Origin of the sequence: Nocardioides agariphilus (assembly GCF_015352445.1) — a bacterium.
GTDB lineage: Bacteria > Actinomycetota > Actinomycetes > Propionibacteriales > Nocardioidaceae > Nocardioides > Nocardioides agariphilus.
This window is the reverse complement of the sequence record NZ_JADKPO010000017.1, coordinates 1-57,671: the sequence shown is the minus strand read 5'-3', so window position 1 is coordinate 57,671 and position 57,671 is coordinate 1. Positions and strand designations below refer to the sequence as shown.

General features: G+C 68.3%; 45 protein-coding genes, 3 tRNA genes and 2 pseudogenes (1 of these 50 running past the window's edge). 20 read left to right on the top strand and 30 right to left on the bottom strand.

The annotated features are described in order from the left end of the window. On the bottom strand, positions 1–592 hold the 5' portion of the coding sequence (locus ISU10_RS13660; protein ID WP_194696962.1) for a hypothetical protein. It extends 299 nt beyond the left edge of the window; 592 of the gene's 891 nt are visible here — the first part of the coding sequence; its start codon is at positions 590–592; its stop codon lies off the left edge, out of view. Positions 593–682: 90 nt separating this feature from the next. Continuing rightward, a tRNA-Asp gene (locus tag ISU10_RS13655) sits at positions 683–759 on the bottom strand. 175 nt (positions 760–934) lie between these two features. Between ISU10_RS13655 and ISU10_RS13650 the strand changes: the two genes are divergently transcribed. After that, complete coding sequence (locus ISU10_RS13650; protein ID WP_194696961.1) at positions 935–1,780, top strand: methylenetetrahydrofolate reductase; 846 nt, start codon at positions 935–937, stop codon at positions 1,778–1,780. On the opposite strand, the gene ISU10_RS13645 is transcribed toward ISU10_RS13650, so the two are convergent. Genes ISU10_RS13645 through ISU10_RS13625 form a run of 5 tightly spaced genes read right to left on the bottom strand, consistent with a single transcriptional unit; the run spans position 1,777 to position 6,696 of the window. Then, positions 1,777–2,430 carry a DUF1638 domain-containing protein gene (locus ISU10_RS13645; protein ID WP_194696960.1) on the bottom strand — a complete coding sequence of 218 codons (654 nt, stop codon included), beginning with the start codon at positions 2,428–2,430 and terminating at the stop codon, positions 1,777–1,779. The genes ISU10_RS13650 and ISU10_RS13645 overlap by 4 nt on opposite strands. Then, positions 2,363–4,327: an ASKHA domain-containing protein gene (locus tag ISU10_RS13640; RefSeq protein WP_194696959.1), complete on the bottom strand. Its 1,965-nt coding sequence runs from the start codon at positions 4,325–4,327 to the stop codon at positions 2,363–2,365. Before ISU10_RS13640 ends, ISU10_RS13645 begins: the two co-directional genes overlap by 68 nt. Positions 4,328–4,331: 4 nt before the next feature. Continuing rightward, positions 4,332–5,207: a dihydropteroate synthase gene (locus ISU10_RS13635; protein ID WP_194696958.1), complete on the bottom strand. Its 876-nt coding sequence runs from the start codon at positions 5,205–5,207 to the stop codon at positions 4,332–4,334. Then, positions 5,204–5,872, bottom strand: coding sequence for a cobalamin B12-binding domain-containing protein (locus ISU10_RS13630; protein WP_194696957.1), 669 nt, complete (start codon positions 5,870–5,872; stop codon positions 5,204–5,206). Before ISU10_RS13630 ends, ISU10_RS13635 begins: the two co-directional genes overlap by 4 nt. After that, on the bottom strand, positions 5,869–6,696 hold the full coding sequence (locus tag ISU10_RS13625) for an IclR family transcriptional regulator (RefSeq protein WP_194696956.1): 828 nt from the start codon (positions 6,694–6,696) through the stop codon (positions 5,869–5,871). The genes ISU10_RS13630 and ISU10_RS13625 overlap by 4 nt, the downstream gene beginning before the upstream one ends. Before the next feature lie 84 nt (positions 6,697–6,780). Here ISU10_RS13625 and ISU10_RS13620 point away from each other — a divergent pair, with 84 nt between their 5' ends. The 13 genes from ISU10_RS13620 (at position 6,781) to ISU10_RS13560 (ending at position 24,335) form a co-directional block, all read left to right on the top strand. Next, positions 6,781–7,557, top strand: coding sequence for a hypothetical protein (locus ISU10_RS13620; RefSeq protein WP_194696955.1), 777 nt, complete (start codon positions 6,781–6,783; stop codon positions 7,555–7,557). A 79-nt stretch (positions 7,558–7,636) separates the two neighbouring features. Beyond that, positions 7,637–9,076, top strand: coding sequence for a trimethylamine methyltransferase family protein (locus ISU10_RS13615; RefSeq protein ID WP_194696954.1), 1,440 nt, complete (start codon positions 7,637–7,639; stop codon positions 9,074–9,076). Positions 9,077–9,124: 48 nt separating this feature from the next. Then, a complete protein-coding gene (purU, locus tag ISU10_RS13610; protein WP_194696953.1) occupies positions 9,125–9,976 on the top strand; it encodes a formyltetrahydrofolate deformylase in 852 nt (283 codons plus the stop codon). 71 nt (positions 9,977–10,047) lie between these two features. Next, complete coding sequence (locus ISU10_RS13605) at positions 10,048–10,875, top strand: IclR family transcriptional regulator (protein WP_194696952.1); 828 nt, start codon at positions 10,048–10,050, stop codon at positions 10,873–10,875. Between the two features lie 5 nt (positions 10,876–10,880). Next, positions 10,881–12,284 (top strand): xylulokinase, encoded by a 1,404-nt coding sequence (gene xylB, locus ISU10_RS13600; protein ID WP_194696951.1) that lies wholly within the window; start codon positions 10,881–10,883, stop codon positions 12,282–12,284. 188 nt (positions 12,285–12,472) lie between these two features. Beyond that, a complete protein-coding gene (locus tag ISU10_RS13595) occupies positions 12,473–13,960 on the top strand; it encodes an aldehyde dehydrogenase family protein (protein ID WP_194696950.1) in 1,488 nt (495 codons plus the stop codon). Next, on the top strand, positions 13,957–15,678 hold the full coding sequence (gene betA / locus ISU10_RS13590; RefSeq protein WP_194696949.1) for a choline dehydrogenase: 1,722 nt from the start codon (positions 13,957–13,959) through the stop codon (positions 15,676–15,678). The genes ISU10_RS13595 and betA overlap by 4 nt, the downstream gene beginning before the upstream one ends. After that, positions 15,675–16,763, top strand: a complete 1,089-nt coding sequence (locus ISU10_RS13585; RefSeq protein WP_194696948.1) for a quaternary amine ABC transporter ATP-binding protein — start codon at positions 15,675–15,677, stop codon at positions 16,761–16,763. Before betA ends, ISU10_RS13585 begins: the two co-directional genes overlap by 4 nt. Continuing rightward, positions 16,760–18,865 (top strand): ABC transporter permease, encoded by a 2,106-nt coding sequence (locus ISU10_RS13580; protein WP_194696947.1) that lies wholly within the window; start codon positions 16,760–16,762, stop codon positions 18,863–18,865. The genes ISU10_RS13585 and ISU10_RS13580 overlap by 4 nt, the downstream gene beginning before the upstream one ends. A 62-nt stretch (positions 18,866–18,927) precedes the next feature. Then, positions 18,928–19,914, top strand: a complete 987-nt coding sequence (locus ISU10_RS13575; protein WP_194696946.1) for an ABC transporter substrate-binding protein — start codon at positions 18,928–18,930, stop codon at positions 19,912–19,914. A 139-nt stretch (positions 19,915–20,053) separates the two neighbouring features. Beyond that, positions 20,054–22,567 (top strand): GcvT family protein, encoded by a 2,514-nt coding sequence (locus ISU10_RS13570; RefSeq protein ID WP_194696945.1) that lies wholly within the window; start codon positions 20,054–20,056, stop codon positions 22,565–22,567. Between the two features lie 14 nt (positions 22,568–22,581). Next, positions 22,582–23,358: an electron transfer flavoprotein subunit beta/FixA family protein gene (locus ISU10_RS13565; RefSeq protein WP_370865351.1), complete on the top strand. Its 777-nt coding sequence runs from the start codon at positions 22,582–22,584 to the stop codon at positions 23,356–23,358. After that, complete coding sequence (locus ISU10_RS13560; protein ID WP_194696943.1) at positions 23,355–24,335, top strand: electron transfer flavoprotein subunit alpha/FixB family protein; 981 nt, start codon at positions 23,355–23,357, stop codon at positions 24,333–24,335. Before ISU10_RS13565 ends, ISU10_RS13560 begins: the two co-directional genes overlap by 4 nt. Positions 24,336–24,379: 44 nt before the next feature. Here ISU10_RS13560 and ISU10_RS13555 read toward each other — a convergent pair whose 3' ends face one another. Beyond that, on the bottom strand, positions 24,380–24,970 hold the full coding sequence (locus tag ISU10_RS13555) for a hypothetical protein (RefSeq protein WP_194696942.1): 591 nt from the start codon (positions 24,968–24,970) through the stop codon (positions 24,380–24,382). A 1-nt stretch (position 24,971) separates the two neighbouring features. Then, positions 24,972–25,044, bottom strand: a tRNA-Glu gene (locus tag ISU10_RS13550). Between the two features lie 131 nt (positions 25,045–25,175). Between ISU10_RS13550 and ISU10_RS13545 the strand changes: the two genes are divergently transcribed. Further along, positions 25,176–25,249 (top strand) — tRNA-Phe (locus tag ISU10_RS13545). Between the two features lie 71 nt (positions 25,250–25,320). Further along, positions 25,321–25,453: pseudogene (locus ISU10_RS23155) on the top strand (transposase); the annotation flags it as partial. A gap of 225 nt (positions 25,454–25,678) precedes the next feature. Here ISU10_RS23155 and ISU10_RS13540 read toward each other — a convergent pair. Both ISU10_RS13540 and ISU10_RS13535 read right to left on the bottom strand, forming a co-directional pair. Beyond that, entirely contained in the window at positions 25,679–26,317 is a 639-nt protein-coding gene (locus ISU10_RS13540; RefSeq protein WP_194696941.1) for a TetR/AcrR family transcriptional regulator, read from the bottom strand. Further along, positions 26,314–26,565: a hypothetical protein gene (locus ISU10_RS13535; RefSeq protein WP_194696940.1), complete on the bottom strand. Its 252-nt coding sequence runs from the start codon at positions 26,563–26,565 to the stop codon at positions 26,314–26,316. The genes ISU10_RS13540 and ISU10_RS13535 overlap by 4 nt, the downstream gene beginning before the upstream one ends. Positions 26,566–26,600: 35 nt before the next feature. On the opposite strand from ISU10_RS13535, the gene ISU10_RS13530 reads away from it, so the two are divergent. The 3 genes from ISU10_RS13530 (at position 26,601) to ISU10_RS13520 (ending at position 30,623) form a co-directional block, all read left to right on the top strand. Continuing rightward, positions 26,601–27,440 (top strand): MFS transporter, encoded by an 840-nt coding sequence (locus ISU10_RS13530; RefSeq protein ID WP_194696939.1) that lies wholly within the window; start codon positions 26,601–26,603, stop codon positions 27,438–27,440. Beyond that, positions 27,437–28,126 carry a class I SAM-dependent methyltransferase gene (locus tag ISU10_RS13525; protein ID WP_194696938.1) on the top strand — a complete coding sequence of 230 codons (690 nt, stop codon included), beginning with the start codon at positions 27,437–27,439 and terminating at the stop codon, positions 28,124–28,126. The genes ISU10_RS13530 and ISU10_RS13525 overlap by 4 nt, the downstream gene beginning before the upstream one ends. A 115-nt stretch (positions 28,127–28,241) precedes the next feature. Continuing rightward, positions 28,242–30,623, top strand: coding sequence for an FdhF/YdeP family oxidoreductase (locus ISU10_RS13520; RefSeq protein ID WP_194696937.1), 2,382 nt, complete (start codon positions 28,242–28,244; stop codon positions 30,621–30,623). On the opposite strand, the gene ISU10_RS13515 is transcribed toward ISU10_RS13520, so the two are convergent. The 19 genes and pseudogenes from ISU10_RS13515 to ISU10_RS13425 all read right to left on the bottom strand — a co-directional run bounded on the left by ISU10_RS13515 (position 30,620) and on the right by ISU10_RS13425 (position 55,579). Next, positions 30,620–31,327, bottom strand: a complete 708-nt coding sequence (locus tag ISU10_RS13515; protein ID WP_194696936.1) for a DUF305 domain-containing protein — start codon at positions 31,325–31,327, stop codon at positions 30,620–30,622. The two genes, ISU10_RS13520 and ISU10_RS13515, sit on opposite strands and share 4 nt — an antisense overlap. Positions 31,328–31,536: 209 nt before the next feature. Further along, positions 31,537–32,130: a hypothetical protein gene (locus ISU10_RS13510; protein WP_194696935.1), complete on the bottom strand. Its 594-nt coding sequence runs from the start codon at positions 32,128–32,130 to the stop codon at positions 31,537–31,539. A 274-nt stretch (positions 32,131–32,404) separates the two neighbouring features. Beyond that, a complete protein-coding gene (locus ISU10_RS13505; RefSeq protein ID WP_194696934.1) occupies positions 32,405–33,643 on the bottom strand; it encodes an IS256 family transposase in 1,239 nt (412 codons plus the stop codon). Between the two features lie 183 nt (positions 33,644–33,826). Further along, a pseudogene (locus ISU10_RS13500) lies at positions 33,827–35,057 on the bottom strand (IS256 family transposase). A 319-nt stretch (positions 35,058–35,376) separates the two neighbouring features. Then, the gene (locus ISU10_RS13495; RefSeq protein WP_194696933.1) at positions 35,377–36,183 is read right to left on the bottom strand and encodes an LLM class flavin-dependent oxidoreductase; all 807 of its coding nucleotides are present in this window, start codon (positions 36,181–36,183) and stop codon (positions 35,377–35,379) included. Positions 36,184–36,225: 42 nt separating this feature from the next. Then, on the bottom strand, positions 36,226–37,665 hold the full coding sequence (gene allB, locus ISU10_RS13490) for an allantoinase AllB (protein ID WP_194696932.1): 1,440 nt from the start codon (positions 37,663–37,665) through the stop codon (positions 36,226–36,228). Between the two features lie 49 nt (positions 37,666–37,714). Further along, complete coding sequence (locus ISU10_RS13485) at positions 37,715–38,500, bottom strand: SDR family NAD(P)-dependent oxidoreductase (protein WP_194696931.1); 786 nt, start codon at positions 38,498–38,500, stop codon at positions 37,715–37,717. A gap of 76 nt (positions 38,501–38,576) precedes the next feature. Further along, positions 38,577–38,987 (bottom strand): cupin domain-containing protein, encoded by a 411-nt coding sequence (locus tag ISU10_RS13480; RefSeq protein WP_194696930.1) that lies wholly within the window; start codon positions 38,985–38,987, stop codon positions 38,577–38,579. Between the two features lie 126 nt (positions 38,988–39,113). Continuing rightward, positions 39,114–40,604 (bottom strand): NAD-dependent succinate-semialdehyde dehydrogenase, encoded by a 1,491-nt coding sequence (locus ISU10_RS13475; RefSeq protein WP_194696929.1) that lies wholly within the window; start codon positions 40,602–40,604, stop codon positions 39,114–39,116. Further along, positions 40,601–43,513 (bottom strand): FAD-binding and (Fe-S)-binding domain-containing protein, encoded by a 2,913-nt coding sequence (locus tag ISU10_RS13470; protein ID WP_194696928.1) that lies wholly within the window; start codon positions 43,511–43,513, stop codon positions 40,601–40,603. Before ISU10_RS13470 ends, ISU10_RS13475 begins: the two co-directional genes overlap by 4 nt. Positions 43,514–43,590: 77 nt before the next feature. After that, positions 43,591–44,853 carry an aspartate aminotransferase family protein gene (locus tag ISU10_RS13465; protein WP_194696927.1) on the bottom strand — a complete coding sequence of 421 codons (1,263 nt, stop codon included), beginning with the start codon at positions 44,851–44,853 and terminating at the stop codon, positions 43,591–43,593. 193 nt (positions 44,854–45,046) lie between these two features. Further along, a complete protein-coding gene (locus ISU10_RS13460) occupies positions 45,047–45,718 on the bottom strand; it encodes a GntR family transcriptional regulator (RefSeq protein ID WP_194696926.1) in 672 nt (223 codons plus the stop codon). Between the two features lie 19 nt (positions 45,719–45,737). Continuing rightward, positions 45,738–46,718: a D-2-hydroxyacid dehydrogenase gene (locus tag ISU10_RS13455; RefSeq protein WP_194697004.1), complete on the bottom strand. Its 981-nt coding sequence runs from the start codon at positions 46,716–46,718 to the stop codon at positions 45,738–45,740. 151 nt (positions 46,719–46,869) lie between these two features. After that, positions 46,870–49,074 (bottom strand): N,N-dimethylformamidase beta subunit family domain-containing protein, encoded by a 2,205-nt coding sequence (locus ISU10_RS13450; protein WP_194696925.1) that lies wholly within the window; start codon positions 49,072–49,074, stop codon positions 46,870–46,872. Between the two features lie 30 nt (positions 49,075–49,104). Further along, on the bottom strand, positions 49,105–51,402 hold the full coding sequence (locus tag ISU10_RS13445) for a LamG domain-containing protein (RefSeq protein ID WP_194696924.1): 2,298 nt from the start codon (positions 51,400–51,402) through the stop codon (positions 49,105–49,107). Positions 51,403–51,475: 73 nt separating this feature from the next. Then, positions 51,476–52,735, bottom strand: coding sequence for a M24 family metallopeptidase (locus ISU10_RS13440; RefSeq protein ID WP_370865345.1), 1,260 nt, complete (start codon positions 52,733–52,735; stop codon positions 51,476–51,478). Positions 52,736–52,741: 6 nt separating this feature from the next. Beyond that, the gene (locus tag ISU10_RS13435; RefSeq protein WP_194696922.1) at positions 52,742–53,866 is read right to left on the bottom strand and encodes an ABC transporter substrate-binding protein; all 1,125 of its coding nucleotides are present in this window, start codon (positions 53,864–53,866) and stop codon (positions 52,742–52,744) included. A gap of 94 nt (positions 53,867–53,960) precedes the next feature. Next, positions 53,961–54,719 (bottom strand): ABC transporter permease, encoded by a 759-nt coding sequence (locus ISU10_RS13430; protein WP_194696921.1) that lies wholly within the window; start codon positions 54,717–54,719, stop codon positions 53,961–53,963. A 125-nt stretch (positions 54,720–54,844) separates the two neighbouring features. Continuing rightward, complete coding sequence (locus ISU10_RS13425) at positions 54,845–55,579, bottom strand: ABC transporter ATP-binding protein (protein WP_194696920.1); 735 nt, start codon at positions 55,577–55,579, stop codon at positions 54,845–54,847. A gap of 851 nt (positions 55,580–56,430) precedes the next feature. Between ISU10_RS13425 and ISU10_RS23855 the strand changes: the two genes are divergently transcribed. Next, positions 56,431–57,435, top strand: coding sequence for an integrase core domain-containing protein (locus ISU10_RS23855; RefSeq protein WP_370865343.1), 1,005 nt, complete (start codon positions 56,431–56,433; stop codon positions 57,433–57,435). Positions 57,436–57,671: the final 236 nt, after the last annotated feature.

Below are 57,671 nucleotides of genomic sequence, written 5' to 3'. Positions count from 1 at the left end.
CAGGAACCGTCGATGCGATGAGCCGGAGGCAGGACTCGAACGGGTTGGCCGCCTCTCCTCGAGCCATCGCGGCGATCCGGCGCACCTTCTCACTCCCGGCCCCGCGCACGGACATGGCGACCCGGCGCAACGTCGCAGGAGGCACGCCGTGACGAAGGGCTGAGTCCGCGACAGCGAGAGCTTCGTCGTCGGGGAGCGTGCGAAGGCACTGCAGCAGCGTCAGCTCGACACCGGTCGCGACGCCGTCGCTGATGTCCTCGGGCGCTATGACTGCGTAGTGGATGTCCGCCACGGCACGGTCGCGGGAACTCACCCGCCTGTTGCGAGGCACGGTGACGTGGGGGCGATCCGGCACGAGCTTGACCTCCCAGCCGTGATGGAGCGCTGCGCTGGTGTGGCTGAGCACTCCCCTCAGCGCGTGAGCCGTCGCCGCCGCAGTCCTCACCCGTGGCAGCGCATAGCGGCCGCGGGACAGCGCCACCACCTCACCACGTCGCAAGGCGCCGTCGACCTCGCGTCTCGACGTCGCCTCGATCAGGACGGCACGGGTCGCGAGCCCACCCAGCTCGGCGAGAACCGCGGCGACCAGCACCCACAGATCCTGCCCGGCTCCGCGCGAGAGCGTCGGCGTCTATCCACAGCAGCGACGAACATCGCCGAAGCTGCGGATGAGAAAGTGTGATGGCGACCCCGACGGGACTCGAACCCGCGGCCTCCGCCGTGACAGGGCGGCGCGCTAACCAACTGCGCTACGGGGCCAGGTTTGTTGCTGTGGCGCTTCTTGCGAAGCGGGTGGAACTCTAACCCATGGGCGAAGACCTCTCCCAATCGTGGCCACCTCGCCAGGGGGACAACACCGTGGCAACCATCGACGTGCGGGGGCTGCCACGGATAGAGTAGATCTGTCGGTGCGTATCACGGAACAGGGTGCATCATGCGCAACAAAACTCAGGTATCCGCCACCACGGTCCGGCTGCTCGAGAATGCCCGCTACGAGGTGCTTCCGACGGGGACGATCGAGGACAAGGTGCTCGAGCACGTGCCGGTCGAGGTGACCGTGACGGTGACCGCGTCGCCGAGCAAGGGCCTCGAGCCCACCCTCGACCTCACCGAGCGGCTGACCGGCCACGGCTACACGGCGGTTCCCCACCTGGCGGCGCGGATGGTGCGCGACAGGGCCGAGCTGGCCGAGATCGTCGACCGGCTCACCGGCAAGGGCATCACCAAGATCTTCGTGCCCGGCGGCGACGCCGACCCGCCCGGCGCCTACCCCGATGCACTGAGCCTGCTCGAGGACCTCAAGGACATGGGCAACCCGTTCGCCCACGTCGGCATCACCGGCTACCCCGAGTCGCATCCCACCATCGACGACGACCTGACGATCCAGTCGATGTGGGACAAGCGGCGTCACGCCACCCACGTGGTCAGCAACCTGACCTTCGACGCCCAGGTGCTGGCCAACTGGGTCAAGCGGATGCGCAAGCGCGGCATCACCATGCCGGTGCTGCTGGGCATCCCCGGCCCGGTCGACCGCGCCAAGCTGCTGTCGATGGCCGGCAAGATCGGCGTCGGCGAGTCGACCCGCTTCCTGGCCAAGAACAAGGGCACCTTCGCCCGGCTGGCCGCCCCTGGTGGGTTCACGGGCGAGAAGTTCCTGCGCAAGTGCGCCGCCGAGCTCGGCGACCCGGCGATGGGCGTCGAGGGCACCCACGTGTTCACCTTCAACCAGGTCGAGGCGACCGAGAAGTGGCGCAAGGAGCTGCTGGCCTCGTCACGCTAGGAGTCGGCCACGAGGTCGGCGAGGGCCTGCTCGAGACGGCCGGTGCCGGTCGGTATGACGGTGAGCGGGAGTCCGATCCGCTCGGCGGCGCGCTGGGCGAGGGTGCGCAGCTCGGGGTCGGGGTCCTGGGCCAGCCAGACGACGCGGGTGTAGTGGCGGAAGTAGTCCTCGCGCAGCTCGGGGTAGCGGTCGAGTCCCAGCTCGCGCACGACGGTCCGCTCGAAGGAGCGGACCAGGAAGTCGGTCAGCAAGTACGTTCCGGGCTCGGCGTCGAGCTCCTCGGCCAGCTCCGCCGACCCCGCGAACAGGTCGTAGCAGTGCAGCCCGGGCAACCGGCTCAGACCCAGCTCCTCGCACACGGCGTCGAGGGCGCCGTAGGTCCCGCAGTCGGCGTACCCGACCGCGACCGACCCGTAGGTCTGGGCGAGCGAGTCGGCCAGACGTCGCACCTCGCCGGCGATCAGGTGCGGCTGGTTGTGCAGCAGCGGCGGCAGAGGGTGTACGTCGACGGGCCAGCCCCTGCGCTCGATGACCTGCGCCGCCGGCTGGGCGAGCGCACCGCACGCGACGAGCGCTACTCGCTCAGGTCGGGAAGGCGAGGAGGTCGACGAAGCGGTCGTTGAAGTCGGACCGGTCGGAGAGCTCAACATAGGTCACCTCCTCAAGCAGGGCCAGAGCTCCGGCGCGCTCGCGCACCGAGAGCAGCGCCATCTTGGCGCCCTCGCCGGCCACGTTTCCGGCCGCGACGATGCGCAGGACCGGGAGCGTCGGGACCAGGCCGATGCGCACCGCGGACGCTGCCGAGAGGTAGCTGCCGAACGAACCCGCGAGGAGTACCTGCTGGATGTCGCGGTGCTCGAGGCCGAGCTCCTCCATCAACAGCGTCCAGCCCGTGGAGATGGCTGCCTTGGCGAACTGGAGCTCGCGCACGTCGCGCTGGGAGAGCACCACGGACTCCGCCGGGTCGGAGTCGGGGCGCTCGCGGTGCAGCACGAAGACCCGCTCCTGGCCGATGTAGGTCAGGCGGTCGGCCAGACCTGGCGCGATCTCCTTGGCGACCTCGTCGGTGACGTAGCGACCCGACGCGTCGAGCAGACCGACCTTGACCAGCTCGGCCACCGCGTCGACCAGACCTGATCCGCAGACGCCCATGGGCGTGACGTCGCCGATCACACCGAGTTCGACTCCGACTGGTGCATCCGGGGCGAGCTTGACGACCTCGATGGCGCCGTCGGCGGCACGCATGCCGCAGCGGATCGCGCCACCCTCGAACGCCGGCCCGGCCGGGGCCGCCGTGGACAGGATGCGCTCCCCGTCGCTGAGCACGATCTCGCAGTTGGTCCCGACGTCGATGAACAGCCGAACCCTCTTGTCGCGGTCCATGCCGGTGGCGAGCATGCCGGCCACGATGTCGCCGCCTACGTAGGCGCCCAGAGCCGGGAAGAGGGCCATCCGGGCGCCGGGATGCAGCGCCAGGCCGACCTCGCTCGCCAGGACCGGTGCGGGAGTGGCCGTGGTCTGGACGAACGGCGCGACGCCGAGCGGCTCGGGGTCGATGCCCAGCAGCAGAGCCGTCATCGTGGCGTTTCCGGCCAGGGCCACCTCGTAGACGTGCAGCGGGTCGACACCGCCCTCGCGACAGACCTGCTCGGTCAGCGTGGACAGCGTGTCGTGGGCGGCCTGCTGGAGCCGGCCCAGGGCCGATGGATCGAGCATCGTCGCGCTGATCCGCGAGATCACATCACCGCCGAACGGCTGCTGCTTGTTGAGCATCGAGGCCACCGCGACCGGAGTGCCGGTCACCAGGTCGAGCAACGTCGCCACGACCGTGGTGGTCCCGAGGTCGAAGGCGATCGCGTAGCGCTTTTCGGTGGTATCACCCGGCTCGACGTCGACGAGGGCCTCGTCGACCACCACCGCGGTGACCTTGAAGTCGGCCTCGCGCAGCACCTTGGGCAGGCGCCGCAACATGTGCAGGTCGGGCACCGGCTCGAGGTCGTCGATCGCATCAAGCAGGCGCACCAGGTCGGAGCGCTGGTCCTCCAGGGTCGGCTCGGTCAGCTCGACGTACCGCTTCTGCACGGCCGGTCGCAAGATCACCTGGCGCCCGACGCCGACGGTGGCCGCCTTGGGGCGGGTGACCAGGGGAGGTACGAGCACGTCGTGGTCGCGCGTGGCGCGCACCAGGCACGCCAGCCGCCAGCCCGCCTCGAGCTCGGCCGCGCTGAAGGTGCGCGCGTCGTGGCGGGTGACCGGCGTGACCGGGGAGACGCGCACCTTGCACTTGTGGCAGGTGCCGTGGCCGCCGCAGGTCGAGTCGATCGCGATGCCGTTCCACGACGCCGAGTCGAAGACGCTCACGCCCGGCGGAACGCGGACGGCGCGCTGGACCGACGGCGCCTCCTTGTCCTCGACGGTGAAGGACAGCTGCACGCGGCCCGTGCCGTCGTGGGCCACGGGCTCGGCGCCCGAGGGCGCCATCAGCCCCTCGCGACGGTAGGCGTCGAGAGGGAACTCGAGGGCGCCCGGCTCGTCGCTCTCTGTCATGGGTTCACGCCGTGGCGGCAGCTTGCTTCGCGCGATGGGCCGAGATCCAGGCCATCCCCCAGTCGTCATGGCCGAGGAACACGTCAGCACCCTTGACCGCGTCGACGATCTGCGGCGTGCGCGCGTCCATGATCGCGCTCGTCAGGCCTGCGGTCATCGCCATCGGCAGCCACACCGCGTTGAGGGTGTGGCGGGCGGGCATGCCGAAGGAGACGTTGGAGGCGCCACAGGTCATGTTGACGCCGAAGTCGTCTCGGATGCGTCGCATCGTCTCGAAGGTCACCAGCGTGGTGCCGGTGTCGGCGCCGATAGGCATGGCGAGCGGGTCGATGACGATGTCGGCCTTGGCGATGCCGTACTCCTCGGTGGCCACGCGGATGATCTTCTCGGTGAGGAGGACGCGCTTGTCGGCCTCCATCGGGATCTCGTCGTGGTCGTTGGGCAAGGCGATGATCGCGGCGTCGTACTTCTTGACCAGCGGCAAGATCGCGGCCATCCGGTCGTCCTCGGCCGTGATCGAGTTGACCAGCGCCCGTCCCTGGTAGACCGACAGGCCGGCCTCGAGCGCCTCGACGACCGAGGAGTCGATGCAGATCGGCTTGTCGGTCAGCGACTGGACCATCTGGATCGCCTTGGCCAGCAGCTCGGGCTCGTCGGTCAGCGGGACGCCCATGTTGACGTCGAGGACGTCGGCACCCCCCTCGACCTGGGCCTTGACGTCGCGCTCGATCGCCGAGAGGTCGCCGGCGCGCAGCTGCTCTTGGAAGATGCGACGCCCGGTCGGGTTGATCCGCTCACCGATGATGCAGAACCGGTGACCGTGGCCGATGACGACCTCGCCCGACGTGCCACGGAGGTGGGTCTCGAGCAGGTCGCTCATGCCGGCACCTTGGCCCGGCGCTGGTGCAGCAGGTCCTTGGCCTTCTTGACGGTCGCAGACGCATCAGCGGCGTAGCCATCAGCACCTACCGCGTCGGCGTACTCCTGGGTGACCGGCGCGCCGCCGACCATCACCACGACCTTGTCGCGCAGGCCGGCCTTCTCGAGCGCGTTGATGTTGGCCTTGAACATCGGCATCGTCGTGGTCAAGAACGCCGAGAAGCCGACCACGTCGGGCTGGTGCTCCTCGATGGCGGAGACGAACTTCTCGGGGGCTACCTGGACGCCGAGGTCGATCACCTCGAAACCGGCGCCCTCCAGCATGATGTTGACGAGGTTCTTGCCGATGTCGTGCACGTCGCCCTTGACGGTGCCCATCAAGAACTTGCCGATGGTCTCGACCCCGGTCTCGGCGAGCAGCGGGCGCAGCCGCTCCATCGCGCCGGCCATCGCCTTGCCGGCGATGAGCATCTCGGGCACGAAGAAGTCGCCGCGCTCGAAGCGCGCACCGACCTCCTCGAGCGAGGGGATCAGCGCGTCGAAGAGCAGCGTCTGCGGCTCCATGCCGAGCTCGAGCCCTTCGTTGGTGAGCTCCAGCACCCGCGGCGCATTGCCGACCAGCGTCTCGTCGTAGAGACCCTTGAGAACCTCATCAGGAGTCGTCATGCCACGCCTTTCTTCGCGATGGTTTCCAGGTTGTTCGACGGGGGACCGTGCAGCACCGACTCGAGCTGGGCCGCACGACGGATGAGGTTGCGACCGAGCTCGTCGAACCGGTGGGACAGCCGACCCGTGGGGCCGGAGATGCCGAGGGCGGCGACGATGTCGCCCCGCGCACCGCGCACGGGCACGGCGATGCCGGTCAGCCCCATCTCGAGCTCGTCGACGGTGATGGCGTAGCCACGGCGGCGCGTCTGCTCGGCGTCGCGCTCGAGCCCGGCCTTGCTGGTGATGGTCGAGGGCGTCAGCTTCTCGGGCCGCGCAGGCATGGCGAGCACGCTCCATGCGTAGAACACCTTGCCGAGAGCCGAGGCGTGCGAGGGGACCTCGACCTCGGTCCAGTCGCGCGTGCCGAGGAGGTAGCGGGAGTCGACCTGGGCGACCTGGACGACCTGGTCGCCGCGGATCACCGAGAGGTGCACCGACTCCTGGGTGTCGCCTCCGACCTGCTCCATCACCGGGCGGGCCAGGCGGACCAGCTCCTCCCAGGGGTCGTGCCGGGCGGCGTAGAGCCAGAACAGGCTGCCCGCGACGTAGCCGCCCGCCTCGTCACGCTCGAGCAGGCCACCGCGCTCGAGCGCGGCGAGCATGCGCGAGGTCGTCGACTTGGCCAGGCCGTTGGACTCCTGGATGTCGGCGAACGAGAGCGGCTCCGTGGCCTGCACGACCGACGCGACGAGCTGCACCGCGCGGTCGAGTGCCTGGGTGCCACTGCTGGCCGGCTCGGCCACGGGCATCTCCTTCACTCGACGCGTCACGATCAGTTCCATGATGTGGAACCTCAGTCCCACATGATGAGGTTAGACAGGACCGCCCGGGTTCCGCAAGCGAACGCCGCGAGGTCGTGCCCGGCGATGGTGCGCCTGACACCGATCTCAGCGATCGCTGACACCGATTTCGCCGCGACCCCGGTCGCGAAGCGGTTCGGTCACGCATCGTTCTCCCTCGGCGTACCCGTCGACGAGAGGAAGAGCATGAACCGGCCCACTCGTCGCACGCTTGTCAAGGCAGGGGCGTGGACGACCCCCGCCGCCGTGATGTCGGTCGCCGCCCCGGCGTACGCCGTGAGCCAGGGGTGCCTCAAGGCTCAGGCGCTGATCACCCCGACGTCGACACGCGTCACGACGCTGGGCTTCGCGCCCTCGGACGTGACGGCGACGGTGACGTACACCTCGACGACCTACCCTGCCGGGGGCCTGCCGTCAGACACCGGCCGCGCCTTCGACGTCGCGGCCTCGCCACCCTGGGTCGCGATCGTGCTGGTTCACACCCAGCCGGGTGCGGACCTCTCCATGCTGGTGAGCCTGTCGCGGCCAGTGGCCGACCTCTCGCTCACGATCGGCGGGATCGGCGCGGGGCTGGGCGGGGACCTCGGCCTGGTCTGGTCGGACCTGGTGACCGTCGACACTCCCTCCTACGTCGTCACCGCCCGGGAGATCGGCATCGGCGGCTCGGGTGCGCCCGGCGACCCGTTTCGTAGCACCGACGGCGTCCTTCGCAGCTCAGTCGTGAGGGTGCGGTGGCCAGGGCCGGTCAGCGCCGTGCAGCTGACCTACGTCGCCGGGGGCGACGACGTCCGCTCGGACGCACCCCAGTACATCGACGTCGGCAAGTTCGGCTTCTCCTGCTGAATTCGCGTCGGGGGTCTTCCGCTACGGTTCCATGATGTGGAACCGTAGTCCCACATCATGGTTTGAGTCAGGAGGCTTCATGTTCGTCAACCGCATGCCGCGCTACGAGGTGCTCTCGGAGGACGCGATGGCCACGCTCGACAAGGGCTGGCGGCGGCTGATGAGCGAGATCGGCGTCGAGTTCATGGACGACCGCGCGCTCGAGCTGTTCCGCCAGGCCGGCCAGAAGGTCGAGGACCACAAGGTCTTCCTCGACCCCGACTTCGTGCTCGAGCAGGTGGCCAAGGCGCCCCGCGAGTTCGCCCTCCAGGCCCGCAACCCGGCCAACAGCGTGCACATCGGCGGTGACTCGATGGCCTTCGGCGCGGTCTACGGTCCGCCGTTCGTGCGCGAGGGCGACGTACGCCGCGACGGCACGATGGAGGACTTCCGCAACTTCGCGCGTCTCGCGCAGAGCTACTCGGTGCTCGACTCCGCCGGCGGCGTGGTCAACGAGCCCAACGACACCCCGCTCGACAGCCGGCACCTCGACATGGTCTACGCGCTGCAGACGCTGACCGACAAGTTCTACATGGGCAACGTGGTCAGCGGCACCAACGCCCGCGACACCATCGCGATGACCGAGATCCTGTTCGGCTCCCGCGAGGCGATCGAGGAGACCCCGGCGATCATCTCGCTGATCAACTGCAACTCCCCGCTGCGCTGGGACGACCGCATGCTGGAGGCGCAGTTCGAGTACTCCGCGGCCGCCCAGCCCGTCGTCCTGACGCCCTTCATCTTGATGGGCGCCATGTCGCCGGTGACGATCCCCGCCGCGCTCGTGCAGCAGATCACCGAGGCGCTCTCCGGCATCGCGCTGTCCCAGCTGATCCGCCCGGGCTGCCCGGTGGTGTTCGGGTCGTTCCTGTCCAACATCGACATGCAGTCGGGTTCCCCCACGTTCGGCACCCCCGAGTCGGGCCTCGGCCTGCTGTGCACCGGCCAGATCGCGCGCCACTTCAACCTCCCCTTCCGCACCGGTGGCGGCCTGACCTCCTCGCAGGTCCCCGACGCACAGGCCGGCTACGAGGCGCTGATGACGTTGATGCCGACCTTCCTGGCCGGGGCCAACTGGGTGATGCACTCCGCGGGCTGGCTCGAGGGCGGCCTGGTGGCCGGCTTCGAGAAGTTCGTCATCGACTGCCAGATCGTCGAGATGCTGCAGCACGAGTTCACCCCTCTCGAGGTCGACGAGGAGTCGATGGCCTTCGGTGCCCACGAGGAGGTCGGCCACGGCGGCCACTTCCTCGGGGCGATGCACACGATGGAGCGGTTCCGCACCTGCTTCTACCGGCCGTTCCTCAACTCCTCCGACAACTACGAGCGGTGGATGCGCAACGGCGCCAAGGACACCGCCACGCGTGCGGGCGAGATCTACAAGCAGAAGCTGGCCGACTACGAGCCGCCGCCGATCGATGAGAGCATCCGCGAGGAGCTGGAGGCCTACGTGACCCGTCGGCGTGCGGAGCTGGGGGACTGAGGCGTGTCTGATTTGAATGTTCAGTCAAATGCGGTACAGAATGCCGGCGTGCTCGGCGACTACGTCCTCACGCTGGCCTGTCCCGACCGGCCCGGCATCGTGCACGCCGTCACCTCGTTCCTCATGGAGCACGGCGGCAACATCCGCGAGAGCCAGCAGTTCGGCGACCTCGAGCACGGCCGGTTCTTCATGCGCATCAGCTTCGAGACCGCCGATGCGACCGACGCCGACACCTTGCGCGCGGCCTTCGCGGCGACCGCCGAGAGGTTCGCGATGACCTACCAGCTCTGGTCGGCCCGCACTCCCTACCGCACCCTGATCCTGGTCTCCAAGCAGCTGCACTGCCTCAACGACCTGCTGTTTCGCACCACGACAGGCGACCTGCAGATCGAAGTACCCCTGATCATCTCCAACCACCGCGACGCCGAGCCGCTGGCGAAGACCTACGGCATCGACTTCGAGCACGTGCCGGTCACGCCCGACACCAAGGCGCAGGCCGAGGCCCACCTGCTCAAGCGGGTCGACGAGCTGGGCATCCATCTGGTGGTGCTGGCTCGTTACATGCAGATCCTCTCCGACGACCTGTGCCGCAACCTGAGCGGCAAGGCCATCAACATCCACCACTCGTTCCTGCCGAGCTTCAAGGGGGCCAAGCCCTACCACCAGGCTCACGAGCGCGGCGTGAAGCTGATCGGGGCGACGGCTCACTACGTGACCGGCGACCTCGACGAGGGCCCGATCATCGAGCAGGACATCGCCCGCGTCGACCACACCCTGGCCCCCGAACAGCTGGTGGCTGTCGGCCGCGACACCGAGGCCCAGGTGCTCTCCCGCGCCGTGCGCTGGCACTCCCAGACCCGCGTGCTGCTCAACGGCCACCGCACGGTCGTGTTCCGCTGAGCCGTTCTCGCACGTTGCGGTGACCGGAACGGCTGGTGCCATACGCAACACGAAGGGCTAGGGTGCGGGCCATGGCAGCCGAGGTGGGCGCGAACGGAGCGACGCTGGTGACTGCCGAGACTCCCGACGGGGGCGAGCAGTCCGGTACGACCGTCCAGTCGGTCGACCGGGCGCTGACGATCCTGGAGCTGCTGGCCCGCGACGGCGAGGCCGGGGTGACCGAGATCGCCGGTGGGCTGGGCGTGCACAAGTCGACGGCGTTCCGCCTGCTGGCCACGCTCGAGGCACACCGGCTCGTCGAGCAGGTCGGCGACCGCGGGCGATACCGCCTCGGGGTGGGCAACCTGCGGCTGGCCGGCGCGACCACCGCGCGTCTCGACCTCGTCACCGAGGCGCGTCCGGTGTGTCGGCAGCTGGCGTCCGACACCGGCGAGACGGTCAACATCACCGTGCGCTCGGAGACCTCGGCGCTCTACCTCGACCAGGTCGCCGGCTCCTCGGCGCTGCAGTCCCACAACTGGGTCGGGCAACACATCCCGCTGCACGCGACCAGCAACGGCAAGGTACTGCTCAGCGAGCTGTCCGAGGCCGAGCTCAAGGCGGCCCTGCGCGAGCTGCCGCGGTTCACCGACGCGACCATCACCACCCGTCCGCGGCTGCGCGAGGAGCTGGCCAAGGTGCGCGCCGCCGGCTACGCCCTCGCGATCGACGAGCTGGAGCTGGGCCTGACCGCTGCGGCCGCCCCGATCCGAAGCGCCCACGGCGACATCATCGCCTCGATGAGCATCTCCGGGCCGACGTTCCGGCTCGACGACGACCGCCTCGCCGAGGCCGTCCCCATGTTGGTCGCTGCCGCCACCGAGGTCTCCCACCGCCTCGGCTGGGGACAGCGCATCTAGCAGCCATGGCCAGCCGCCGGGTCGTCGCCGGCATCGACTCCTCGACGCAGAGCACCAAGGTGCTGCGGGTCGACGCCGACACCGGCGAGGTCTTGGGAGCGACCTCCGCTCCGCACCCCGACGGCACAGCCGTCGATCCCGAGCACTGGTGGCGCGCACTGTCCTCGCAGACCCATGACCTGGGCGACCTCGACGACGTACAGGCCCTCGCCGTCGGCGGACAGCAGCACGGCATGGTCGCCCTCGACGCCGCCGGCGAGCCGGTGTACGACGCCCTGCTCTGGAACGACGTACGTTCGGCCGGCCAGGCCCAACGCCTGCGCGACCAGTGGGGCGCGGAGACCTGGGCGCGCGAGGTCGGCGTCGTGCCCGTCGCCTCCTTCACCCTCACCAAGCTGGCCTGGCTCGCCGAGGAGCACCCCGAGCTCGCCGCGCGTGTCGATCGCGTGCTGCTCCCCCACGACTGGCTGACTTGGCGCCTGCTCGGCCGGCCCGACGAGGCGGTCACCGACCGCAGCGACGCATCGGGCACGGCGTACTGGTCGGTGACCGAGGGTCGCTACCGCGAGGACCTCGTGTCGGCCGCACTGGGCCACCTACCCCGCCTGCCGACCGTGCTCGGGCCCGCCGACCAGGCCGGCACGACGACCGCGGGTGCCATCGTCGGGGCGGGCTGCGGCGACAACGCCGGGGCCGCACTCGGTCTCGGGCTCCGGCCCGGTGACGTGGCCATCAGCATCGGCACCAGCGGCACGGTGTTCGCCTCGACGCCGGAGCCGGTCGTCGACCCCAGCGGCACGATCGCCGGCTTCGCCGACGCGACCGGCGGCTACCTGCCCCTCGCCGCCACGATCAACGCCGCCCGCATCCTCAGCACGACAGCCGGTCTGCTGGGCGTCGACCTCGGCAGGTTCGACCAGCTCGCGCAGTCCGGGGCACCCGATGCCGGCGGCCTGACGCTGATCCCGTACCTCGACGGGGAGCGCACCCCCAACCTCCCCGACGCGACCGGCACGATGCTCGGCCTCACCCGCGCCAACCTCACCCCCGAGAACCTCGCCCGTGCCGCCGTCCTCGGCCTCCTGTGCTCCCTCGGGTCGGCGCTCGAGGAGCTCGGGCGCCATGGCGTTGCCGCCCGGCGCCTGGTGCTCATCGGCGGCGGCTCCGCCTCCACCGCCGTGCAGCAGGCGGCCGCTGACCTGTTCGGCGCCGAGGTGGTGATCCCCGCACCGGCCGAGTACGTCGCACTCGGCGCTGCTCGCCAGGCTGCCTGGGCAGCCTCCACCGATAGCGCGCCACCGGACTGGCCGGTCACCGTCGCGGCCACGCGCGAGCCCGACCAGGCGGGCTGGGCTGACGAAGTGCGTGGACGCTTCGCCGCCGCGCGCTCCACCATGCACGGCGTTTGAGCCCGTGCACCCCTGGCGGCGGAGCGAACAAGAGGGTCACAATCGCAGTGACAATCTGTTCGGGACCCTTGACGTGTGGCCCAGGTCACCTATCCTCCGGTTAGCGGATCGTTGCGGTATGAGCACCGCGTTGCGGATCGCGCAACCGCAGAGGCGGCGACGTGCGGTGAGAGGACGGTACGGGCCTGATGCCTGAGCTCTACATCGACGGGGCGTGGGCAACCGCGTCGCGGGGCGGTCGCCGAACCATCAGCTGCCCCGCGGACGGCACCTTGGTGGCGGAGATCGACGAGGCCTCCGCCGAGGACACCGAGTCGGCCATCGCGGCCGCCTACGACGCCTTCCATCACGGACCTTGGCCGCACACCTCCGCGCGCGAGCGCGGCGACCTCCTGCTCCGGGTCGGCGACCTGCTCGAGCGCGACCGTGACGCGGTCGCACTGGCGGAGTCCAAGGACACCGGCAAGCGCCTGGTCGAGGCCGAGTACGACGTCGCCGACGTGGTCTCGGTGTTCCGCTACTACGGTCGGATCGCCTCCGAGGACGCCGGCCGCGTCGTCGACACCGGCAACGCCGACGTGGTCAGCCGCGTCGTGCACGAGCCCGTCGGGGTCTGCGGCCTGATCGCGCCGTGGAACTACCCCCTGCTGCAGGCGTCCTGGAAGGTCGCGCCCTGCCTGGCGGCCGGCAACACCTTCATCCTCAAGCCCAGCGAGCTCACGCCTCACACGAGCATCCACCTGATGCGGATCCTCGAGGAGGCCGGACTGCCCGCGGGTGTCGGCAACCTGGTGCTCGGCGCGGGCGCCGACGCCGGCGCGCCCCTGGCCAGCGACCCGCGCGTCGACCTGGTGTCGTTCACCGGCGGTCTGGTCACCGGCCGCGTGGTGATGGCCAACGCCGCAGCGACGGTCAAGAAGGTCGCTCTCGAGCTCGGCGGCAAGAACCCCAACATCGTCTTCGCCGACGCCGACCTCGACGTGGCCCTCGACTACGCGCTCACGGCGGTCTTCCTCCACTCGGGCCAGGTGTGCTCGGCCGGTGCGCGACTGGTGGTCGAGGAGTCCATCCACGACTCCTTCGTCGACGCGCTCGTCGAGCGGGCGCAGGCGATCCGCCTGGGCGGCCCGTTCGACGATAAGGCAGAGACCGGGCCGCTCATCAGCGCGGCGCACCGCGACAAGGTGGCCGCCTACGTGGCAGCCGGCATCGCCGAAGGCGCCGTACTCCGGTGCGGCGGCCAGGCGCCCGACGACCCGGCTCTCGCCAACGGCTTCTACTACCTGCCCACCGTGCTCGACGGCTGCACCAGCGACATGAGCGTCACCCAGGAGGAGTCGTTCGGACCCGTGCTCACCGTCGAGACGTTCTCCGGGGAGGACCCCGAGAGCGCCGCGGTGCGCATCGCCAACGACAGCCAGTACGGCCTGGCCGGCGCCATCTGGACCCAGGACGCCGGCAAGGCCCAGCGAGTCGCCGCGCGGCTGCGGATGGGCACGGTCTGGATCAACGACTACCACCCCTACGTCCCGCAGGCCGAGTGGGGCGGCTACAAGCAGTCCGGTATCGGGCGAGAGCTGGGCGAGCACGGCTTGGCCGAGTACCGCGAGACCAAGCACGTGTGGCACAACATCCGCCCTGCCGAGCAGCGCTGGTTCGACGGGAGTCCCCGATGAGTGACCGCTACGACATCGTCATCGTCGGCGGGGGCTCGGCCGGTTGCTCGCTGGCCAACCGGCTCTCGGCCGACCCGTCCACGAGCGTGCTCGTGCTCGAGGCGGGTCACTCCGACTGGCGCATCGACCCGTTCGTGCACATGCCCGCCGCGCTGCCGATCCCGATCGGCAACCGGCTCTACGACTGGAAGTACCAGACCGACCCCGAGCCGCACATGAACGGCCGCCGCGTCCACCACGCGCGCGGCAAGGTGCTCGGCGGCTCCTCCAGCATCAACGGGATGATCTTCCAGCGCGGCAACCCCATGGACTACGAGCGCTGGGCCGCTCAGCCGGGCATGAAGGAGTGGAGCTATGCCCACTGCCTGCCCTACTTCAAGCGCATGGAGACCCGGCTCCTCGTCGACGGCAGCGTCGCGGCCGACCAGTGGCGCGGCGGTGACGGGCCGCTCGTGCTCGAGCAGGGGCCCGCGGCGAACCCGCTGTTCGCCGCCTTCTTCGAAGCAGCCCAGCAGGCCGGCTACCACCTGACCGACGACGTCAACGGCTACCGCCAGGAGGGCTTCGCGCGGTTCGACCGCAACGTGCATCGTGGCCGTCGGCTCTCGGCTGCACGGGCCTACCTGCACCCGGTGATGCACCGCAAGAACCTGAAGGTCGAGACGCTCGCCCTCGGCACCAAGATCCGCTTCGAGACATCGGGTGGGGCCAAGCGCGCCGTCGGCGTCGACTACCTGCGTGCCGGCCGCCCGCGCAGCGTCGCGGCCGGCGAGGTGATCCTGTGCGGTGGTGCGATCAACACCCCCCAGCTCCTGCAGCTCTCGGGCGTCGGCGACCAGGAGCACCTGCGCGGCCTGGGCATTCCCGTCGTGCAACACTCCCCGGGCGTGGGCGAGAACCTCCAAGACCACCTCGAGGTCTACATCCAGTACGCCTCCAAGCAGCCGGTCTCCATCGCCCCCGGCCTGCGCTGGCGGGCCCGTCCTGGCATCGGCTACAACTGGCTGTTCCACCGCCGCGGCCTGGGCGCCACCAACCACTTCGAGGGCGGCGGCTTCGCTCGCAGCAACGAGGACGTCGACTACCCCAACCTGATGTTCCACTTCCTGCCCGTGGCCATCCGCTACGACGGCAGCTCGCCCACCAAGGGCCACGGCTACCAGGTGCACATCGGACCCATGTACGCCGACACCCGCGGCCGCATCCGGATCCGCTCGACCGATCCCAAGCAGCACCCGTCGATGGTGTTCAACTACCTCTCGACGCCCAACGACCGACGCGAGTGGGTGGAGGCAGTGCGCGTGGCCCGCGACATCCTCAACCAGCCCGCCTTCGCTCCTTACAACGACGGCGAGCTCTCGCCTGGGCCGTCGGTGTCGACCGACGAGGAGATCCTCGACTGGGTGCGCGCCGACGCCGAGACGGCGCTGCACCCCTCGTGCACCGCAGCGATGGGCGTCGAGGAGATGTCGGTCGTCGACCCCTCGACCATGCGTGTGCACGGCGTCGAGGGCCTGCGCGTGGTCGATGCGTCGGTCTTCCCGTTCGTCACCAACGGCAACATCTACGCCCCGGTGATGATGGTCGCCGAGAAGGCGGCCGACCTGATCCTCGGGAACACACCACTACCCCCCTCGGAAGCACCCTGGTACAGCTTCCGCGCCGGCAGCACGCTCTACCCGCCCGGCGACAGCCGCAACCCGGAGGTCACGTCATGACGACTACCACTACCCAGCCTGCCGCGGGCTCGACGGCCTCCGACGGCGATGCCGGGCTCACGGTCAAGAACCTCTGGAAGATCTTCGGGCGCGACGCCGACAAGATCATCGGCACTCCCGACGCCGACCTCTCGCGCGCAGAGCTGAAGGAGAAGACCGGCTGCGTGGTGGGCGTCAAGGACGTCTCCTTCGACGTCGCTCCTGGAGAGGTCTTCGTGGTGATGGGGCTCTCGGGCTCCGGCAAGTCGACACTGGTCCGCTGCCTGACCCGGCTGATCGAGCCCACCGCCGGCCAGGTCGTCATCGCCGGCCAGGACATCGTCAGCGCGAGCGAGGCCCAGCTGCGCGACGTACGCCGCAGCCAGGTCTCCATGGTCTTCCAGCACTTCGGCCTGCTGCCCCACCGCCAGGTGATCGACAACGTCGCCTACGGCCTCGAGATCCGGGGGGTGGCGAAGAAGGACCGCCGCGCCAAGGCTTCCGAGATCGTCGAGCTGGTGGGCCTCAAGGGCTACGAGCGCTCCTACCCCGACCAGCTCTCGGGCGGCATGCAGCAGCGCGTCGGCCTGGCCCGCGCCCTGGCCGGCGACCCGAGCATGCTGCTGTTCGACGAGCCCTTCTCGGCGCTCGACCCGCTGATCCGCCGAGACATGCAGAACGAGGTCATCCGCCTGCACCACGAGCTCGGCAAGACGATGGTCTTCATCACCCACGACCTCGCCGAGGCGCTCAAGCTCGGCGACCGGATCATGATCCTGCGAGACGGCGCCATCATCCAGGTCGGCCGTCCTGACGAAGTGGTGGGCGCACCCGCCGACGAGTACGTGCGCGACTTCGTCTCCGACGTCCCGCGCTCCCACGTGCTGACGCTCAAGTGGGTGATGCGCGACCCGCGGCCCGAGGACTCCATGGAGGGGCCGACCATGCCCGCCGACACCATCGTCCGCAAGGCCGCCCAAGCAGTGCTCGCCTCGGCCCATCCGGTGCGCGTCATCGAGGACGGCAAGGTCGTGGGCATCGTCGATGACGAGGAGATCCTCCGCGTGGTCGTGGCCGAGGAGGACCACCAGGAGGTCCCGGCATGACGGTCCTGGCCAGCAAGCCGGAGCCGGGCGCGGCTCCCCCGCCGGTCGAGGTCGAGAGTCGCCGCGCCGCCGCCGCACGCAAGTGGGTCTGGACAGCGATCATCATCGCGGTCTGGGTGGTGCTCTGGAGGATCTTCCACGGCGACGCCACCTTGACCCTCGGCCAGCGTGACCACACGCCCCTGCACCAGGACCTGACCGGGTTCCGCGACTCCGTGCTGGCCAGCCGCGACACCAACCCGTTCGTGTCACTGACCTACTCCATCGGCGAGCGCCTCACCAGCTTCGCCGACTGGCTCTCGCGGATGATCTCGACCAAGGACTTCCCGCGGCCCTACCCGCAGATCGGGTGGCTGGGCGTCGTGGCGATCGCCACCTGGATCGGCTACGCCGTCGCGAACCTGCGCATCGCCGTACTCGTGCTGGTCTCGTTCCTGGCCTTCGGAGCGTTCGGCTACTGGGAGGACTCGATCGACCTCCTGATCGTCACCATGCTCGCCGTCCTCATCGCCGTCCTCATCGGCCTGCCACTCGCCGTCTACTACGGCACGGGCGGCAAGGTCGGAGTGGGCATCCTCACCACCCTGATGGACATCGCGCAGACGATGCCGACCTTCGTCTACCTCGGCCCGATCGTGCTGTTCTTCGGCATCGGCACCTCCGCCGGTGTGGTCTGCACCCTGGTCTACGCGCTGCCGCCGATCATCCGCATTGCCGGCCACGGACTCCGGCGGGTCTCGCCGACCACGATCGAGGCGACCGACTCCTCGGGCCAGACATCGTGGCAGCGGCTGACGAAGGTGCAGCTGCCGATGGCCCGGGCGACCATCGTGGTCGGCCTCAACCAGACAATCATGGCGGCGCTGTCCATGGCCACCTTGGCCGCCTTCGTCGCCTCGCCGGGTCTCGGCAAGCCGGTGCTGCGGGCCCTGCAGAGCAACGACGTCGGTGGCGCCACGGTGCCCGGTCTGCTGATCGTGCTGATGGCGATCATGCTCGACCGCACCACCACCGCCGCCAGCCTGCGCGCCGAGAAGGCATCGCGCGGCGGCCACGACCCCAAGTGGCGCCGGATCATCCTCGCGGTCACGGCGGTCGTGGCCCTGGCGCTCGTCTACGTGTCCCGGACCTACAGCTGGGCTGCCGGCTACGACAACTTCCTCGCCCAGCTGAAGTCCTCGGCCGGCATCGACCTGACGAGCCTGGGCCGCAACACCGCCAACCTCGTCGACGACGTCTTCAACTGGATCAGCAGCACCTTCGACGGCATCACCGAGGCGATCAAGAACATCATCAGCTACGGCCTGCTCAACCCCCTGCAGGACCTGTTGTCGGAGTCCCCGTGGTTCGTGACCGGGCTGGCGATCGTGGCGATGGCCTCGCTCCTGGGCAGTATCCGCGGCTTCGTGTCCGCGGTGGTCGGGTGCGCGCTGCTGTGGTACTTCGACCTGTGGCACGACGCGATGATCACCCTCAACATGGTGCTGGTCGCCACGCTGCTGGTGATGATCCTGGCGCTGGTCTTCGGCGTCTGGATGGCCCGGAGCCGGACCGTCGACTTCATCCTCCGGCCGCTTCTCGACGCCGGCCAGACGATCCCGCCGTTCGTCTACCTGATCCCCGTGCTGGCCCTCTTCGACGCCACCCGGTTCACCGCGATCATCGCCGCGACGGTGTACGCCGCCCCGGTCGCGATCAAGCTGGTCGCCGACGGCATCTCCGGGGTCTCGGCCACCACGTTGGAGGCCTCCCGCTCGACCGGCGCCACCACCTGGCAGGAGATCACCAAGGTGCAGCTGCCGATGGCGAAGTCCTCGCTGGTGCTGGCCACCAACCAGGGCCTGCTCTACGTCCTGTCCATGGTCGTCATCGGCGGCATGGTCGGGGCGGGCGCGTTGGGCTATGACGCGGTGCTCGGCTTCGCCCGCTCCGAGGAGTGGGGCAAGGGCGCCGCGGCAGGCATCACGATCGTGGTGCTCGGCGTGATGATCGACCGCATCTGCCGCGCTGCGGCCGCCGACCCCAACGACCAGAGCTCGCGCCTCCAGCTGGAGTGGGTCAAGGCCCGCGCCCGCTTCCAGGGTTCCCGCAGCACCGTTTGATCTTCTCGGACCGCAAGTCCCAACAAGCAGCACCACGAAGCACGACACCTGAAGGAGAAGGAATGAGAACGAACTGGAAGCGCGCCACACAGCTGGTGTCGGCTTCAGCCGTCGCGCTCCTGGCGCTGTCCGCCTGTGGCGGCGGTGACATCGCCTCGGAGACCCAGCAGAACGAGCAGAACGCCGGCTCGGACGGCGACTGCGGCGACGTCAACATGGCGCTGAACCCGTGGGTCGGCTACACCGCCGACGCCTATGTGTTCGGCGCGGTCGCGGCCGACAAGTACGGCTGCAACATGGTCTACAAGGACCTCAAGGAGGACGTCTCCTGGCAGGGCTTCGGCACCGGTGACGTCGACATCGTCATCGAGGACTGGGGCCACCCCGACCTCGAGGACAAGTTCTTCGCCGAGAAGGGTGACGGCAGCGCCACCAACGTCGGCGACCTCGGCGCGACGGGCATCATCGGCTGGTTCGTGCCGCCGTGGCTGGCCGAGGCACACCCCGACATCCTCGACTACAAGAACCTCAACAAGTACGCCAAGGACTTCGCCACCTCCGAGTCGGGCGGCCAGGGCCAGTTCCTCGGCGCCGACCCGTCCTACGTCCAGTTCGACGAGGCGATCGTGAAGAACCTCGGCCTGGACTTCAAGGTCGTCTTCTCCGGCAGCGAGGCCGCGAGCATCAGCGCGTTCCAGAAGGCCGAGGAGAACAAGGAGTTCCTGATCGGATACTTCTACGAGCCCCAGTGGCTCTTCGCCGACGTCGACCTGCAGCGCGTCGCCCTGCCGCCGTACACCGACGGCTGCCAGGACGACCCGGCCAAGGTCGCCTGCGACTACCCCGAGACCCCGCTGCAGAAGGTCGCCTCGACCAAGTGGCTCGACTCCGGCTCGCCGGCCGTCGACCTGCTGAAGAAGTTCAACTTCACCAACGACGACCAGAACACCGTGGCCAAGTACATCGAGGAGGACAAGATGTCTCCCGAGGACGCCGCCGCCAAGTGGGTCGCCGACAACGCTGACAAGGTCGCCTCCTGGACCAGCTGACGGGCTGAGTCCCGCCTGACGACGTCCGGTCCCCGCCGCTAGTTGACAGCGGCGGGGACGGGCGTCGTACCATTTGCACAGCGTTCCGTATCACGCAATCGAGTGCGTAATACGCAACAACTTCGAAGGAGCAAGCAGCATGGCCACAGTCCCCGCCAGCGCCAAGGTCGTCGTCATCGGTGCAGGCATCGTCGGCAACAGCCTCGTGCACCACCTCGCGAAGCTGGGCTGGACCGACATCGTCCAGATCGACCAGGGACCGCTGCCCAACCCAGGTGGCTCGACGGGTCACGCCTCCAACTTCATCTTCTTGACCGACCACTCCCGTGAGATCACCGACCTCACCCTCGACTCGGTCATCCAATACAAGGAGCTCGGCGTGTTCACCGAGTGCGGCGGCTTCGAGGTCGCCCGCACCGAGGAGCGCATGGAGGAGCTGCGTCGCCGGATGTCCTCGGCCAAGGCCTGGGGCATCGAGGCCGAGATCGTCTCCCCTGCCTTCGTCAAGGAGAAGGTCCCCTTCATCGAGGAGGACCAGATCATCGGTGCCTTCTGGCAGCCCGGCGTCGGCGTGGTCGACTCCCTGCGCGCCGGCACGATCATGCGCGAGGGCGCTGTCGCCTCAGGCGCGCTGACCACCGTGCCCAACGTGGAGGTGCTCGGTCTCGACGTGGAGGACGGCCGCATCCGTCGGGTCCGCACCGACAAGGGCGACATCGACGCCGAGTACGTCGTGATCGCCTGCGGCGTGTGGAGCCCCAAGATCGGCGACATGGCCGGCGTCTCCATTCCGCTGACCCCTGCGGTGCACCAGATGATCAGCGTCGGCCCCTGCCCGCAGCTGGCCGGCGGCACCGGTGAGATCAACTTCCCGATCGTGCGCGACATGGACACCTTCTGCTACGAGCGCCAGCACGGCGCCGACATGGAGGTCGGCTCCTACGCCCACCGCGCGATCCTGATGGAGCCCGAGGACATCCCCACTATCGAGCAGTCCAAGCTCTCCCCCACCGAGCTGCCCTTCACCGAGGAGGACTTCGACCCGCAGCTGGAGCAGGCCTTCGAGCTGATGCCGGACCTGCTCGGTGCCGACGGCGCCGAGATCCGCTACGCCATCAACGGCCTGCTGTCGCTGACCAGCGACGGCTCGCCGATCCTGGGCGAGTCCCACGTCAAGGGCCTGTGGACCGCCGCTGCCGTCTGGATCAAGGAGGGTCCGGGCGTGGGCCGCGCGGTCGCCGAGTGGATGACCCGCGGCTACTCCGAGATCGACGTCGCTCACAGCGACATCGCGCGCTTCCACCCCCACATGCTGCGCCGCGAGCACACCCGCCTGCGCACCACCGAGTCGTTCATCAAGACCTACGGCATCATCCACCCCTCCGAGCAGTACGAATCGGACCGCCCGCAGCGCAAGTCCCCGATGTACTCCTCGCAGGAGAAGCTCGGCGCCGAGTTCTTCGAGACCGCGGGTTGGGAGCGCCCCTTCTGGTACGCCTCCAACGCCGGCCTCCTCGACAAGTACGGCGACGCCGTGATGCCGCGCGAGCACGAGTGGGACTCGCGCTGGTGGAGCCCCATCATCAACGCCGAGCACCTCGCCATGCGCGAGAACGCCGGCGTCATCGACCTCTCGGCGTTCCAGATCCTCGACATCGAGGGTCCGGGCGCGCTCGACACCGTCCAGCGCACCTGCGTCGCCCAGTGCGACGTGGCCGTGGGCAAGGTCATCTACACCCCCGTGCTCGACGCCAAGGGCGGGTTCCTCTCCGACCTCACCGTGATGCGCCTGGGCGATGACCACTTCCGCGTGGTCACCGGTGGCGCCCACGGCATGGCCGACCGCCACACGTTCACCGCTCAATTGCCAGAAGACGGCGCCACCACGCTGACCGACCGCACCGACGAGATCTCGACCATCGGCCTCTGGGGCCCGGTGGCCCGCGAGGTGCTCGCGTCCCTGACGTCCGACGACGTCTCGGGCGAGGGCTTCGGGATGCTGTCGTGCCGCGAGATCACCGTGGGCCCCGGCATCAAGGTGCTCGCCTCCCGCATCTCCTACGTCGGCGAGCTCGGCTGGGAGCTCTACGTCGCGATGGGCGACGCGCTGGCGCTGTGGGAGGCCCTGCTCGAGGCCGGCGCCGACAAGGGCGTCGTGCCCGTCGGCATCGGCGTCTACGGCACGACCGGCCGCATCGAGAAGGGCTACCGCGCCTACGGTGCCGAGCTCGATGCCGAGCGTTCGATCGTCGAGGCCGGCATGCAGCGGCCCAAGGTCAAGGCCGCCGACTTCGTGGGCCGCGAGGCCTACCTGGCCCAGCGCGAGGAGGCTCCCAAGGCAGTGCTGTGCACGATGACCGTCGACGACCACACCTCGGCCTCGGGCATCAAGCGCTACATGCTCGGCGGCGAGCCGATCCTGACCCGCGACGGCGGCACTCTCACCGACGGCCACGGCCACCACCCCTACGTGACCAGCGCCGGCTCCGCGCCGTCGCTCGGCAAGCACGTGCTGCTGGCCTACCTGCCTCCGGAGGAGGCCCGCATCGGCAACGAGCTCGCGGTGTCCTACATGGAGGAGCTCTACCCCGTCACGGTCGGCTCCATCGACGCCACGAGCCTGTTCGACCCGAGCAACGAGCGGATGCGCTGATGGTCCCCTCGCCGGTGAACGTTCTGGTCGCGGTCAAGCGAGTCCCGGACTCCTCGAGCGAGGTCTTGCTGACCGCCGACGAGCAGGCCGTCGACGGCAGCAAGGCCGGCTTCACCACCTCGCCCCACGAGGAATGCGCGGTCGAGATCGCGACGCAGGTCGTCGCCGCCGGTGAGGGTGGCGGCGAGGCGACCGTGGTGACGCTCGGCGACAAGGACGCCGCCGAGCAGCTGCGCAACGCGCTCGCGGTCGGCTGCACCCAGGCCACCCACGTGGTGGCCGACGCGCACACGCTCGGTCCGATCGACATCGCCCGCGAGCTCGCGGCCGTCGTCAGGGACCACGAGGCTGCGGGCCGCACCCACGACCTGGTGCTGCTCGGCAGCGACGCTTCCGACACCGGCGACTTCCAGGTCGGCATCCGGCTCGCCTACGAGCTGGGCCGCCCCGTCGTCAACGGCGCGACGACCGTGACGATCGAGGACGGTGTCGCGGTGGCCGTCGGCAAGGGGCCGGAGGGCCAGGAGACCTACCGGGTCCCGCTGCCTGCCGTGGTCACCATCCGCGAGGGCGGCGTCGAGCCGCGCTACCCGAGCGTGAAGGGCCGGATGGCCGCCAAGAAGGTGCAGATCGAGGAGCGCGAGCCCGCCGCCGAGCACCGCGGCCCGCAACGGGTCAAGCTGCTGCTGCCGCCGCCCACGCCGAGCTCCGTGCAGATCCTGGGCGAGGGGGCTGCTGCGGCACCCGCCGTCGTCGACCTCTTCGAGCAGCTGGGGGTGCTGTCGCGATGATCCTGGTCCACATCGAGACCGACCTCGACGGCACCGCGTCCGAGGTGTCGCTCGAGGCGATCACCTTCGCCCGCAACCTCTCCGAGGCAGGCGGCGGAGTCCCCGTCGACGCGGTGGTCTTCAACGAGCTCTCCGACGACCTCCACAAGGAGCTGGCCGCCTACGGCGTGCGCACCGTGCACCGGATCGGCGGCGACGACGTCGCGGCGTACTCCGGAGCCGGCTGGGCCTCGGCGATCCTCACCGCCCGCGAGGCAGCCCGCTCGGTCGTGGTGATGGCCGCCGGCACCGACCGCGGCATGGAGCTGATGGCCCACGTCGCCGCCCGCGCCGGCGTGGCCATGGCCGCAAACGTCATCTCGTTCTCCGGGCTGGCGCCGTTCGTGGTGACCCGCCAGGTCGCCGGAGGTGCCGCCCGCGAGGAGATGGTGCTCAACCAGCGGCCTGCCGTGTTCACGGTCGCCGGCCACGCCCTGGAGGCCCAGCCGGCCACGGCTTCCGGCCCGGCTGACGTCGTGGAGCACACGCCCTCGATCGACGCGGCCGACCTGCTCGCTCGCGTGGTCTCCAGCGAGGAGCCCGAGGAGGACCTGTCCGGCGCGCTGTCCTCGGCCAAGGTCGTTGTCGGCGCCGGTCGCGGTGTCGGCGGTGCCGACAAGTTCGACGACGTGCTCGAGCTGACCTCGTTGCTGGGGGCCACGCTCGGCGTCTCGCGCGTGGTGACGAGCGCCGGCTGGCGCCCCCACCACGAGCAGGTCGGCCAGACCGGCAGCCGGATCTCCCCGGAGCTCTACATCCCGTGCGGCATCAGCGGAGCCATCCAGCACTGGGCGGGCTGTGCGACGGCCAAGAACATCTTGGCCATCAACTCCGACGCCGAGGCGCCGATGGTGACCAAGGCGACGTACGCCGTCATCGGCGACCTCCACGAGATCGTTCCCGCGATCAACGAGGAGATCAAGCGCCGCAAGGGCTGAGGCTCATTGGTCGCGGAGGGTTGCGTTGGCAACCGTCTCGAGACCTATAAGGCCCGCTCGTACAACGCGGCCTGTCCGGCGAAGTGCTCCTCGAGCCGGGCTCGCGTCGTCGCACTGATCTCCATCGGCCGTTGCGGCGAGACGTTGGTCTGCTCGAGCTCGGGTGCGTCGACTCGCAGCCGCTCGGCCATCCACGCGACCGCACGGTCGAGGTGGTCGTAGCGGAACATCGTCGAGACCACCTCCTGCCCCTCGGCGTTGCGCACGAACCGCCCCAGGTTGCCGATCTTGATCTCGCGCCCGACGACCCTGCCGGCGAACTCGTCGAAGGTCAGGTCCCCCGTGTACTGCGGCTGCCCGGCCACCGCCGGCCGCGAGAGGTACCGCCACCACGACGCCACCCAGTCCACCGGCTCGCGGATCACGCAGACCAGCTCGTAGGACTCCCGCGGGTAGCCGAACTCGTCGAGGATCGGCGCGATCACCCGCTCGAACCGCCGCGCCGTCATGTGCTTGAGCGACGAGGGCCGCCGGATCAACATCGCCGCACGATGTGCGAACGCCGCCTCGATCGCCGTGGACCCCGTCTTCGGCGTCGACAAGAACACGAAGCCCTTGTCGGGGAACGCCAGCACGTACCCCCAACGGGATTCGAACCCGTGCTACCGCCGTGAAAGGGCGGGGTCCTGGGCCGCTAGACGATGGGGGCCTGGATCGCGGATCAGCATAAGGGAGGGTGCGTGCTCTCCTCCGAATCCACGCGAGCCGTCGGTTTCGCCGCCCTCCGAGGGCTCCGGTAAGGTTCTGCTCGCCCGCTCGACCGTCCGGTCGGCGGGCAACGGCCAGGTAGCTCAGTTGGTACGAGCGTCCGACTGAAAATCGGAAGGTCGGCGGTTCGACCCCGCCCCTGGCCACCTCTTCGAGGCGCTGGCCTGCGCATTCTTCGTCTTGTCACTCCTAGACATTCGCCGCGTGTCGCTCCGATCGTGACCCGCTAGCCGACTCGTTCGCGAAGGTGGCCGCTCATCGACGATGCCAGGGCCGAGGTCCCGGCGTTCACCGGCTTCCCGAAAGCCCAGTCGCGCAAGATCTGGTCGATCAACCCACTCGAGCGCGTCACGACGAATCGACCGCCGGCGACCGCAGCTACTCCCACAGGAGTCCAGGGCGCAGCTCGACTTCGCCATGGATACTGGTGATCACCCCGCCATCGGGCGGCGCCTAGGCACCGAAGGCCACCTCAAAGCCCACCAGCCCGCGGGGCTCGGTCCCATCTCGACCCAACGACTCGTCCCGTACTCGGGCAGCCCGACAGTTGCCGAGCGATGCGCTGCCTGGTGCGGTTACGACACACCAGACTTGAGGACGGTGCGCGCCAACTGCTCGCCGATCCAGTCGCGGGCACGCGTGGAGGTCCAGCCCAGATCGGTAACGACGAACCCGATCCGATCCCGCCCGAAGTAGTAGAAGACGAGGTCGGCGACGTCCTTGTCGCTCAGTCCGTCAGCGATGCCATCCAGTTCGCGGAGTCGGGCGGCCACGAGATCGAGCACGTGGCGGTGACGCTGCGTCGCGATGGCGAGCACCCGTGCGGCCTCTTCGTCGTGCGGGGCGGTCTCGCTGACGACCCGGGTGACGTCCCCGAAGTCCTCATGGACTGCCAGGTAGGCGTTGCCGAGGATCCGGATGATCTCGCGCGGCGACTCGCACGCGCGCACAGCGTCGACGACCGCTTGGACACCAGGGCCTTCGGTCCATTCATCCATCAGGGTCCGGAGCAGGCCCTGCTTTCCGCCGCACTGGGCGTAGATCGTGGCGGGAGATACGCGACTGAGCCGCGCGATCTCCTCGACCTTGGTGGCGAAGTAGCCCTGTGAGGCGAACAGCTGGCGGGCCGCGTAGACCACCGCCGCCTTCGTCGCGTCGGCGTACTGCTCGCGACGACTACGTCGGCCCCGGGCTCCCGTGCCGGTATCACTCATCCGGTCACGGTCTCACGCACGCTGCCATTGGTGACTCCTACGACGCGCCGCAGCAGCTGCGCGGCGCGCCAGTGGTGCCACGGGTCGCCGCCGACCTCGACGAGCAGTGCGACGCGACCGCGCGGCTCTTGGACCTGGTAGCTGAAGGAAGTCACGGGCAGGCTGTTGAGGACCGCGGCGAGCCGCGCCAGCAGCCCGACCTCGTGGAGAGCCGCCACGGTCAGCACCACGGGTGCGGGCGAGTTCACGCGGGCCTCAAGGGGCGGAAGAACTCGCGGATCTCATGGACGAGGAGCTCCGGTTGCTCCACCGGAACCAGGCCGCCAACGCCATCTCGTTGAACAGCTCGATCAACAACGCCGCGCGCCTCATCGGCCCGGCCATTGCTGGTGTCGTCATCGGGATCGCAGGATCGGGGGTGGCGTTCCTGCTCAACTCCCTGACGTTCGTGGCGATCATCGTGGCGCTGGTCGTGATGAAAGGCGACCAGCTCACTCCCAGGCCACCACAGCCACGCGGCGGAGGACAGGTGCGTGCTGGGTTCGCCTATGCCTGGCACCACCGCGAGATTCGGCTGGCCCTGCTGGCCACTCTGCTCGTATCCGCTCTCGCCCAGAACTTCCGGGTGATCCTGCCGTTGATGGCGGCCGACACCTTCGACGCCGGTGCCAGCGCCTACGGGTGGCTGATGTCGTTCCTCGGCATCGGTGCCATGGTCGGAGCCTTGATCTGCGCGTATCTGGCGAATCCATCGATCCGGATGATCACCGTCGAACTCCTGCTGTTCGGCGTGCTGACGATGCTCGCCGGGATCGCGCCGACGTACGCGATCATGCTGGCGCTGATGCTCGGCGTCGGCGCCGGCAACACCTCGTTCAACACCACGTCCAACGCCCTCGTGCTGCTCGCCGCCACGCCGCAGATGCGTGGCCGGATCCTCTCGCTGCGCAACCTGATGTCCAACGGAGCCACGCCCGTGGGCAGCCTGGTCATCGGCTGGGTGTGCCACGTGTGGGACGCGCGAGCCGGGCTCATCGTCGGCGGCGTCGTCTGTCTCCTGACCTGTCTGATCCTCGCGACCGCGACGCGGTCAACCAACCTCGAGAGGGAACGCGCGCAATGACTGACACACCTGGCACGACCATCCCCGGCGACTGGCGCAACCGCGACTTCGTCCGCTTGTGGCACGAGAAGGACGACGACATCGGCGACCGCCTTGCCTTCCCCCGCTCGTTGACCGCCGCGGTCGTGGCAACAGGGACCACGGAACCCGGCGTGATCGTCGACATCGGTTCAGGTCCCGGGCTCTACCTCTCGGTCCTGCTCGACGCATTCCCGAAGGCTCGCGGCGTCTGGGTCGATGCATCGACGCCCATGCTCGAGATCGCGCAGGCTCGACTGGGGGAGTACGGCGACCGCATCTCCTATGTGATCGCCGATATGCGCGAGATCGATCGTGCGGACCTACCCGAGGCAGACGTCGTCGTGTCGTCGAGGGCTGCCCATCACTTGACCTACGCCGAGCTCGTCGCCTTCTACCGGGCCAGCTTCGCTCTCCTGCGCTCTGGTGGGTGGATCGCCAACCTCGATCACACCGAGCCGCCCGCGGGTTGGGATGCCCGGTACAAGTTGCTGCGCAAGAAGGATCGACCATCCAAGAAGCGATCGGCCGACCTGCCTCCTCACCGTCACGACCATCCGCGACCGACCGTCACCGAGAACCTGTCAGCACTCCACGAGGCGGGGTTTGCCGAGCCCGAGCTCGTGTGGAAGGCCTACCACACCTGCCTCTTCATGGCCCCCAAGTGACGCCCGGCGAGGAGCCGTGAGAGTCCGAGGGTCGGCGCGCTCGACGACCTGACAGAGGCGATGTCTCCACTGCCTCACCCGGGGGTACTGGGTCGGCGACGAAAGGGTGGATCCATTGAGTCGCAAGGCGCCGCGGGGCGACATCGACGAGTCCGAGCTGTCCGTGAGTGCCGCCGAGGACCACGCGGCTGGTCCGACGGCCGTGGGGGTGAGCCTCAAGCGAGCCGTCGAGGAGATGGGCGTGCGGCGTGCGGCGCAGACGCTCCTCAAGCTCAACCAGGCCGACGGGTTCGACTGTCAGGGCTGCGCGTGGCCGGACCCCTCCCCCGAGCACCGGCACACGGCGGAGTTCTGCGAGAACGGCGTGAAGGCCGTCTCCGAGGAGGCGACCCGACGTCGCGCCGGGCGAGAGTTCTTCGCCGCCCACCCGATCGAGGAGCTGCACGACCGCACGGACTACTGGCTGGGTCGACAGGGCCGGATCACCGAGCCGATGGTGCTGCGGCCCGGTGCTTCTCACTACGAGCCGATCTCGTGGGACGAGGCGTTCGCGCTGATCGCCAAGCACCTCAACGGTCTCGACTCGCCGGACCAGGCCGTCTTCTACACCTCCGGCAAGGTCTCCAACGAGGCGGCCTTCGTCTACCAGCTCTTCGTGCGCGCCTACGGCACCAACAACCTGCCCGACTGCTCCAACATGTGCCACGAGTCGACCTCGGTCGGCCTCGCCGAGGTGATCGGCATCGGCAAGGCGTCGGTCACCTTCGAGGACGTGGACCACGCCAAGCTGCTCGTCATCGCTGGGCAGAACCCGGGGACCAACCACCCGCGGATGCTCAGCGCGCTGGAGGAGGCGAAGCGCAACGGCGCGAAGATCATCGCGATCAACCCGCTCAAGGAAGCGGGGCTGGTCAGGTTCAAGAACCCGCAGACACCCAGGGGCATGGTGGGCCACGGGACGGGCATGGCCGACCTCCACCTCCCGGTGCGCATCAACGGCGACCTGGCGCTGTTCCAGGCGATCGCCTCCCTGCTGCTGGAGTGGGGCCACCTCGACCACGACTTCATCGAGCAGCACACCTACGGGTTCGAGGCGTACGCCGAGCACCTGCGCGGGCTCGACTGGGACCTGGTGCTCGCATCGACAGGTCTCTCGCGCGATCAGATCGAACAAGCCGCGCGGATGATCGCGACCTCGCGCAAGACCGTCTACTGCTGGGCGATGGGGCTGGTCCAGCACCGCAACGGAGTGGCGAACGTCAAGGAGATCTCCAACCTGGCGTTCCTCCAGGGCAACATCGGCAAGCCCGGCGCCGGCTTGTTCCCCGTGCGCGGACACTCCAACGTGCAAGGCGACCGCACGATGGGGATCTGGGAGCGGCCGCCTGCCCACTTCCTCGACGCCTTGCGTGACGAGTTCGGGTTCGAGCCGCCTCGCGAGGACGGGTATGACGCGGTGGCCGCGGTCAAGGCGTTCCGCGACGGCAGGGCGAAGGTGTTCTTCGGACTGGGCGGCAACTTCGTGGCGGCGATGTCGGACACGATCGTGACCGAGAACGCTCTGCGCCAGGCCGACCTGACCGTGCAGGTGTCGACCAAGCCCAACCGCTCCCACGTGGTGCACGGTCGTGAGGCGTTGATCCTCCCGCCGCTGGGCCGCAGCGAGAAGGACATCAAGGGCGGGCGTTCGCAGCGAGTCACCGTCGAGGACTCGCTCTGCTCCGTGCACGCCTCGCAGGGCCCGCTCGAGCCGGCCTCGGACCAGCTCCGCTCGGAGGTCGACATCGTCTGCTCGCTCGCCGTGGCCACTCTCGGCGACACCCACGACATCCCGTGGACCGAGTTCAAGGACGACTACCGCCAGATCCGGCGCCGGATCGGGCGGGTGGTGCCCGGCTGCGCGGGCTACGAGGAGAAGGTCGACGAGCCAGGCGGATTCGTGCTGCCGCACCCGCCGCGCGACACCCGCACGTTCACCACCGACAAGGACCGCGCCATCTTCACCGTCAGCCCGACCGAGGTGCTGCACGTGCCGGAGGGCCGTCTCCTCCTCCAGACCATGCGCTCGCACGACCAGTTCAACACCACGATCTACGGACTCGACGACCGCTACCGCGGGATCAAGGGCGGTCGGCGGGTGGTGTTGGTGAACCCCCGCGACATCGACACCCACCAGCTGCGCGACGGCCAGTACGTCGACATCGTCAGCGAGACCGACGACGGCTGCACCCGCACCGCCCCACGGTTCCGCGTCGTCTCCTACGACACACCTCGGGGTTGTGCGGCGGCGTACTACCCGGAGACCAACTGCCTGGTGTCACTGGACGCCAAGGCAGTGGGCAGCCACCAGCCGGCGTACAAGTCGATCGTGGTCCGGCTGGTCCCCGCCACCCCGGACGCACCCGGGGTCGGTCGGCCGGAAGGTACGGCGACGGGCGAGCCGGTCGACGACGGCGCGGAGACCAAGCGCCATGTGGCACCCCAACACCTGAGCTAGAGCAGACCGTTGCGGACGTGGCCGCGTGGCGTCTCGACGGACCACATCCCCCAGCGCATCCCCATGCCGGGACTCCAGTCGATACCGAACCACCGGGACAGCCAGTGCTGCATCTGGATGATCTCCGCATGCTGGTCGTCGCGGATCCTGGTCGCCAGGCGCGCCACGTCCTCGTGGTCGGCGCGTCGCCACAGCAGGCGCTGGGACATCATCACCGCGGCCATGTGGTGGCCGATCATGTCGCGCAAGAAGGTCCGATCCAGCCTGTCACCCGAGAGGCCCGACAGGTCTCGCATCATCGGCCGGTAGTCGACCGCGGTCGACTGCTCTGGGTACCAGTCGGCAAGCCACTCGGTCATCTGCTCGATCTGCGAGGTCTGGGTCTTCACGATTGACTCCCCGAAGGCTCGCATCTGCGGCCGGTCGGACCTGGCAAGCTCGCGCGCAGCCGCGACCGCCTCCTGGTGGTGGGCGACCATCGCGGCCAGGTACTCGGGCTCACTTGCCGCCGCAGCCGGGCCCATCATCGAACTCCAGGACCCGTTCCACCAGTCGGGAGCGCTCGACGAGTCGCCGTACATCATCCCCGGGCCCATCTGCGTACTGGTGTTGTCGCCACGATTCGCCACGAGAGCCCCGAGGGCCGTAGCCGCGGTGACCACCGCCACGATGAGGATCACGACCAGGATCGGGGAACGCTTCATCGCAGGCTCCAAGTGTGTTCGGTGCTTCTGACTTCGACGCTCTCGTGGCGAAGGGATTGCCAGAAGGGCACAAGCACCCGGAGCGACGGGCCAGAAGTCCTGCAGCGTGGCCCTGGCCGGCCACCCCGGCGCAGGCAACGATGCGGGCCGGTTGAGAGCAAGACGCCATCGCCACGGGCATCCCGTGGCGATGGCGTCTGGTAGGTGCTTCAGTTGCCGTACAGAGCGACCTTGCGGACCTCCAGGTCGTAGGCGAACGCCGGGGCGAACTCCAGGGCGACACTGTTCTCGTCGAAGGACAACCGCACGTCAGTGGACAGCTGGGTCTGGGTTCCCTTGCTGACCACCTGCTCGCCCGCGTCCTGGATCGGCTCGATCACCTTCGTGGTGCGACCCGTCTTCTCCACGGTGCCGGTGAGCTCGACAGTGCGGCCGTCGAGGTCGATGGTGGCGTTGAGGACTCCGTCGACGACGAAGGGAGCGGTCTGCTCCACGTACCCGATCTGGCCGCCGTCGTCCGGGTCGCCGAGGACCACCTGGATCGAGTTCCCGTACAGGGAGTTCTCGTACACGGTCACCGCCACCGGCAGGTCGCCGGCCAGACCGGTGCCTTCGAGGACGATGCCGCGCTGGTACTCGACGTTGACCTTCGGCTGGTCGGCCGAGTCCGATGCCAGCGCCGTGGAGATGGGCCGCTGGGCGGGCTTCGCGGCGTCATCGGCGGTGGCAGCGCCTGCGATACCGAGACCGGCGACCAGCAGGCTGCTGACGACGATGAAGTGCCTGGTGATGTTCCTACGCATTTTCCTTGCTCCTGTTCAAGATTCGGATTTTCTGAACCCAAGACGCAAGGAGTCGAGGTCGAGTTGGAACCCTGCGGGCCGGTGTCGTCCACGTCACACCTAGATCAGGTCAACGGCACCCGAACCAGACCTGCGGCCTCCGACGGGTCGGGAGTTCGTGCCGGTCCCCCCAGGCGTTTCCGTGGCGTCGGGGAAGTCCCTCACCTGCGCGCGTACTACGCGCAGACAGACAGAGCCCCGTGGGGTGGTGGGCTTTGAGGGGATCCTCGGTGCCCTACTCGCCGCTCTCGATGGCGGCGTGTTCATCAGTATCCATGGTGGTGTTGAGCAGCGCCATGGACTCCTCGGATAGGTAGCGGCGGTCGCCGGCGATCCATTCGTCGTGCGTGTCGATCAGGACCGCGCCGACGAGTCGGATCACCGCGGCGGCGTTGGGGAAGATCCCGACGACGCGGGAGCGGCGCTTGATCTCTTTGTTGACCCGCTCGAGCGGGTTGGTCGACCAGATCTTGCGCCAGTGGGCCTTGGGGAAGGCGGTGAACGCGAGCACCTCGGCCTTGGCCTCGTCCATCAGCGGACCGACCTTGGGGAACGAGGCGGCGAGCTGGTCGCGGACCTCGTCCCACGCGGCGGCGACGGCCTCGGGGTCGGGTTGGGCGAAGATCGTGCGGAACACCGCGGCGACCATGTCGGCGTGGGTCTTGGGGACGTGCGCCAACAGGTTGCGGGCGAAGTGGACCCGGCAGCGCTGGTGGGCCGAGCCCTGGAAGGACCGCTTGAGCGCCTTGAGGAGTCCGGAGTGCTGATCGCTGATGACCAGCTGCACGCCGGCCAGGCCGCGCTGCTTGAGGCTGAGAAGGAAGCTGCGCCAAGACGTCTCGTCCTCACTGTCACCGACGTCGAGTCCGAGGACCTCCCGGGATCCGTCAGCGGCGATCCCGGTGGCCACTACGACGGCCATCGAGACCACCTGGCCGCCCTTGCCGGGCTTGTTGCGCACGTGCAGGTAGGTCGCGTCCAGGTAGACGTAGGGGAACGCGATGTGGTCCAGCGGCCGGGTCCGGAACGCCCCGACCGACTCGTCGAGCTGCTCACAGATCCGAGAGACCTCGGACTTGCTGATCCCGCTGTCGGCGCCGAGTGCGACGACCAAGTCATCGACACTGCGAGTCGAGATGCCGTGGACGTAGGCCTCCATCACCACCGCGTACAACGCTTGGTCGATCCGAGGCCGGGGCTCGAGGATGGACGGGAAGTAGGAGCCCTTGCGCAGCTTGGGGATCCGCAGCTCGACATCGCCGGCCTTGGTCGCCAGGAGCTTGGGGCGGGTGCCGTTGCGTTCGGTGACACGGTCCGCGGTGCGCTCGTAGCGTTCGGCGCCGATCACTGCGGCGGCTTCGAACTCGACGAGCTCCTGGAGCACGGTGCGGACCGACTCGCGGATCATGTCGACGCCATCGCCGGTGCGGAACGCCTCGAGCAACTCCGAGAGGGCAGACTGGGACAAGGCCATCGGTGGTTCTCCTTCAGTGCGTGACTTGGTCGTTTCACACCGAAGATCCCGCCGATGGCCGCCTACTTCACGCAGCCCCGCCGTTGGACCTCAAACCCCACCACTCCCAGGGACTCTTACCGCAGAGGTGACGTCCCGCTGGGTGGTGGAGTTTCTCGACACCGTGCGGGGTCAGTGACTTGATCATACCGTCATGAGTTCTGGCTTGGCCACCTCCTGGGTCTTGTTCTCGGTGATGAGGGCCATGGAGCGTTCGGAGAGGTAGCGGCGGTCTGCGGTGACCTGCCATTCGTCGTGGGCCTCGACCAGGACGGCGCCGGCCAGTCGGAGCAGGGCGGCGGGGTTGGGGAACACGCCGACGACGTCGGTGCGGCGTTTGACTTCCTTGTTGAGCCGCTCCAGGGGATCGGTCGACCAGATCTTCTTCCAATGCGCCGCGGGGAACCCGGTGAACGCGAGCAGGTCGTCGCGGGCCTCGCGCAGCATCTGCTCGACCTTGGGCAGCTGCCGGCCGAGCATGGTGGCGATGACCTCGAACTGGTCGTGGACATGCTCGGCGTCGGGCTGGGCGAAGATCGTGCGGATCGCGGCAGCGACCATCTCCTGGTTGCCCTTCGGCACCACCGCCAGGACGTTGCGCATGAAAGTGCACCCGGCAGCGCTGCCAGGCGGCGCCGATCAGCACCGAGGCGATCGCGGACTTCAGGCCGGTGTGGGCATCGGAGATGACCAGCTGGGTCCCGCCGAGTCCGCGGGCCTTCAGGCCGCGCAGGAACGCGGTCCAGAACGCCCCGTCCTCGCTGTCCCCGACGTCGAAGCCCAACACCTCGCGGCGGCCGTCGGCGGTCACCCCGGTGGCGATCACCACCGCCTGGGACACCACCCGCCGGTTGACCCGTGCCTTGCAGTAGGTGGCGTCGAGGAACACGTACGGGTACGCCTGGTCGGCCAAGGATCGATCCCGGAACGCCCCGACCTCTTCGTCGAGGTCCGCACAGATCCGCGACACCTCGGACTTGCTGATCCCGGTGTCGGCACCCAGGGCCTTGACCAGGTCGTCGACCTTCCTGGTCGACACGCCGTGCAGGTAGGCCTCCATCACCACCGCGAACAACGCCTGGTCAACCCGCCGACGCCGCTCCAACAGCGAGGGGAAGAACGATCCGGACCGCAGTTTCGGGATCCGCAGCTCCAGATCACCCGCGGTCGTGGTCAGCGTCCGCGACCGCGAGCCGTTGCGCTGCGCGGTCCTCGAATCGCTGCGTTCCCAGGGCCCCGCCCCGATCACGCTGGTGAGCTCGGCATCAATCAAAGCCTGGTAGATCGTCTGCGCCGCGGTCCGGATCCGGTCCTCAACGCCAGCAGCCTGTAGCGCTTCCAGGAGCTCGAGTAGTGCAGCATTGTCCAAGGCCATCGTGCTTCGTGTCCTATCCGTGAGTCACTGTCGCAAGTACTCACTGACCGTTGCACGGTGGCCGCCTACGTCATCGTCAACACGACGAACAGCGGCCCGAACTACACCACCTCACGGGACGTCACCCCCTCAACAGCACCAGTGGCATTGCGGGGGTACGCCAGGGGTACGCGTCTCAATGCATCTGCGCGGCACTTCGCAGTCGTCGTTCGGCGATTCGAGATCCCAGATTGGACTCAGACCGCACATCGCCTCATTGGGTCACCAGCCCCTCCCGTTGCCGGCCCCTCTGTGGCTGTCTGGTTGCGCGGCTCGCGGATCACTCCGTCGCGAGCAGTGGGCGCAGGATCCTCACGATGTCTCGGCCTTGAGGGTGCGCGTCCGAGCCATGCACCAGGACCGTGTCTGCTCCGGCCTCAGCGAACTCAGCCAGTGACTCCGCCAGTCGCGGACCGATGCTCAGGGGATTCTCCGTGGCATCGACCGCTGTGTAGACATAGATCTTGGATGCACCGTCCCGCCCGGCTGTGGCACGGGCTTCGTCCACGATCTCCCGCGCATGCCGAACTACGTTCGCGTCTGTCGTCGTGTCGAGTAAGACGCCGTCAGCCTCCGCGCCAGCGAGCGCGATGGTGCGCGGACCGCGGGCCCCGACGATGATCTCCGGTCGACTGACCGGCGGCCACGCGAGCTGGACCCGATCGAGTCGCACGTACGTGCCCTCGATCGTGACCTCCTCGGAGTCGAGCAGCCTGCGGACGGCGATCACGTACTCGCGCAGCAGGGTCATCGGCGACGCCACGCTGCCCCCGACCTGGGCCATCCACTCCTGCACCCCGTGACCGAGGGTGACCACGAAGCGATCCGGCCACAGGCGAGCGAGGGTCGCGATCTCCATGGCGGCCAGGGCCGGGTTGCGCAGGGGAACGGGCAGCAGGCCCACGCCCACCCGCAACGAGCTGGACCAGGAGAGAGCAGCCGCCGACGCGGTGAGTCCTCCTTCGCAGAAGCAGTCTTCCCACAGCCACAGCTCGGCGATGCCGGCTGCTTCGACCTCCGCGACCATCGCCCGAAGCTCCTCGGGCGGGGACTGCGGTCGGAAGACGACCCCCACGTTCGGCGTCATTGGCGTGCTGCCCCCTTGCGAACTGCCGGAGCCGACCGCACCTCAGCGAGGGGCGGCCATGGCCGCGGTCTGCGGCGTGACGAGCTCGCCGTAGCCTGGCTGAGCGAGAATCCGTGGCTCGCCGTCGTCGGCGTACACGACTTGCCCGCGCACGATGGTCCGCCGCACTCTCGCGTCGATGCGTCGTCCGTCGTAGGCAGTGCCCGGGCAGCGCGTGAACAGCTGCTGGGCATCGACCTGGATCGACCCCTGGGTGTCAATGACGACCAGGTCGGCGTCCGCGCCAGGGACGATGGCGCCCTTCCGGGGATACAGACCGAACTGCCGCGCCGGGTTGCTGCTGAGCAGCCTCGCGACCAGGCTCAAAGGAAGCCCCCGCTCCCGGGCGCTGGCGACCATCAGGGGGAACATCAGCTGGATGGTGTTGATCCCCGGTGCCACGTCCCAGGGATTGCCGGGCTTCTTCTCCTCGTAGGTGTAGGCGCAGTGGTCCGATGCGACATTGTCGAGCTCGCCATGCTCGAGAAGCTGCCAGAGCTCCTCGATGGCGCTCTGAGACGTCAGCGGGGGGTTGCAGACCCCCCACTCGGACACCGTGTGGAGATCCTCGTCGGCCAGGATGAGGTAGTGGGGACAGGTCTCGGCGAAGACCTTGACGCCGGCGCGCTTGGCGGCGCTGATCTGCTCGACGCTCCGCGGATCGCTCATGTGGACGAGGTGGATGGTGGCACCGGTGGCCTTGGCGAGGTCGAGCACCATGCGCACGGCAGCCGTCTCCGCGCCGCGACGGACCTCGGCGGCCTCGTAGACGCTCCGCTCGAGGTCTCCGACGGGCAGTCTCGTCGCATTCAGGTCGATCAGTGCCTGGGACTCACAGTGCACGGCCAACGGAACGCCGAGTCCGGCCAGGTGACTCATCCCGCGCATGAGTTGCTGCTCGTTGAGATGTGGCATCTCGGGGGTGTTGCAGACGAAGCCCTTGAAACCCACGGCTCCGGCCTCGACGATCGCTCGCAGCGCAGTCGGGTCCTGTGCAAGGGCGGGAACCAGCGCACAATAGAGCCCGAAGTCGACGACAGCCTTCGGCGCGACGATGTCGCGCTTGTCCAACACCAGCTCGAGCGAGTCGACCAGCGGCTGGGTCTGTGGCATCTCGAGAACGGTGGTCATCCCGCCGGCCGCGGCCCCCGAAGTGCCGCTGTAGAAGTCCTCGCTCGCGGTGAGCCCCGGGTCGTTGAGGTGGACGTGGGTGTCGACCCCGCCGGGGAAGACGTGGAGGCCGCTGGCGTCGATGACGGACTCCGCGTCGACCCGGGCGCCAGGCTCCTGGATGGAGGCGATCCTGCCGCTCTCATCGACCAGGATGGTCGCGGCGAACAGCGCGTTCTCGGTGACGACCGTTCCACCCACGACAGCGAGAGCAGCGCGCTCGTGCCGACCCGGCTCCGTGCTCGGGACGTGCGAGGTCTGGCCCTTGCTCATGCATGCTCCTTCAACATCGAGCCGATCCGCCTACGACGACCGGTTGGGTTCAGTCGAGAACGTCCCAGGTGCCGAGGGTGCCGCCATCGACCCAGATGGTCGTGCCGGAGACACCTCGTGACAGGTCGGAGGCCAGGAACAAGATCACGTCGGCGACCTCTTGCGGCGTCGCCACCCGCCCGAGCGGAATGCGGCGTCGCTCGAAGTCGCTCAGGCTCGTGGGATCGCGCAGGTCGTCGGTCTCCTGGGACTTGATCATCTCGCCGGGACCAACGCTGTTCACCCTGATGCCGTGGGGCCCTAGCGCGACAGCCATCGCACTGGTCGCCGTGTCGACCGCCCCCTTGGACGTGTCGTAGTGGACCGACACCGGGTCGGACTGCTGGGAGGACGTCGACGAGACGTTGACGATCCGGCCCGCCACCTGCTCGCTGATCATCCGCTCCGCGGCTCGTCTCGCGCACAGGATGCTTGCGGAGACGTTGACGCGGAAGACCTGGTCGAGGAGGTCCTGGTCGATGTCGAAGAACGGCGTTCGGCGATAGATGGCGGCGCAGTTCACGAGCACGGACACGGTGCCGAAGTGCTCCTCCGCCTCCATGAAGACGCGCTCGATCTCCGCTGAGTCGTCGAGGTTGGCGCGGATGTAGTGGAAGTCGTCTGTCTCGTAGGCATCGACGGCCGTGCCGGAGTACGCGGCGCCTTGTCGGATCGACTCGTCGAGGCCGACCGCTACCACCTTGGCGCCGGCCGCCAAGAAGGCAGCGCAGGTCGCCGATCCGATCATCCCCGAAGCGCCCGTCACGAGGACGACGTCGTTCACCAGGTCCTTCATCACTCACCGATCTTCGAGCCCAGGGTCAACAATTCTGATGCAGCCGCATCCAGCGGTGGAAGCGCCGCGACCGGCGCTACCTGTTCTCCAGCTTGTTCTTGGTCGCCTCGGCCTGCTCGGTGAACGCCCAGAACTCCTTGCTGGGCGAGAACTCCACGAGCACGGAGTCCTCGAGCCACTCGACGCGGTGAGGAGGTGCCTGCCAGTAGATGTCGCCCGTGGTGCACTCCAGGTTGCCGTCCTTGGTCACGATGCGGATGCGGCCCGAGATGACGACGCCGAAGTGCGGGCACTGGCACATGCCGTCCGGCATGTCCTCGAAGGACTCGACGGCGTCCCAGCCGGCCTTGCCGCGAACGATGCTCATCACCGTGTCGCCGATCTCGGCGCCGCGCTCTTCCCACTGCGCGTCCTTGAAGGTCGTGGTCAGGGTCTCCCACGCGAAGGCGTAGGACTTGTCGTTCGACAAGGGGGTGAGCTTCTCCATGCCAATGCCTTCCAATCGGGCCTGCGGGTCTCGCGTTCCGGCCATGAGTCCGGTGGTCACGCACGACCCTAGGTGTCGGTTTAGTAGATTGTCAACTATCTGCAGCCGCCGGTCCGAGGGGCCACTTCAGCTCTTCGGGCCCGGTCGCCGCGGCAGGGCGATGTACTTGTATTCGAGGAACTCCTCGATGCCGACCCGACCCCCCTCGCGACCGATTCCGGACTGCTTGACCCCGCCGAACGGCGCCGCGGGATTGGAGACGATGCCCGTGTTGAGGCCGACCATCCCGACCTCGAGGCGTTCGCTGAGGTCGAAGGCGCGATCGAGATTCGTGGTGAACACGTACCCGACCAGACCCCACTCGGTGTCGTTGGCGATCCGGACCACCTCGTCCTCGTCGTCGAACGGCACGACCGGCGCTACGGGTCCGAAGATCTCCTCCGACATCATCGCCGAGTCGGTGGAGACGTCGGTGAGGACCGTGGGCGGGTAGAAGTATCCGCGCCCCTCCGGGACGACCCCGCCGGTCAGCACCTGCGCGCCCCTGTCCCGGGCGTCGTCGACCAGGCGCTGCACCTTCTCGCGGCCGGCAGAGTCGATCAGGGGTCCGACCGCGACTCCATCGTCGAGGCCGTTGCCGACCCGGAGCTGCGACATGGCCGTGGCCAGCTGCGCGCTGAACACGCTGGCGAGGCTCCTGTGCACGTAGATGCGGTTCGCTGCCGTGCAGGCCTCCCCCATGTTGCGCATCTTGGCCGCCAGGGCTCCCTGCACGGCGACGTCGAGGTCGGCATCGGCGCACACGATCAGGGGCGCGTTCCCTCCCAGCTCCATCGAGGCACGCATCACCGTGTCTGCCGCTCGCCGCAGCAGGAGCCTGCCCACCTGCGTAGATCCGGTGAAGCTGATCTTGCGAGCCCGACCATCGGTCATCCAGCGTTCGACGACCGCGTCGGCCTTCGTGGTGGTGACGACGTTCAGCACGCCTGGCGGCAGCCCGGCCTCCTGCATCGTCGCGGCGAGAGCCAGCGACGTCAGGGGCGTCTGCGCGGCCGGCTTGAGCACCATGGTGCAACCCGCCGCCACGGCGGGCGCGATCTTGCGCGTCCCCATCGCCAGCGGGAAGTTCCAGGGGGTGATGAGCACGCAAGGCCCCACGGGCTCCCGGGTCACGATGATCCGGTTGGCGCCGTCCCCGGTCGTGCCGTGGTCGCCGGAGATGCGCACGGCCTCTTCGGAGAACCAGCGCAGGAACTCGGCGGCATAGGCCACCTCGCCCCTGGCATCCGGCAGGGGCTTTCCCATCTCCAAGGTCATGATCTCGGCGAACCAGTCACTGCGCTCGGTGACCAGCTCGAAGGCACGCCGCAGGATCTCGCTCCGGACCCGCGGTGGCGTGCGGCCCCAGGATGCCTGCGCCTCGACGGCCGCGTCCAGAGCGGCCGCCGCATCCTCGAGGTCGCCGTCGGCGATCGTGGCCAGGCTCTCGCCGGTAGCAGGGTTCTCGACGTCGAACGTGAGCCCGCCCGGCGACTCCGACCACCGACCACCGATCAGCAGCCCGGTGGGGACAGGCTCGCCAAGCGAGATGGGGACGAGCGCGCTCGAGTTGCTCATGGTCGGGTTCCTCCGTGATCGTCGGCGGGGTCGAGAAGCTGCGCGAGGTGCGCAGACGCTGAGGGCGCATGGCGCCCGGTGAGCTGCCTGACCTGCATGTGACAGCTGAACCCGTCGGTCAGGACCGGGGCGTCCGGCGCGGCCCGCAGGGCGGGGGCCAGACCTTGTTCAGCCACCCACATGCTGAGGTCGTAGTGCTGGGGTTCGAAGCCGAAGTTGCCAGCGACTCCACAGCACCCTGTGGCCTCTCGGATGGTCGAGACGCCGACTGCGCGCAACGCGCCTCGCTGGGTCTGCGCGTCGAAGACGGCGTACTCATGACAGTGCGTCTGGACCGTGACCTCGGGCGGCACCGGCGTACGGGGAAGCCACCCCTCGGCGACCTGGGCGCTCACCTGCTGGGCGAAGCTGCGTACGCGACCGGCGACCCGGTGAGCGGCATCCGACCCCAGCAGCTCGGGGAGGTCCTTGCGCAGAGCCGCAGCGCAGCTCGGCTCGATCACCACGACAGGCCGGTCGGAGCCGTCGTCGAGAGCCGCGACGGTGCGGCTCATACGCTTCCTCGCCATTGCGAGCTGCCCCGTCGAGACCCACGTCAGGCCACAGCAGACATCCGTGCGGATCTCGGCCGACCGGTGTGATTCCAGCACCCGCCGCGCGGCGCCCGCCACCTCGGGCCTGAAGGCCTTGGTGAAGGTGTCGACCACCAGGACGACATCGGCAGCCTCGCTGCCGCCCGACGGTGCACCGAGGGCGCTCCTCAGTGCGCGCCGCGACGTGAAGTGCGGCAGGGAGCGCTGGGGGGTGAGGCCGCCGAGCCGGAGCACGAGCGGCCTCACGGGACTCGACAGGACGGCGTTGGCGATCCTGGACAGTCTCGATGTCGCACTCAACAGGACCGGCAGCCAGCCCAAGGAGTAGTGCGACAGCGGTCGCCGCCGGCCGGCGTAGTGGTGGTGCAGGAACTCCGCCTTGTACGTCGCCATGTCGACGCCTGTGGGGCAGTCGCTGGAGCACGCCTTGCAGGACAGGCAGAGATCGAGGACCTCCAAGACCTCCTCGGCTCGCCATCCATCGGCCAGGTTGCCCGTTCCTCGCACCATCTCCTGGAGGACGCGAGCACGAGCCCGGGTGGAGTCCTTCTCGGCTCCCGTCGCACGGAAGCTCGGACACATCACCCCGCCGGAGTGCGAGCGACAGCGGCCGATGCCGATGCAGCGATGGAGGGCCTCGGGGAATCCACCCGCGGACCGGCTCTCACCCTGGCCGAAGTCGAAGGCCGTGACCCAGTCCCGGGCCGGTGGCTCCGCCAAGGCCAGATCCGCAGTCATCGATGGCGGGTTGACGATCACTCCGGGGTTCAACAGCTGCTCGGGGTCGAAGATCCGCTTGAAGGTGCCGAACGCCGCCATGAGTGCCGGTGAGTACATCTCCGACAGCAGCTCCGACCGTGCCCGACCGTCGCCGTGCTCGCCCGACAGCGTCCCGCCGTGGGCCACCACGAGCCTGGCCGCAGCGCGCAGGAAGCGCGCCATCTCCGAGCGCCCCTGCTCGCTGGCCAGGTCGAAGTTGATGCGGATGTGCATGCATCCGGCGCCGAAGTGGCCGTACATGACGCCGACGAGCCCGAACTGCTGCAGCAGCAGCCGGAAGTCGCTGAGGTAGTCGGCCAGCCTCTCCGGAGCGACGGCCGAGTCCTCCCAACCGGGCCAGGTGGTGACGACGCTCCCGTCGTCGCGTGCGATGCGGGACGACAGACCCGCGCCGTCCTCCCGGACCCGCCACAAGCCCTTGCGCGCGTCGGCGTCGCTCACGCCGAGACTGTCGACGAGGCGACCGAGCTCGCCCAGCTCGGCGATGAGTTCGCCACCTCGCGCCGCCACCGCCTCGCTGTTCTCGCCGTCGAGGTCGACGAACAGCCAGGCCCGCCCGTCGGGCAACGCCGCGACGGAGTCGGGGCCCCGACGCGCCCGCATCGTCTCGACGATCGTCACGTCGATGCCCTCCACGGCGGCCGGCGAGTAGCGCAAGATGGTCGGCACGTCGCGAGCTGCCTCGACGACGTCGTGGTACCCGAGGACCATGAGCAGTGCCGAGGGCGCCACGTCCACGAGGGCGACGGTCGCACTGACGACGACGGCACACGCTCCCTCGCTGCCCACGAGTGCGCGCGCGACGTCGAAGCCGCGCTCGGGCAGCAGATGGGACAGGTGGAACCCCGAGACCTGGCGCGGGATCCTGTCCAGCTCGAGTCGAAACTCGCCCAGGTGGTCGCGCGTCAACTGCTCGAGCTGGTGAGTGATCTGCTCTGCACGCTCCACCGCCACCGCGTCGTCGGCGTCTGTCGCCGCCAGGCCGGATCGGTCGGCCGTCACCCGCACGCCGTCGGCCAGCACGAGGTCCAGCGAGAGGACATGGTCGCTCGTCCGCCCGTGCCGCACCGAGTGGTTGCCACAGGCATCGTTGGCGACCGACCCACCCACCGTCGCTCGCGAGCTGCTCGACGGGTCGGGCGCGAAGGTCAGCCTCCCGCCGGTCTGCGCGCTCACCTCCTGCGACAGCACCGACAAGACCGCGCCAGGCTCGACGACGGCGCTCCTCGAAGCCTCGTCGATCCGAACGATCCGGTTCATGTAGCGCGAGAAGTCGACGACCATCCCCCGCCCGACGGCGTTGCCGGCCATGGAGGTACCGCCGCCCCGTGCGGTCACCGCCAGACCCACCCGGTGGCACGAGGCGAGAAGCTCGCTGACCTCGTCCGGCGAGCGCGGGAAGGCCACTGCGCCTGGCGCGACCCGGTAGTTGGAGGCGTCGTAGCTGTACTCGACACGGGCACGGGAGGTGACGTCGATCTCCACCGCGCAGGACCTCGCGACGTGCGCGACCAGGCGATCCACGACGTCAGCCATGGTTCCTCTTGTTCACGAGGCGGTCCTTCGACGATGTCAGGGTTTCGATCTTGAGCGTGGAGCGCATCAGGCTCGCGCTAGGTAGACTTCTCCGCCACCACCTCCACGGCCGCAGTGAACCGCTCGACGCCGAGAGCGATCTCGGAATCGGTGACGTTGAGCGCAGGAATCAGCCGTACGACGTTGCCGACCGGGCCACAGGTGAGTGTCAGCAACCCCTGTCGTGTCGTCTCCGACTGGACCGCCGCGGCGCTGGCCGCATCAGGAGTGCCATCGGCTGCAGTGAACTCGATGCCCTGCATGAGGCCCAGACCACGGACGTCGCCGATGAACGCGAAGCGGTCCCGCAACGGCTCGAGTGCCTCCCCGAGCTGCTGCCCGCGCTGGCGCGCGTTGTCCACGAGCCCCTCGTTCTCGATCACCTCGAGCGTGGCCACCGCAGCAGCCGCAGCCACGGCGTTGCCTCCGTAAGTCCCGCCCTGGGAGCCGGGCCAACCCTTCGACATGGTTTGCTCCGGCGCGGCGATGGCCGAGATCGGGAATCCGGATGCAATGCCCTTGGCGGTGACGAGGATGTCCGGAAACGCGGAGGAGTGCTGGTGCCCCCAGAACTTGCCGGTGCGTCCGACGCCGGCCTGCACCTCGTCGAAGATCAGCTGGATCTGGTAGCGGTCCGCGCGCTCCCGGAGTCCCTCCATGAACGCAGGCGGAGTCGGCAGGTAGCCACCGTCCCCGAGGACCGGCTCGATCAGGAAGGCAGCCGTGTCCTCGGGTGCCGTCCGCGTCACGAACAGGTAGTCCAGCTCTCGTAGGGCGAGAGCGACGGCGGATGCCTCATCGAGCCCGTAGCGGTAGGCATAGGGGAACGGGGCCATGTGCACCCCTCCCATGAGGGGGGAGAAGCCTGCCGAGAACCTCGTGCCGGCGGTCGTCAAGGAGGCCGCCGCCACGGTGCGCCCGTGGAACCCGCCCTGGAAGACCACGATGTTCGGCCGACCGGTCGCCATGCGCGCCAGGCGGATGGCGGCCTCGACCGCCTCCGACCCGGAGTTGGCGTAGAAGACGGAGTCGAGTCCGGGCGGGAGGACCTCCCCCAGCTTCTCGGTCAGCTCCAACAGCGGTCGATGCATTATCGTCGTGTACTGGGCGTGGATGATCTTGCCGACCTGCTCACGCGCGGCCGCGACCACTCGCGGGTGACAGTGTCCCGTGCTGGTGACGCCGATCCCCGTGGTGAAGTCCAGGTAGTCCCGGCCGTCGGTCCCGCGCACGATGCTTCCCAGCGCGTAGTCGACGACCACCGGGGTGGCCTGCTTCAGCAGCGGACTCAAGTTGGCCATGCAGTTCCTCGTCTTGTCGGGTCGGCTGCGCTCGACTGATGCTCGACTGGGGCTCGAATGCCCTCGAACGCGTCGCGGCCGCTCCAGCATGCGACTTCGTGAGCAGATTGTCAACAATTAGAGAGTTGGCAGTGCGCATGCCGACAGTCGGTCGCCGGGACGGACGACCGGTGAGTGCTCAAGAGGTGTGGGCTCACACCTCTTCTGCGCGCTGCAGGCGCATGACGCCGTCCTGCATGTGATCCTGGAGCCGCTCCAGGGCGGTCTCCAGCGAGCCGGACTCCAACGCCTCGAGGATGAGGCGGTGCTCGTCGACCACCGTCGCCACGTCGTCCTGCGTGGCTTCGAGGGCAGTGATGCACATCCTGGTCTCGGCGAGCAGGGTCGCCTGCATCCGGACCAGGCGGGGACTGCCTGAAGCATTGACGAGCGCGGCGTGGAACGACAGATCAGCGTCACTGACGGACTGGCGCTCTCCCGACGCGGCGGCCTTGGCGAGGTTGGCGCAGGCCTGGCGCAGCTTGCTGAGGTCGGCCGAGGCACCCCGGCTCACCACCATCCGCAGGGCTGCACTCTCGATCGCACTGCGCGCGTCGTAGATGTCGGCGATGTCGTCTTGAGTCAACTCCTTGACGAAGATGCCGCGGTTGCGCTCGCTGCGAAGAAGGCCCTCTTGGAGCAGCCGCTGCATCGCCTCCCGCAGGGGTCCGCGACTGACGCCGAAGGCCTTGGCGAGCGCGGCCTCACTGAGCTGGGAGCCGGCCGTGATCTTCCCCGAGATCAGGCTCTCCCGAAGCTGCTGTGCGATGAGTCCGGGAGTGGACTGCTGAACGACCGGCGTGAACTCCCAATCTGACGTGACCATGCTCTCCAGCCCCCCGATCCTAGGCGCCGTCTCCGACGCGGCTTCCCCCACTGGCTCCCGACTTGTCGACCACGTGGTCCAAGCTCCTGCCTTCGAGCCAGGCCACGGCGTTGTCGACGAACTGTCGCGCCAGCCGCTCGCGCCACCCGTGCGTATCGCCACTCATATGCGCGGTGATAGTTACCCCATCCATGGTCCACAGGGGACTCTGTGCCCTGAGAGGCTCCTCGGCGACGACATCCAAGGTCGCATGCGCGATATCGCCGCGTTCGAGAGCCCCAATCAAGTCGGCTTCGACCACGAGCCCACCACGCCCGACATTGACGAAATGGGCGGAATTCTTCATGGCGGCGAAAGTATCCCGGTCGAACATGCCCCGCGTCGAGTCATTCAGCGGCGCGACGGCGATGACATCATCCGCCCAGCCGACGTGCTGGTTGAGATCGGCGCTCGACACGACGTGTCCGAAGTCCGGGTCGTCGGGCCGCTCGGTTCTCCCGGCTCCGCGGACCTCGACACCCACCGCGCTCAGAAGCCGGGCGATCTCACGACCGATGGCGCCGGTTCCGACGACGAGGGCGCGACTTCCGCGGAGGTCTTGAGTCTCACGGTGCCGCCACTCGCGTCTGGCCTGCAGCTCGTAGGTGGCCCGGAGGTCCTTGGCGACCGCCAGCAGAGCGGCCAGAACGTACTCGGCGATCGGGCGGTCGAAGACTCCGCGGGCGTTGGTGACGATAACCGGCGACTCCACCAGCTCGGGGAACAGCAGCGTGTCGACGCCTGCAGCCGACACGTGCACCCACCTCAGGTCGCTGGCCGACCCCCACGCCTTCTCCAACGACGAGGAGAAGAAATCCCATAAGAAGAGCGCCTCCGCGCCGGGCAGGGCTCGCGCCAAGGACTCGCTGTCGCAGTAATCGAGATGCACTCGTCCGGCCAGCTCCTCCAGGTATGGGGGCCGGTCAGCAGCGGTACGACCGAGAACCACGATCCGGCGCATCTCGGTCAACGGAGCCACTGAACACCTCCTCGGAACCGCCGGTGCGCATTATCGTAGGAATCTCGCAGTGTCAACAATCTACAGGTATCCTGAGGATCTGCCAAGAGCCTGCACGGCGCGGTCGCGGTCCGCCGCCCTGTGCTCCCACCGGCTAGGCGAACGGCTGCCCCGAGGAGAAGCGCCGCACCACGTTCGCGGTGATGCTGGCGACGTTGTTGTCGTAGTCATGGTGGGGCAGGCTGCCGATCCACGAGACCGAGCCGGTCGAGAACACCGCGCCGCCGTGCCCGGTCTCGTAGAAGACCATGTCCGCCCTCACGAGCTCGGGAATGGCGTCCTCGAGGCCCGCGACATCGGTCAGCTCCTCGATCGCCGGCACGTAGTCCGCGCCGAGCAGTCCGGCGGAGGTGGCGAGGACGAGCGCGTGCGGAGGACTACCGAGGTCGATGTCGTAGCGGTCGATCTCGTACCCCGAGGCGCCACCCAGGATGAGCCCGAAGTCGCCGATGAGGTCGTCGTCGACACCCGAGAAGACGAAGGATGCTCGCGGGTCCTCGCTGGCGGGCAGCCTTCGATAGCCGGCGCCGGTGCTCGCCCCCCAGGCCGTCATGCCGACACCCAGTCTCCTCTGTGGCGCCTGGCCACGGTGCCGCCACAGACCGCCCCACTCCGCGGAGGTGCTGTGCACGCACTCCCCCGGAAGGGTCGTGGTGGTCCGGCTGCCCGCGAAACCGCGCCGGACCTCCATGACAGCGTGGTTGTCGGGGGCCAGACTCGTCACCCAGTAGGCGCCGTTACCGCCCAGGTAGGCGAGGTTCCCGCCGCCGAGCAGGAAGTTGTCGAGGGCCGCCATCATGTCGCCGGTCCAGTACTCGGGGTGCGAGCCCGTCACGAGTGCCGAGCAGTTCGCCAGCGTCTGCACACCGTCGCGGTGAAGGTCCTCGTCGGTGATGACGTCGAACGGGATCTGCATCTTTTTCAGCAGGCCGATCAGGTGGAGATCGGCACTGAGCCGTGCGGGGGCCTGGATGTTCTGGGCGAAGTAGGAGGGCCTGATCGACGTGGGCTGCAGCCGCGACGCGTAGTACGTCGGGCTGCCGTCGGCATGATGGTCGTAGAGGCCCCTCAGGCCGTTTGCCGCGATGTACTTGTCCTCCTTCTGCGGCGGCGCCGTCGACTCCGCATCGAAGACGTGAGCGTTCGCGTAGGCCTGATAGGTCAGCGTGGGCAGCAGGACGCGGACTCTTGCTGCGGTCTCGTAGTCGGCGGGTCTGACCACGAACGGCACGTGATCTGTCACTCCGTCCGCCTCAAGTCGAACCGCGTAGACGCCCGATGGCATGGCGGGTTCGACAGGGATCACGAAGTCCGTCGCCCAGCCCGCGTCGGCCAGGTCGTCGGAGTGGAAGTGGATGGCCGCGTACTCGGTCGGACAAAGCGTCCAGTTCAGCTCCCTTCCGGACCAGTGGTGCCCCGTTACGGCACGCGCCGGCATGTTCTGCAGCTCGCCGTCCAAGCGGTGGGGGGAGACTTCGCGCGCGGTGCTCGTCGAGATGTCGCGCGAGAAGTCCCAGAGGGCGACGAGTCGCGGATCCTCCTCGAGGGACTCCCCCTCGGCGAGGGCATGGAGCTCGTCGGCGGTCAGCATGGCGTTGACGACGAAGGGCGACTCGATCTTGCCATCGAAGTGACCTGCCGTCCCCACCTCGGAATCGGCTCTCGCGCCGACGTACACGCTCTGGTCGGCAGGCTGACCGACCGCTGTCGCTGCGACCTCGCGATGGATCACGACGGGCTGCGCGACCCCCGGCCAGGTTCTGAGTGGCCGCTGCACCACGATGACGCGGCCGGCCTCCAGGTCCACCGCGGCTGCGACGAACGTCCAGCCACCCAGGAGGACCGGGTCAGGCACGACATGGCGCACCTCGGGGGCTTGCCCGTCTCCCACCCACAGCTCGAGATGTCCGTCGACTCCCACGACGAGGGCGAGCCCGCGACCATCTGCTGGATCGCGCCTGGAGATGACGCATCGCGGGTGCTCTCCGACGAGAGTCGGCTGAATCCACGCCCCCAAGCTGATCTGCGTCCCGAGCAGCTCGACGGGGCAGGCCGCCACCATGTACGACCCCATCCGCAAGTCCTGGCGACGCCCGCGGTGGCGGCCGTCGGCCGGCGAGGCGACGTCCACCTCCTGCATGCCCTCGCCCGTCCGGGTGACGCAGCCGGAGTCCAACCGGACGACCTTCGCGTCGTACTCGGCTTGCTCGCAGCTGACCTTCACCTCGATCTCGCCACCCTGGGCGACCGAGAGCTGGTCGGCATAGCCGACGAGACCTTTCGCGCTAGGCGCTTCCAAGACGGCTCCTCCGGTCGTGGGTGTGCTGGCTCACGGGGTCGGGCTCAGCGGGTCGAGCCCACGGGTCGGGGCCGTCGTGAAGCCGGGGATCGGGTCGTCGGCGACGAACCGGCGCATGACGTTCTCGGTGATTCTCGAGACGTTGTTGGAGTAGTTGTCGTGCGAGAGGCTGCCGGTCCAGGCGATCGAGCCCGTCGAGAAGACAGCCCCTCCCGCGTCGGTCTCGAAGTACACGATGTCCGATCTCACGTGGGAGTCCCTCATGGTCGGGATCTGCGAGATGTCGAGCACGTCCTCCACCGCTACGACGAACTCGTCGTCGTGCAGCCCGACGGAGGACGCCAGCAGCAGGGCGTGTGACGGGGTGCCGCTGTCGAAGTCCAGGCTGTCGATCTCGTAGCCAGCCGCAGCACCCGTCACCAAGCCGAAGTCGCCGATCAGCTCGTTCTCGCCGACGCCCTCGAAGATGAACGCCGCGCGAGGGTTCCAGCTGTCGGGCATGCGACGGTACGGCGCACCGTGACCAGGGCTCCAGGAGGTGAACCCCACGCCGACGAGCTCCTGCGGCGTCCGGTGCCGAAGCCGCCACATCCCGCCCTGCTCGCCGGTGGTGCTGTGGTGGTACTCACCGCGCAGAGCCGCGGTCGACCGGCTCCCGATCGGACCCTTGCGGACCTCCATCACGTGGCTGGCGTCCGGTGCCAGACTCGTCACCCAGTAGCAGCACTCTCCACCCAGGTACATCACGCGGCCGCCCTGCCCGAAATAGGCCTCGACCGCGTCGAGCATCTGCTTGGTCCAGTACTCCGGGTGCGAGCCCAGGATGAGGACCTTGTACGGGGCGAGTCGCTCGAGGCCGTCGAAGTGCAGATCCTCGTCGATGCAGACGTCGTAGTCGAAGCCCTTTTCCTCGAGCCAGTCGACGAGCATCAGGTCCGAGGCCAGGCGGGCCGGCGCGCCCAGGTGGGGCACGTAGTACTTGGGCCGGAGGGACGTCATCGGCCGCAGCCGCGAGGCGTAGTAGGTCGCCTGCCCGTCTCGGTGGTTGTCGTAGAGGCTCAGAAGGTTGCGCGCGGCGACGAAGGCGTCCTCGGCCTGGACGAGCTTGGCGACCTCCCCGGCCCAGTGCTGGGCGTTGGCGTAGGCTTGATAGGTCAAGGTGGGCAGGAGCACGAGAGCGCCGGCCGAGGGCCGGCCGACCGGCGCCTTCACGACGAACGCCACGTGGTCTTCGGAGTCGCCCGCGGCGAGTCGGGCGGCGTAGATCCCACTCCGGGTCCCACCAGGAACCGTCACCGCGAAGTCGGTCTCCCAGCGCGCGTCCTCCAGATCGTCGCTATGGAAGTGGATGGCGGCGTACTGGTCCGGAGCATGGGTCCAGTCGCTCTCCTCCCCGGACCAGGTAGCGCCCGTCACGGCTCGGGACGGGCGGTTTCGGCATGACCCGTGCAGACCGTGCGGACCGCCGTCGTGTGCGACTGAGCCGTCGATGCCCACACCGAAGTCCCACGCTGCGACGGGGTGCACCTCCGACTGCCGGGAACCGATCGCGGTGAGCTCGCTCGCCGACAGCGCCCGGTCGAACACCGCCGGTCCTTCGATCTTGCCATCGAAGAGCCCGTCCGCCGTCCCACCCTTGCCGCTGTAGGCAGCGATCCGGAACGCACCGCCGCTGACGCCCGCAGGCCTGGGATCGAGGGCCCGGGCGAGGACGACGTCGTCGTCCGAGAACAGTCCGCGACGAGCCGGCAACTGGTGCAGGCTCGCTGTCGCGGTGGCCTCGTCGTACGAACACGCCACGAAGTACCAGCCTCGGCGCCGGAGGGGGACGCCGGTGCGCAGCGAGGCAGTGCCTCCGCCGGCCTCGCCCACCCACAAGGCGAGCTCGCCGTCGGCGTTCAGCACCATGGCGTACCCGGCCTGAACCGCGTCGTCCCACTTGGCGACCAGGGCCTGCGGATGCCCTCGAGCTGGGCGCCACGGTTCCACCCAGGCGGTGAGCGTGAAGCTGGCGAGGTTCAGGGCGGCGTGGTCGCCCACCTCGACATAGGAGCCGGTCTCGATCGTCTGGACGCGACCCTGGTACGTCCCGTCGATCGACGAGGCGACGAGCCGCTCCTTGAACCCGGGACCAGCGGGGCTATCGTCCCCGTGGCGCAGCCGGACGTGCGCAACCGAGTAGCTGGGCTCGGAGCACGACACCTTGAAGGCCACCGTCTCCCCGGGCGCGACACTGAGGTGGTCGGTGTAGCCGATCACCCTCTTCTCAGCGGGGCCGCGCCATGGGATCCGGGGGGGCAGCGACGAGCGACCACGGCTCAGCGACATGCACTTCCTTCCTGAACGGCTGGAACGGGGGGCCTAACCACGGGGCGGTCTCGAGAGGCAGCGGGCAGGCCGGTTAAGGCGACAGCACCACACACATGCTGTCGACGGGATCGACGAGCCTTTCGCAGCCGGTGTCGGTGATCAGCACGCTGTCGGACGGACCGAGATCACCGACCGTGGCCATCTCTTTCGCGCCGAGCCTGAGGATGGGGTGCAACACCATGACCATCCCGGCTCGCAGCGTCAGGTCCGGCCCGGGCACGAAGGGCGGCTCGAGACCAAGCCCCAGACCGTGCACGTGCCACTGGGGCGAGAGACGGGTGTCCTCGTACCCCTTCGCGACACTCATGCTGCGCACGACCTGGTCCACCTGCTGGATGTTCACGCCTGGTCTCATGACCTTCATGCAGGCTTCGAAGACCTCCTCGCGCCAGGCGAGGAACTGCGTGCTCGGCTCATCCAGCGGCTCAAAGCTGTAGACGCGCCTGAACTCGACGCCGTAACCGTCAGGACCCGTGACGTCGAACTCGAAGACCACGACGTCTTGCCGCACGATCGTCTGGTCGGTCGGCGCACGGAACCCGCTGGAGCGAAGGCGACCCCTGGTGGCGAAGGGACGCTTGGCGATCGCGATGACAGAAGGTCCGCACCCGAACAGCCGCAGGAGGCGATGGGCCTCTGCGACCACGTCCCTTTCGGACCGGCCCGGCGAGAGCGACGCCTCCAAGGCTTTCACCGCCCTCTTGGCGATCAGCGCGGTCGACCGGTAGGCCTCGAACTCGGCTCCCGACTTGATCAGGCTGACGCGTTCGAACACCTCTCGCGCGTCGACCAGGTGGGCGTCGGGCACCGCCTCGGCGATCGCCCGGTAGTCCGACTCGCGCACGTCATCGCGGCTCACCAGACCGATCCGGCCGTTCGACAGGCCCAACTCCACGAGTACCTCGCCGACCTCGCGCCCGACACAGGTCACGGCCCGCGTGTCATCCTCGCCGATCCAGTCGCCCGAGGGCCACACCGGCAGCGGATCGGTGATCAGGATCGGACTGCCATCCAAGGGCATTACTACCATGACGACCGACCCCTGGTAGACGTACTTGGCCAGGTAGTTGACCCTGGCATGCGAGGTGCCGTCGCCCTGCGAGGCGACGACCAGCGCATCGAGTCCACTCTCAACCATCGACTCGCGCAGTAGCCGGTACCGCCGGTCCCGCTCGTGAAGACTTCCGAGCGCAACACTGTCGTCGTTCAACGATCTGCCCTCCCCACTGACGTCGATCGCAGTTCGCGTCGAGTGGCCAGCGCCTCCCCGCGCGAGGGAGGCGCTGGTCACGTCGAGCTACTTCAGCGGTGCGTCGATCAGGTCAAGGAGGTCCTGGCGCTCCTGCAGCAGGTCCCAGTACTTCTGCGCGACTTCGGTCTCCTCGCCGGATGCCATCGACTCCGGGATCGTCCCGCTCGCGGCGGCGGCTCCGTAGACCTCCGCGTTCGCCTTCTGGTAGTTCGCCGGAGCGTCGGCGTCGAAGAACGTCTTCTGCACCTCATCGACCGTCGGGTAGAAGTTGAACTCCGTCAGGGCAACCTTGGTCTGCTCAGGCGTGAAGAGCCCACCGGTGGCCTCCTTCACGCTCTCCGCGATGATGCCCAGCGCGGCGTCGGGCTGCTCGTTCAGGTACCTCACGGCGCGCAGCCACACGGCCCAGAGCCGAAGGGCCGTGTCCTCGTTCTCGTCCAGCCACTTCTGGGTTGCCGCGAAGTTCCCGAACGCGGGCGGGAACAGCTTGTAGGTGCCGGCGGTCACGAAGTTGTCCTTGAGCTCGGGCGCGGTCACGAGTCGCAGGGTCTGCGGGAGGGATCCAAAGTAGTAGTCGCCCTCACCGTTGATGAACGCCAGCGCCGAGGTGGTCTCGTTGGGGAAGTCGATCACCTTCACGTCGTCGAGCGTGAGGCCACCCTTGGCGAGCATGAGTCTCATGTTGGGAGCCTGGATCGCGCTCGCGATGGCCCAGCTGCTTCCCTTGAGCGACTTCACCCACGCCGTCATCGCGGCTTCCTCGTCGCCGTTGCTCTCCTCCAGGAACTGGTCGTAGCCCTTCTTCACGCCGACGCCGTTCTCGGCCCGGCCCACCGGCACGAAGCCCCGGAACTCCTGGTTGACCATGAAGTCCTTCAGGTCGGGCTGGTTGGCGAGGACCGGGATGATGCACGTCGGACACGACGCGGCGATGTCGGCGTCACCCCGCACGAGAGGCTGGTAGGAGAACTGCTGTGCCGAGGTGACGGTCTCGATGTTCAGTCCGAATTCCTTGTCGATGCCGAGCTCGTGAGCCACATCGAAGAACTTGTAGTCGTAATAGGGCTCCGTGTGGATCTTGACGGTGGTGAGGCTAGAGTCGGAGTCCGAGTCCTGCGAGTCACTCCCGCACGCTGTCAGAGCAAGCGCGCTGATGAGAATGGTGGCCATACCTCCCGAGAGTTTTTTGAGAGACTTGTTCATTCTTCCTCCGTAACGAGTACAACCCTGGTACGAACCTGAGACGTATTGGTGCTCGCCAATGTCAGCCGCGGCCCCCCAAGATTTCGCCGGCGAGGTCTTCATGCCCTCCACGCGGACTCCATGGGAAAAGTCGGCGCGAGAGGAACCTGAGCCCTCGGTCGACGATGATGGCCATGGAGCAATAGATGAGGACGGCGACTGAGACACCAGCGGTGTCCAGGTATTGACCGCGGACGATCATGAAGAATCCCAGGCCGTGCACGGAGCCCGAGAACTCGGCTGCCACATCCAAGCCCCAAGCGGCGATGAAGCCGAAACGGACCCCGAGCAGGATCTGAGGAAGGATGGACGGGACTACCACCGTGCGGTAGATCGCGAGACGATCAGCGCCACAGGTCATCGCTGCGAGCACGTGGATTCTCGCGACGTTTCGCACCGCCTCGATGGTCGTGAAGCTCAAGATCAGGAAGACCCCGAGGGCAACGAGGGCGATCTGCGGCGTACGACCGATGCCGAACCACAAGATGAAGATCGGAATGAGCGCGAAGATCGGGACCGGGCGGATGACGTCAAGGGTGAACTCGAACAGATCGCGTGCGACCCGGCTGAATCCGAAGAGAAGACCGACGAAGATCCCGGCGAGCCCACCGCTGAGTGTCCCGATGAGAATCATCGAGCCAGAGGTGAGGATCGCCTCCCACAACTCCGCGCGGAGCGTGACGACGCGGTCCCACATGGTGTCGGGACGCGGCAGGTAGACCTCGTCGACCAGCTCGGCGTGCGTCAGGAAGATCCAGACGGCGATGATGGCCGCCGGCACCAGGACCAGCTGCACCGCGCGCGGTATGCGCAGGCGCGTCCACGGTCGTACGGCCGGCGCACTCGCGGCCGCATCCGGCGCGAGCTCCTCGTGCGGTTGCAACACTCGGACATCCGGGTGGCTGCTCACTTCGCATCGCCTCCAGCCGAGGAGATCCTGAGCTGCTGCAGCAGCGTGGCCCGGAGCTCCTGCAGTTCCGGCATGGTGCGGGTCTTCTCCGAACGAGGCCGCGCGAAGGGCACGATGGTCTCGGACAGGATGCGGCCCGGGTGCGTGCCCATGAGCACGATCCGATCGCCGAGGAACAGCGCCTCTTCGATGTCGTGGGTCACGAATATGACGGTTGTCTGGCGCTTCTCCCAGATATCTAGGAACTCTTCTTGCATTCTCGCCTTGGTGATGGCGTCCAAGGCCGCGAACGGCTCGTCCATCAGTAGGATGCGAGGAGCCACCGCAATCGCACGCGCCACGTCGACCCGCTTGCGCATGCCTCCGGACAACTGGCTGGGATAGGACTTCTCGCGTCCCTCCAAGCCGACCATCTTGATGAACGACTTCGTTGCCGCGTGACGCTCCTCGCGTCTGACACCGCGCAGCTTGAGGCCGTACTCGACATTTTGGTGCACGGTGTACCAGGGAAAGACGGCGTCGTCTTGGAAGACCATGGCGCGTTCTGGCCCTGGCGCCTTGATCAGCTCACCGCCGGCCCTCAGGGTGCCGCTCGTCGGCTTGGTGAACCCCGCGATGAGGTTGAGCAGGGTCGACTTGCCACATCCACTGGCTCCGATGAGACAGGTGAACTCTCCGGGCTTCACGCTCAAGGACACGTTGTCGAGCACCAGGTTCTCGCCGAACTTCATCGACACGTCGCTAACCTCGAGGCCCACGGGGCTCTGGCGTTCATCCGAGCCCTGCGGGAGGGCCTGCGACGGCGTGGTTGGAACGCGCCCCATGCGAAACCACCTCTGCCTAGTAGTCCGGGTCGATTGGGTGTGGCGGACCGTTCGCTGCCGGTCGGGTACGGCCGAAGTTACAGTTGGGTTTGGTCCGTTGTCAACAAAAAAACAATCATGTCTTCTGCAGGTTCGGGGCCCAGTACTGCGCCCCGCGGGCCATCGATGTCCTGGCAGTGAGGTTGCCACGGACCCCATGTTCAGGGCGTCGAGGACCAGGTCGCTCGCCATCGACGTGGAGGCCCTCCAGGCGGTCGTCAATTGACCGGGCACACACCCGGTCGCTTCCCAACGGCCCCTGTAGGTGGCTCGGGACGATCTGCAGCTGTGCTTGGACAGCACCTGCAGATCGGCTTGGCCCGACCCCCCGGCTCGGCACGGCGAGGCACCGGGTCCGGACCGTGCTCGTCGATGAACCTCGCCGCAGGTCGCGGTCATCCGCGGGGGTACGCCGGGGTTACGTGAACGCCGACAACGCTTGACATAATTGAGAAGTCCGAGTGGCTCTTCTTGAGATAAAGCCGCATCAGACCACATATCGGGTGGGGTGGAGCTGAGGGTGGGCTCAACACATCGGAATGGGGTGTCTCAAGACTCGCGCGACCCCGACGACCCGCACCGCGACCGTCGCGGCGCCGTCGTTGACATCGGCATAGCGTGTCTCGCGACATACGGCATAGCCGGCGTGGCCAGCGTCGGGCATGTCGAAGTGACGTCTAGTCATCACCGCGGTCCTCGCCGGCGCCTCCCAATCAGAGGTGGCCCGCACCTACGGGGTCTCTCAGAGCTGGATCAGCCGACTGATGACCCGCTACCGAGACGAGGGCCTGGCCGCGTTCAAGCCCCGGTCCCGGCGGCCGCTGACCTCACCAGCCGCGACCGATGCCGCCGTGGCCGATCTGGTGCTGGGGTTACGCAAGGAGCTGGCCGAGCAGGTCCTGGACGCCGGCGCCGAGAGCATCGGCAGGCACCTGACCCACCGTCATCAACTCACGGTGTCGCGGGCCACGATCCACCGGATCCTCGTCCGCTCCGGCGCGGTGGTCCCGGACCCCTCGAAACGGCCCAGGTCCTCCTACATCCCGTTCGAGGCCGCGATGCCGAAGGAGTGCTGGCAGTCCGACTTCACCCACTCCCGATTAACCCGACCCGACGGCACTCCCGGGTGGGACGTCAAGGTGATCAGTTGGCTCGACGACGGCACCCGCTACGCCCTGCACGCCTCAGCCCAGGCCCGGATCACCACCCCGATCGTCCTTGTCACCTTCCGTGAAACCGCAGGTCAACACGGCATCCCCGCAACCACCCTCACCGACAACGGCATGGTCTACACCGCCCGCCACTCCGGCGGCCGCAACCACCTCGAGCACGAGCTACGCCGCCTCGACATCATCCAGAAGAACAGCATGCCCAACCACCCCACCACCTGCGGCAAGGTCGAACGCTTCCAACAGACCCTGAAGAAGTGGCTGCAAGCCCAACCGGTCCAGCCGACCACGATCGCCGAGCTACAGGACCTGCTCGACGCCTTCGCCGAGACCTACAACCAGAACCGGCCCCACCGCTCACTACCGAACCGAGCCACCCCGGCCACCGCCTACAACGCCAGGCCGAAGGCCACCCCGACCGGCGATCGAAGCACCGACAGCCACGACCGGGTCCGACACGACACCGTCTCGATCGCCGGCAACGTCACGCTGCGCGTCGCAGGACGCATTCGCCACATCGGCGTGGCCGAACCTACGCCCGAACCCGCGTCCTGATGCTCGTCCAAGACCTACACGTCAGGATCGTCAACGCCGCCACCGGCGAGCTCATCAGAGAGCTCTACATCGACCCCAGACGCGACTACCAACCACAAACCAGTCCCCAAACGACAATGTGCTGGTTCGGGACATCCCGGACACATGTCTCACGACATCCCGGACGGCATGTCTCAAGACATAGGCGACACTCCGTCAGCCTCCGGCCATGTCGAAGGCACGCCTGGTCATCACCG

What these genes read in the sequence shown, in the direction of transcription:
- allB (WP_194696932.1), bottom strand. Translation starts at nt 37,665, where the DNA reads ATGAGCAAGGGCCAGACCTCGCACGTCCCGAGCACGGAGCCGGGTCGG.
- ISU10_RS13485 (WP_194696931.1), bottom strand. Translation starts at nt 38,500, where the DNA reads ATGAAGGACCTGGTGAACGACGTCGTCCTCGTGACGGGCGCTTCGGGG.
- ISU10_RS13585 (WP_194696948.1), top strand. Translation starts at nt 15,675, where the DNA reads ATGACGACTACCACTACCCAGCCTGCCGCGGGCTCGACGGCCTCCGAC.
- ISU10_RS13630 (WP_194696957.1), bottom strand. Translation starts at nt 5,872, where the DNA reads ATGACGACTCCTGATGAGGTTCTCAAGGGTCTCTACGACGAGACGCTG.
- ISU10_RS13480 (WP_194696930.1), bottom strand. Translation starts at nt 38,987, where the DNA reads ATGGAGAAGCTCACCCCCTTGTCGAACGACAAGTCCTACGCCTTCGCG.
- ISU10_RS13595 (WP_194696950.1), top strand. Translation starts at nt 12,473, where the DNA reads ATGCCTGAGCTCTACATCGACGGGGCGTGGGCAACCGCGTCGCGGGGC.
- ISU10_RS13650 (WP_194696961.1), top strand. Translation starts at nt 935, where the DNA reads ATGCGCAACAAAACTCAGGTATCCGCCACCACGGTCCGGCTGCTCGAG.
- ISU10_RS13575 (WP_194696946.1), top strand. Translation starts at nt 18,928, where the DNA reads ATGAGAACGAACTGGAAGCGCGCCACACAGCTGGTGTCGGCTTCAGCC.
- ISU10_RS13530 (WP_194696939.1), top strand. Translation starts at nt 26,601, where the DNA reads ATGGACGAGGAGCTCCGGTTGCTCCACCGGAACCAGGCCGCCAACGCC.
- ISU10_RS13605 (WP_194696952.1), top strand. Translation starts at nt 10,048, where the DNA reads ATGGCAGCCGAGGTGGGCGCGAACGGAGCGACGCTGGTGACTGCCGAG.
- ISU10_RS13470 (WP_194696928.1), bottom strand. Translation starts at nt 43,513, where the DNA reads ATGGCTGACGTCGTGGATCGCCTGGTCGCGCACGTCGCGAGGTCCTGC.
- ISU10_RS13460 (WP_194696926.1), bottom strand. Translation starts at nt 45,718, where the DNA reads ATGGTCACGTCAGATTGGGAGTTCACGCCGGTCGTTCAGCAGTCCACT.
- ISU10_RS13570 (WP_194696945.1), top strand. Translation starts at nt 20,054, where the DNA reads ATGGCCACAGTCCCCGCCAGCGCCAAGGTCGTCGTCATCGGTGCAGGC.
- ISU10_RS13495 (WP_194696933.1), bottom strand. Translation starts at nt 36,183, where the DNA reads ATGACGCCGAACGTGGGGGTCGTCTTCCGACCGCAGTCCCCGCCCGAG.
- ISU10_RS13540 (WP_194696941.1), bottom strand. Translation starts at nt 26,317, where the DNA reads ATGAGTGATACCGGCACGGGAGCCCGGGGCCGACGTAGTCGTCGCGAG.
- ISU10_RS13465 (WP_194696927.1), bottom strand. Translation starts at nt 44,853, where the DNA reads ATGGCCAACTTGAGTCCGCTGCTGAAGCAGGCCACCCCGGTGGTCGTC.
- betA (WP_194696949.1), top strand. Translation starts at nt 13,957, where the DNA reads ATGAGTGACCGCTACGACATCGTCATCGTCGGCGGGGGCTCGGCCGGT.
- ISU10_RS13580 (WP_194696947.1), top strand. Translation starts at nt 16,760, where the DNA reads ATGACGGTCCTGGCCAGCAAGCCGGAGCCGGGCGCGGCTCCCCCGCCG.
- ISU10_RS13455 (WP_194697004.1), bottom strand. Translation starts at nt 46,718, where the DNA reads ATGCGCCGGATCGTGGTTCTCGGTCGTACCGCTGCTGACCGGCCCCCA.
- ISU10_RS13625 (WP_194696956.1), bottom strand. Translation starts at nt 6,696, where the DNA reads ATGGAACTGATCGTGACGCGTCGAGTGAAGGAGATGCCCGTGGCCGAG.
- ISU10_RS13560 (WP_194696943.1), top strand. Translation starts at nt 23,355, where the DNA reads ATGATCCTGGTCCACATCGAGACCGACCTCGACGGCACCGCGTCCGAG.
- ISU10_RS13445 (WP_194696924.1), bottom strand. Translation starts at nt 51,402, where the DNA reads ATGTCGCTGAGCCGTGGTCGCTCGTCGCTGCCCCCCCGGATCCCATGG.
- ISU10_RS13510 (WP_194696935.1), bottom strand. Translation starts at nt 32,130, where the DNA reads ATGCGTAGGAACATCACCAGGCACTTCATCGTCGTCAGCAGCCTGCTG.
- ISU10_RS13505 (WP_194696934.1), bottom strand. Translation starts at nt 33,643, where the DNA reads ATGGCCTTGTCCCAGTCTGCCCTCTCGGAGTTGCTCGAGGCGTTCCGC.
- ISU10_RS13525 (WP_194696938.1), top strand. Translation starts at nt 27,437, where the DNA reads ATGACTGACACACCTGGCACGACCATCCCCGGCGACTGGCGCAACCGC.
- ISU10_RS13640 (WP_194696959.1), bottom strand. Translation starts at nt 4,327, where the DNA reads ATGACAGAGAGCGACGAGCCGGGCGCCCTCGAGTTCCCTCTCGACGCC.
- ISU10_RS13645 (WP_194696960.1), bottom strand. Translation starts at nt 2,430, where the DNA reads ATGTTGAGCTCTCCGACCGGTCCGACTTCAACGACCGCTTCGTCGACC.
- ISU10_RS13435 (WP_194696922.1), bottom strand. Translation starts at nt 53,866, where the DNA reads ATGGCCACCATTCTCATCAGCGCGCTTGCTCTGACAGCGTGCGGGAGT.
- ISU10_RS13620 (WP_194696955.1), top strand. Translation starts at nt 6,781, where the DNA reads ATGGTGCGCCTGACACCGATCTCAGCGATCGCTGACACCGATTTCGCC.
- ISU10_RS13635 (WP_194696958.1), bottom strand. Translation starts at nt 5,207, where the DNA reads ATGAGCGACCTGCTCGAGACCCACCTCCGTGGCACGTCGGGCGAGGTC.
- ISU10_RS13615 (WP_194696954.1), top strand. Translation starts at nt 7,637, where the DNA reads ATGTTCGTCAACCGCATGCCGCGCTACGAGGTGCTCTCGGAGGACGCG.
- xylB (WP_194696951.1), top strand. Translation starts at nt 10,881, where the DNA reads ATGGCCAGCCGCCGGGTCGTCGCCGGCATCGACTCCTCGACGCAGAGC.
- ISU10_RS13515 (WP_194696936.1), bottom strand. Translation starts at nt 31,327, where the DNA reads ATGAAGCGTTCCCCGATCCTGGTCGTGATCCTCATCGTGGCGGTGGTC.
- ISU10_RS13425 (WP_194696920.1), bottom strand. Translation starts at nt 55,579, where the DNA reads ATGAAGTTCGGCGAGAACCTGGTGCTCGACAACGTGTCCTTGAGCGTG.
- ISU10_RS13475 (WP_194696929.1), bottom strand. Translation starts at nt 40,604, where the DNA reads ATGAGCAACTCGAGCGCGCTCGTCCCCATCTCGCTTGGCGAGCCTGTC.